The organism is Corallococcus sp. RDP092CA (assembly GCF_041903675.1).
In the GTDB taxonomy this organism is placed as follows: Bacteria; Myxococcota; Myxococcia; order Myxococcales; family Myxococcaceae; genus Corallococcus.
In genome coordinates, this window is the sequence record NZ_JAYESI010000046.1 from 1 (window position 1) to 55,215 (window position 55,215).

Here is a 55,215-nt window from a genome sequence, read left to right on the forward strand (position 1 = left end):
ACCCCGCCCCGCCCCCGCACACCACCCCGACCTGGACTGGCTCCGGGTGCTGGCCATCGTGGTGCTGCACCTGTTCCACACGGGGATGATGTTCAACACCTGGGAGTGGCATGTGAAGAGCCCCCAGCCGCTGCCGGTGCTGGAGCCGGTGATGTCCGCGCTGCACCTGGTGCGCATGCCGCTGTTGATGGTCATCTCCGGCGCGGGGACGGCGTTCGCGCTGCGGCGGCGCGGCCTGGGGGCGTTCACGAAGGACCGGACGAAGCGGCTGCTGTTGCCGCTGGTGTTCGGGATGTTCGTGGTGGTGCCGCCCCAGATCTACGTGGAGCGCCTCTTCCGCGGGCAGCTCCACGGCAGCTACGCCGAGTTCTACCCGACGGTGTTCGACTTCGTGCCCTACCCCGCGGGCAGCTTCAGCTGGCACCATCTGTGGTTCGTGGCCTACCTGTTCGTCTACTGCCTCATGGCCCTGCCCCTCTTCGCGGCGCTGCGGACGCAAGCCGGGGGCCGGTTCCTCGCGGGGGCGGACGCGTGGCTGTCGCGCGGGGTGAACGTGCTGTGGCTGGCGGTCCCGCTGGCGCTCACCCGGGTGCTGCTGCGCGACTTCCCGGAGACGCACGCGCTGCTGGATGATCCGCGCACCTTCCTCCTCTACGGCCTGCTGTTCCTCTACGGGCACCTGCTGGGCCGCTGCCCGGGCGCGTGGGAGCGGCTGGTGGCGCTGCGCCACGTGCTCCTGGCCGTGGCGGGGGCGGCGCTCTTCGTGGAGTGGGCGCTCCCGTGGCCGGTGATGCCGGTGGTGCCCGCCATCGTGGGGGGCACGGTGCTCCTCTGGAGCGGGCTGCTGACGGCGCTCGCCTACGCCCGGCGCCACGTGCGCACGGCCCCCGCGTGGCTTCCGCGCGCGCAGGCGCTGTCGTATCCGTTCTACATCCTCCACCAGACGGTCATCGTCGGCGTGGGCGCGCTGTGCCTGCGCCTGCCGGTGGGTCCCTGGGCCATGCTCCTCGCGGTGCTCCTCCTGTCCTTCACCCTCACGCTGGCGCTGTGCGAGGGCGTGTCGCGCGTGTCCTGGCTCCGGCCGCTGTTCGGCATGAAGCCGCGCGCGGCGCGTCCGGCCGCCCTGGCCCCGGAGGCGGTGGGGTGAGCGCCCCGGCCGACGCCCCGTCCATGCCGTGGCGGTGGCCCCGGCTGCGCCTGCGTCCCGCGCTGAAGGCGCTGGCGTTCGGCGTGGCCCTGGGCGTGTGGCAGGGCAGCGCGGTGCGGCTGACGCAGCTCATGTGGCCGGCCCCGGGCCCCTGGGCGCTGGCGTTCATCTGGGAGGTGACCAGCGCGCTGGCCGTCACGCTGCTGCTGCCCATCCTGATGACCGCGGTGCTCAACGCGCCGTCGCTCCGCGTGGGCTGGACGCGCTTCCTGGGCCTCCACGCGGCGGCGTTCCTCCTCTTCACGTCGCTGCACATCGCGCTGATGGCCGGCTTCCGGCACGCGGTCTACGCGCTCCTGCACCTGGGGGACTACGACCTGGGGCCCGCCGTGTACGCGCTCCCGATGGAGGCCCAGAAGGACCTGGTCACCTACGGCCTGGGCTGCGCGGTCATCGCGCTCCTGTACGAGTGGCGGGAGCGACAGGCCCGCGCGCTGCGGTCCGCGGAGCTGGAGGGCGAGCTGAGGGCCGCGCAGCTCCAGGCGCTCACGGGCCAGCTGCACCCGCACTTCCTCTTCAACGCGCTGCACACCATCGGGTCGGTGATGTACGAGGACCTGCCGCGCACGGACCGGCTCCTGAGCGACCTGGGCCAGTTGCTGCGCGCGAGCCTGGAGCGCACCGATCCCACCTGGACGCTGTCCGAGGAGCGCGGCCACACCGAGCGCTTCGTCGCGCTGCTCGCGGCGCGCTTCGGCGACCGGCTCGACGTGCGCTGGGACGTGGCGCCAGGGCTGGAGCCGCAGCGCGTGCCCTGCTTCGCGCTGCAGACGCTGGTGGAGAACGCGGTGAAGCACAACCAGGACCTGCGCGGCGCGCTGGAGGTCCGCATCCGCGCCCGCGCCGAGGCGGGCCGCTGGGCGCTGGAGGTGGAGGACACCGGACGCGGCTTCGGGGCCCCCTCCCCCGCGTCGGGCCCTGGGGTGGGGCTGACGCAGCTGGCGCGCGTGCTCACGCTGCTGCACGGCGAACGGGCCCGGCTGGAGCGAGGCGCGGGGCCGGAGGGCGGCGCGCGCGTGACGGTGTGGCTGCCCCGGGTGGAGGGCTCATGACGGTGTTCCGCGTGCTGGTGGTGGACGACGAGGCGCCCGCGCGCGCGAAGGTGAAGCGCCTGCTGGCCGCCGACGCCCGCTTCACCTGCGTGGGCGAGGCCCAGGACGGGACGGAGGCGCTCGCGCGCATCGAGGCGCTGCGGCCGGACCTGGTGGTGCTGGACGTGCAGATGCCCGGCCTCACCGGCTTCGAGGTCCTGGAGGCGCTCGGGCCGGACGCATGCCCCTCGGTCATCTTCTCCACCGCCTACGAGCGCTTCGCGCTCCAGGCCTTCGAGGCCCACGCGGCGGACTACCTCCTCAAGCCCTACGACGCCGGGCGCTTCACCCGGGCGCTCGACAAGGCCCATGCGCTCCTGAGCGCGGGGACGCACGGCGCCGCCGCGCTGGAGGCCCTGCTCGCCACGGTGACCCGGGCCCGCCCGGAGCGCCCCCTGGAGCGGCTGGTGGTGAAGGTGGGCGAGGGCTGGGTCCCCCTGCGCCTGGACACCGTGTGGCGCCTGTCGTCCGAGGACAAGTACGTGCGGCTCTACACCGCCCAGGGCGAGCACCTGGTGCGCCAGACGCTGCGCGCCCTGGAGGAGCGCCTGGACCCCGGCCGCTTCGTGCGCGTGCACCGGAGCGACCTGGTCAACCTGGAGGCCGTGGCCCGCCTGGAGCCGTGGACGCACGGGGACGGCATCCTCGTGCTCAAGGACGGCTCCACGGTGATCCTCAGTCGCACCTACCGCGAGGCCTTCCTCCAGCAGTGGGGCGCCGCAGAGTAGCCCGACGCGCCGGGTCTGTTCACCCGGAGGCCGGGCCCGGGGGCCACGGCGGGTCGCGGCATCCCAGCCGGACCCACCGGGTGCTACAGGTCTGTTGCCTGGAAACTGGACGTCCGCTGGAACGTGTCAGACGCTGCCTGTAGAGGTTCCAAGCAGCCATGCAGAACGTCCTGGACGGTAGGGAAGGACGGCGGGTCCACGAGGACCTTGCCGCGGAGCGCGCGGTGCTGGGCGCCGTGCTGGCGGACAACGGGCTCATCACTCCCGTGGCGGAGGTCGTCCACGCGGACGACTTCTCCAGCCCCTCGCACGCGCAGATCTTCGCCGCGATGATGCGGCTGGACGCGCAGAGCAAGCAGGTGGACCACCTGACGCTCGCGGAGGAGCTCAAGATCCTCGGCCAGCTCGTCGCGGTGGGCGGCCCCGCGTACCTGATGGGCCTGGACCAGGTCGTCCCGCTGGCGGCCAACGCCGTCCAGTACGCCCACATCGTCAAGGACCAGGCCATCCGCCGGCGCCTGGCCAACGTGGGCCGGGAGATCCAGGACCTCGCCAGCCAGGAGACGGGCGAGCTGGAGGTCCTGCTCGACGAGGCCGAGCGCAAGGTCTTCCTCCTCGCGGAGAAGAAGCGCGAGGGCGACCTGCGGCCGGTCAGCGAGCTGATGGAGCAGACGCTCGACCTGCTGGACAAGATGAAGAGCGCGGCGACGGGCGTGACGGGCCTGTCCACGGGCTACATCGACCTGGACAACCAGCTGACGGGCCTGCACGCCGGCGAGCTGATCATCCTCGCGGCGCGTCCCGGCATCGGCAAGACGTCCTTCGCCATGAACATCGCGGTGCACGCCGCGCTGAAGGAGAACAAGGCCGTCGGCATCTTCAGCCTGGAAATGCCCGCGGATCAGCTGCTCATGCGTCTGCTGGCGTCCACGGCGCGCGTGGACATGAAGAAGCTGCGCGGCGGCCGGCTGTCGCCCCACGACGAGGAGAAGTTCCAGGAGATGGCGGGCGCGCTCTACAACGCGCCCATCTACATCGACGACTCCGGCGGCCTGTCCCCGTTCGACCTGCGCGCGAAGGCGCGGCGCGTGAAGCAGAAGGACCCGCGCCTGTCGCTCATCGTCATCGACTACCTCCAGCTGATGCACCAGAAGGGCAAGGTGGAGAGCCGCCAGCTGGAGGTGGCGGAGATCTCCCGCGCGCTCAAGCAGCTGGCCAAGGAGCTGGAGGTGCCCATCATCGCGCTCAGCCAGCTCAGCCGTAAGGTGGAGGAGCGCAAGGGCGGCAAGCCCATGCTGTCGGACCTGCGTGAGTCCGGCTCCATCGAGCAGGACGCCGACGTGGTGATGTTCATCCACCGTGAGACGGAAGAGGACGGCGGCGAAGGGGGTGGCGGTGGAGGCGGCGGTGGTGGAGGGGGCGGCGGCAACACGGTCATCCCCGTGGAGCTCATCGTCGCCAAGCAGCGCAACGGCCCCATCGGGTCCGTCGATCTGGTGTTCCTCGCGGAGTACACGCGCTTCGAGAGCCGCGCCCGGAGCGAGTAGCCCCCGGGTCCGTCAGTCGCGGCCGGTGCGCAGGTAGCCCGTGACGTGCTCGCGGGCCGCCCTCACCGCGGCCTCCGGCCCCGTGCCCCGGCCCAGCTCCGCCGCCAGCGCGGACGCCAGCCGGCAGCCCGTGCCCCGCCGCTCCGGGGGCCGCTTCAGCCTCCGCCCCCGCATCACCACCGTGCGCCCGGCGAAGGCCAGCACGTCCGCCAGCCCCTGCCCCTCCGGCAGGTGCCCGCCCTTCACCAGCACCGCGCCGAAGCCGCGCTGGCACAGCGCCTCCGCCGCCGCGCGCGCGCCCTCCACCGTGCCCAGCGCGGGCCGGCCCAGCAGCCACGCGGCCTCCTCCAGGTTCGGCGTCACCAGCACGCGCGGGCCCGCGAGCGCCAGGTAGTGCCGGGGCGTCAGGCGCGACAGCACCTGCCCCCGCGACGAGCGCACCACCGGGTCCACCACCCACCACGCGTCCGCGTCCTTGAGCGCCGCCCTCGCCGCGGCCAGCTGCGACGACCCGGGCACCACGCCCCACTTCACCGCGTGGAGCGGACCCCACTCGCGCGCGGCCGTCACCTGCGCGGCCAGCATGCGCGGGGACGCCGGCACCACCGCGAAGGTGTGCGAGCCCTGCGCCGTCTGCGCCGTGGGCACCGCCACCGCGTCGCCGCCGCGCGCCCGCACCGCGGCCACGTCCGCGAGCAGCCCCGCCCGGCCCGTGGGCTCCAGTCCCGCCAGGAGCAGGACGCGCGGCCTCACCGGCGATGCTCTCGCGCCTTCTGCACCAGCGCCTTGTAGACGCCCAGGTGCACGGGGATGGTGCCCAGCATCAGCTCCGGGTGCCACTGCACGCCCAGCGCGAACGTGTGCGCGGTGGACTCGATGGCCTCCACCACGCCGTCCGGCGCCACCGCGCTCACCGTCACGTCCGTGCCCGGCTTGTTCACCGCCTGGTGGTGCGTGGAGTTGACCATCAGCTGCCCGTGCCCCACGGCCTCCGCCAGGAGCGTGCCGCTCTTCACCTCCACCGGGTGCTGCGGCTGCGTGCGGTCGTGCTTCTGCTCGTGGTCGCGCGCGCCCGGCACCTCGCGCAGGATGTCCTGGAACAGCGTGCCGCCCAGCACCACGGCGAGCAGCTGCATGCCGCCGCACACGCCCAGCACCGGCAGGTTGCGCCTGAGCGCGCCGCGGATGAGCTGCGCCTCGAAGGCCGTGCGGCCCTCCTTCAGCGGCCCCATGCCCTCGCGGGCCTCCTCGCCGTACGCGGACGGGGGGATGTCGAACGCGCCGCCCGTCACCACCAGCCCGGACACCCGCTCCAGGTAGGCGTCCACGCAGGACGCGTCATCAGTGTAGGGCAGCACGAAGGGCAGGCCCCCCGCGCGCAGGACCGCCTCCGCGTAGGGCACCTTCAGCTCGTAGCGGGGGAAGGCGGAGTCGGCCGGCTGGGCCCAGTCCGGGCTGAGGCCGATGTTGGGACGGCGCGGCGTCGCCCCGTGATGACGCGTGGACGGAGGGTTCATGTGGGAGTACCGCCTCCAGGTTAGAGGCCAGTCCCCCGCGCGCTGTCAAACGCCGCCGCCAGCTGCCGCACCCGCCCGGCGATGTCCTGGGCAAGCAGGGCGTCGGACACCACCGCCGCGCCGTGCGCGCCCGTCGCCGCCACGCTCGCGATGTTCGACAGGCCCACCCCGCCAATGCCCACCACCGGCAGCGGGCTCTCCGCCACCACCCGCCGGAAGGCCTCCAGCCCCAGCACCGGCGCGCTCACCACCTTCGTCGTCGTGCCGAACAGCGGCCCCACGCCCACGTAGTCCGCCCCCGCCGCCCGGGCCGCCTTCGCCCCCTCCGCTCCCCGCGCCGTCACGCCCACGTACCGGCCCGGCCCCAGCAGCTCCCGCGCCGCCTCCGGGGGCAGGTCCTCGTCCCCCACGTGCACCCCGTGCGCGTCCGCCAGGAGCGCCAGGTCCACCCGGTCGTTGAGCAGGCACACCGCGCCTGCCCGCCGGCACAGCGCCACCACCGCCCGGGCCGCCGCCAGCGCCTCCCGGGGCGGGGTGTGCTTCATGCGCAGTTGGAGGATGCGAGCCCCTCCCTCCAGCAGGCGCCCGGCCTTGTCCACCAGCGACAGCTCCGGACGGAGGCTGTCGTCGCACAGCAGGTAGGGACCTGGGGGAAGCGGCGGGCGGGACGAGACGTTCATCGGATTCCGGGCCTGGGGACACCAGCGTTGACAGGCGCCCCTCCTGCTATAAGGTGCCGCGCTGTTTTCCAAGCAATTCCGAGGATTTGAATCATGGCCGAAGGCATCAACCCGAAGCACCTCGACAAGCGCACCGCCGAGCGCTACCTGCGCAGCGGCCAGGTGGACGAGGAAGCCTACAAGAAGCACCTCGAGGAGCTGCCGGACGCGGCCGACAAGGCCGTCCCCATCGAGACGCTGATGGATGGCGACCTCGACGACGACTTCGATGACGAGGACGAGGACGCGGCGGACGACACCGACGACGACGCCTCCGACGACGAGGACGCGGCGGACGCGCCGGCCAACGAAGAGGACAAGGCGTCCGAATGAGCTCTTCGGAGAAGCGGGGTGAGACCTTCGTGATGACGGGGGATGCGAGCCCCGCCTCCGAGGAGTCCCTGTCGTTCAGCACCTTCGTCGTCGGGCTGGGTTCCGCCGTCCTCATCCACCTGGGGGTGGCGCCGAACCCGGAGACGGGCCGCATGGAGAAGGACCTGCCGTCGGCCCGGCAGAACCTGGACCTCCTGGCGATGCTGCGCGAGAAGACGCGCGGCAACCTCACCGCGGAGGAGGAGAAGCTGGTGGACAACCTCCTGTCCGACCTGCGCCTGCGCTACGTGGAGGCGAACCGGAAGTGAAGCCCCCTGAAGTCACCCGCCCGGGGGCCCTGCCCCGGGGCGTGCGGATCGCCGCCGCGCTGTGCCTGGTGCTCTCCACCCTGACGGGGTTCCTCGCCTGCAGCGAGGCCTCCGTGATGATGAACTTCGAGGCGCACCGGGAAGCGCAGCGCGAGCACGCCCCCACCCTGGCCCTCCTGGGCAAGGACCCCGCCGTCACCCAGGCCATCATGGAGGCGCAGCTGTCCGCGCTCTCCCCCATGCGCGAGTCCCGCGCCCTGGTGCTGATGGGCCTGACGGTGTCCTGCACCCTGCTCTTCTTCGCCTCCAGCCGCATGCTCCGCTCCCCGGACGGCATGCCCCGGGACGGCTTCCGGCAGCTGCTGGGCGGCGCGGGCATCTTCGCCGCGCTGCTGCGCACCATCGACGGGGCCCAGTGGGCCGTGGTGGCCCGCCACACCAGCCAGGCCATGGTGGAGGGGCTCAAGGGCCTGCCGGAGTTCCAGGACCCGAGCGCCGCGCAGCAGCTCTACGCGCTCGTGCCGTCCCTGATGACCCTCAGCGCGGTGCTGCCCACAGTGCTCGTCGCCGGTGGCTTCGCGGTGCTGGCCCAGTACTTCCGCAGCGAGGGCGTGCGCGCCGCCATCCTCACGCTCGACGGGCCCACGGAAGACCCCTGAGCCCCGCGACGCGGGGGCCAGCCGTCCTGGCCCTCAGCCCGCGTCCGTCTCCGCGCGAGGCAGCGTGGGCCCCAGCAGCAGCGCCTCCAGCGAGGCCATCGCGTCCGCCTCCGGGCCGTCGGCCGTGCCCTCCAGCGGCAGCACGCGGGCCAGCGGGGCGCGGGGCATGCGCAGGAGCTCATCCCGCGTCAACCCGAACACGTACGCCAGGTGGCCCATGGGCCAGCGCGACTGGAGCCGGGCGAACGCCGCGTCATCCAGCTCCTCCAGGGGACACGGCAGCTCCGCGTCCTCGTACACCACCTTCTCTCCCCCCACCCGGCGGCCGTTGCCGTAGGCAATGACCTCTTCGCCCTCGTCCGCGTCGTACACGTAGGCGTGCACGGTGGCGTTGGCGGCGGCGGACAGGAGGCGGGCCAGGGCATGGTGCGCCGCGTACCAGTGGGCGCCCTGCCGGCCCTGCGAGAAGGCCCCCAGGAAGGCCAGGCGCACCACCTTGCGGCGGCGGTTGATGGTGACGCGCAGCGCCGTGGCGGCCGGGGCGCTGTCCATCGACAGGGCCTCCCGGGCCAGACGCACGAGCGCCAACCCGGAGAAGGTGTCGAGTCGAACGAGATAGCCGCCGTGCGCGTCCAGAGTGAAGCCCCCGAGGATGGGCGCCGCCTATAACCGACCCCCCCACCCCCTGGCAACCTCGCCACCACGAATACCCGGCCGCTTCCAGCGGCTCAAAGTATTCCGGGGAAATCGCAGGGCATACGGGCAGTGTCGCCTTGCCAAGGGGACCCCGGCCCTTACGTTGAGGGCATGCGACTCGACAAATACACGGTGAAGGCGCAGGAGGCGATCCAGGAGGGTCAGTCCCTGGCCCGCCGGGCCGACAACCCCCACTACGAGCCGGAGCACCTCGCCGCGGCATTGCTGGGGCAGAAGGACGGCATCGTCGAACCCCTTTTGCGCAAGATTGGCGTGGACGTGAAGCTGTTCGCGGGCCGGCTGGGCGAAGCGCTCCAGAAGCTCCCGCGCATGCAGGGCGGCGAGAGCGCCATGCTCAGCCAGCGCCTGATGAAGACCTTCGACAAGGCCGAGGACGAGGCCAAGGCGCTGAAGGACGAGTTCACCTCGTCCGAGCACCTGCTGCTCGCGCTCACCCAGGACAAGGGCGCGGTCGGCGAGGCCATGAAGTCCTCCGGCGTGACGCGCGAGCGCGTGCAGGCGGGCCTCAAGGAGGTCCGGGGCTCCTCGCGCGTGACGAGCGCGGACGCGGAGTCCACCTACCAGGCGCTGGAGAAGTACGGCCGCGACCTCACGGAGGCCGCGAGGAGCGGCAAGCTGGACCCCGTCATCGGGCGCGACGAGGAGATCCGCCGCTGCATCCAGGTCTTGAGCCGCCGCACCAAGAACAACCCCGTGCTCATCGGTGAGCCGGGCGTGGGCAAGACGGCCATCGCGGAAGGGCTCGCGCGCCGCATCGTGGACGGCGACGTGCCGGAGGGCCTGAAGAACAAGCGCCTCATCACCCTGGACCTGGGCGCCATGGTGGCCGGCGCCAAGTACCGCGGCGAGTTCGAGGAGCGCCTCAAGGCGGTCCTCAAGGAGGTCGCGGACGCGGCGGGCGAGCTCATCCTCTTCATCGACGAGATGCATACGCTCGTGGGCGCCGGGAAGGCGGAGGGCGCCATGGACGCGGGCAACATGCTCAAGCCGGCGCTCGCGCGCGGCGAGCTGCACTGCATCGGCGCGACGACGCTGGATGAGTACCGCAAGCACATCGAGAAGGACGCCGCGCTGGAGCGCCGCTTCCAGCCGGTGTTCGTGGGCGAGCCCTCGGTGCACGACACCATCAGCATCCTGCGCGGCCTGAAGGAGCGCTACGAGGTGCACCACGGCGTGCGCATCCAGGACTCCGCGCTCGTCGCGGCGGCCACGCTCAGCCACCGGTACATCTCCGACCGCTTCCTGCCGGACAAGGCCATCGACCTGGTCGACGAGGCCTCCAGCCGCCTGCGCATCGAGATCGACTCGATGCCCACGGAGATCGACGACATCCGCCGCAAGGTGACGCAGCTGGAGATCGAGCGCGAGGGCCTGCGCAAGGAGACGGACCCGCACTCGCGCGACCGCCTGGCCACCATCGAGAAGGAGCTGGCGAACCTCAACGAGAAGTTCAACTCGCTCAAGGCCCACTGGGACGAGGAGAAGAAGGCCATCGCGGCGCTGCGCACCCTCAAGGAGAAGCAGGAGAAGGCGCGCAACGACCAGGCCGCGGCCGAGCGCCAGGGCGACCTGAACCGCGCCGCGGAGCTGAAGTTCGGCGTCATCCCCGGCCTGGAGAAGGAGGTCACCGCGCAGAACGAGAAGCTGGCGGAGCTTCAGAAGAACCAGAAGTTCCTCAAGGAGGAGGTGGACTCCGAGGACATCGCCGCGGTGGTGGCCAAGTGGACGGGCATCCCGGTCTCCAAGCTGATGGAGGGCGAGATGCAGAAGCTGGTCAAGATGGAGGACCGGCTCGCGGAGCGCGTGATTGGCCAGCGCAGCGCCATCGAGGCGGTGTCCAACGCCGTGCGCCGCGCGCGCAGCGGGTTGCAGGACCCGAACCGCCCCATCGGCTCGTTCATCTTCCTGGGCCCCACGGGCGTGGGCAAGACGGAGACGGCCAAGGCGCTGGCGGAGTTCCTCTTCGACGACGACACGGCCATGGTCCGCATCGACATGTCCGAGTACATGGAGAAGCACGCGGTGTCCCGGCTCGTGGGCGCGCCCCCGGGCTACGTGGGCTACGAGGAGGGCGGACAGCTGACGGAGGCCGTGCGCCGCAGGCCGTACACGGTGGTGCTCTTCGATGAAATCGAGAAGGCGCACCACGACGTGTTCAACATCCTGCTGCAGATCCTCGACGAGGGCCGGGTGACGGACAGCCAGGGCCGCACGGTGGACTTCCGCAACACGGTGCTCATCCTCACGTCCAACATCGGCTCGCAGGCCATCCAGGAGGGCATGGCGGGCACGGACACGCTCAACGAGAAGACGCGCGGCGAGGTGATGGAGGCGCTGCGCGCACACTTCCGGCCGGAGTTCCTCAACCGCGTGGACGAGATCGTCGTCTTCGAGCCGCTGCGCAAGAAGGACATCTACCGCATCGTGGACATCCAGCTGGGCCGGCTCCAGAAGCTGCTCCAGGCCAAGCGCCTCACGCTGGAGCTCACGGACAGCGCGCGGGAGCTCCTGGCGGAGCGCGGCTACGACCCCACGTACGGCGCCCGCCCGCTGAAGCGCGCCGTGCAGAAGTACCTGCTGGATCCGCTCGCCCTCAAGGTGCTGAACGGCGAGTTCGCGCCGGGCGAGCACATCCAGGCGGACGCGGGCCCGGACGGGCTCACCTTCGCCAAGGTGCTGGTGGACAACGCGAAGGGCGTGAAGAAGACGGCGTAGCGGCCGGCTTCGCGCTCGGGTGATGCACGGCGGGCCGCCTTCCCCATGGGGAGGCGGCCCGAGGTGTTTTCAGGTGCGGCGGTGCTTGTCGTAGAGCGCGTCGCGCCACGCGAGCAGGTCCGGGAAGCGGGCGGCGAGCCCCGGATGGGTCCACACCTCGCGCGTGCCCGGCCCCATGGGCTGGTGGCGGTCCGCCGGCGGCCCCAGCAGCACGAGCATCACCGCGGCGGTGATGTCCGCGTAGGTGAAGCCCGCGTCCAGCAGGTAGGGCCGGCCGCCCAGCGCCGCGCGCAGCTTCTCATAGGCGGGGGCGACGGCGGCCTCGACGGCCTCCGGGCCCCCGTCCGCCACCTGGTGCTTCCTCACCACGAAGCGCATGCCCAGGCGCGCGGTGGGGGCGAACACCGGGCGCAGCCAGCCGGGGACGAACCCGGGCAGCAGCTCCGCCTGCGCGCGGGAGCTCGTCAGCATGCGCGGCATGGCGTAGGCGCGGGCCGCGTCCAGCACCTCCTCGCTGGTGTCGTTCCAGGCGGTGATGGCGTCCAGGTGCGCGGCCGGGAAGAGCGGGTGGCCCTGCCCCACCGCCTCGGCGTGCTTCGCGATGGCGAACGAGCCGTGCGTGGCCGGCTGGGGCGGCTCCACGAGCAGCGGCACCGAGGGCCTCACGCCGGGAGCCACCTGCCTGCGCAGCCAGCGCTCCTGGATGAGGGGGACGTAGTCCTGGTAGCGGTAGGCCACGCGGTGGTGGTCCAACGCCCACCAGGCCTTCTCCGTCCAGCCCGACGAGGTCAGTCCGACGAGGGTTCGCATAGGGGCCGGGACCCTAGCAGCCCGGCGGACTCCGGGCCTGGGAGCCTGCGCTCCGAAGGGCGCGCGGAAATCCCGTTGGAGCCACGCATCGCGAAAAAGGGTCGGGCATCCGACCGGCGCTCGCAGTCGTGGGGCTCACTTCCCGGTGGAGGACGACATGAAGATCGGAATCATTGGCGCGGGGCTCATTGGCGGAACGCTGGCGCGGCGGTGGACGAAGCTGGGCCATGAGGTGTCCATCGCGAACTCGCGCGGGCCGGAGACGCTGCGCGACCTGGAGAAGGAGACGGGCGCGAAGGCCGTCACCGTCGAAGAGGCGGCGAAGGCTGGCGAGGTCGTCGTCGTGACCATCCCCGAGAAGGCGGTCCCCCACCTGCCCAAGGGCCTCTTCGCGAACGTGCCGAAGGACGTCGTGGTCATCGACACGGGCAACTACTACCCCGTGCGCGACGGCAGCATCCCGGAGCTCGAGGCAGGCACGCTGGAGAGCGAGTGGGTCTCGAAGCTCCTCGGCCGCCCCGTCATCAAGGCCTTCAACAACATCTACCACGCGAGCCTCGGGGAGAAGGGTGTGCCCAGGGGCACGCCCGGGCGCATCGCGCTGCCGGTCGCGGGGGATCCGCCCGAGCACCGCGCGAAGGTGCTCGAGCTGGTGGAGGAGCTGGGCTTCGACGGCATCGACGCGGGGGGCCTCGCGGAGTCGTGGCGCCAGCAGCCCGGCACGCCGGTCTACACCCGCGACTTCGACGCGCCGGGCGTGAAGAAGGCCCTCGCCGAGGCCGAGCGCTCGCGTCTGCCGGAGTACCGCAAGAAGGCGGACGACTCACTGCGGGCGTTCTTCGCGTCGCAGAAGTGAGCCTGCCGCTCGAACCAGCGGCTTGAGCGCGTCGTCGAACGGCGCGGGCCGGGGAGGCTTGTGCTGCGGCGTCGCCGCGCCAGGAGCGCTCCCTTCCCGCCCGCGCAGGAACGCATCCTGTTCGTTCACGGACCGCGCTGGATGAGCTGCTCCACCGCCTCGCGCACGTCCCGCAGGAGCGACGGCTCCCTCACCGCGATGAAGATGGTGTCGTCGCCCGCCACCGTGCCCGCCAGCCCCTCCACCTCCTCGCGGTCCAGCGCCAGCCCGAAGATCTGCGCGTAGCCGGGCGCCGTCTTCAGCACCAGCATGTTGGGCGGCGCCTCGATGATGGTCACCGAGGGCGCGAGCGGCACGGGCGCGACCGGCGGCTCGGCGCGCTGGTAGCGCCCGTTCACCTTCTGCACGTTCAGCTTCTTCAGCCGCCTCGACAGCGTGGACTGGCTGGGCGTGTGCCCCGCCTCCTCCAACAACGTCTGGAGCACGGCCTGATCCGGAACGTCCTGCCGGGAGATGAGCTGAAGGATGGCGTCGTCCAGGTTCATTCACCTTCACCTTGCATGCGACTGAATACGCACGCAAGGCGCATGAAAATCCCCCGAGAATTCTCTTGCGCGCTGCGCCGTTCTGCATAATATCCGCGCCTCCTCCACGAATATGCGCGAATTTGAGTGCATATTCAGCAGTCACCATCCATCCGGCGCGGCCGGGGGAGCACGAAGCCCATGAAGCATGTCACCCGCATCCAGGACCTGGGCCCGGAAGGCGTCGAGGCGGTCCTCTCGCAGGCGGCCGCGTGGAAGCAGCAGGATCCGGGGCACATCTTCCCGGGGAAGCTCCTGGGCATGGTGTTCTTCAACCCGTCCCTGCGCACGCGCACGTCCTTCGAGGCGGTGATGCTGCGCTCGGGCGGGCACGCCATCGTGCTCGACGTGGGCGCTGGCGTGTGGAAGCTGGAGGACCGGCCCGGCGCGGTGATGAACGCGGACCGCGCGGAGCACATCAAGGAGGCGTCGCCCGTCCTGTCGCGCTTCGTGGACATGCTCGGCATCCGCACCTTCTCCCAGGGTGGCGGTGACGAGGAGGACGAGGCCGACCCGGTCATCAACGCCTTCCGCAAGTGGGCCACCGTGCCGGTGGTGAGCATGGAGTCCGCGCGCGAGCACCCCTGCCAGGGCCTGGCGGACGCGCTCACGCTGCGCGAGACGTTCGGCACCACGAAGAAGCTGCCGGTGACGCTCACCTGGGCGCCGCACATCAAGCCGCTGCCCAAGGCCGTGCCCAACTCCTTCCTCCTGTCCGCGGCGGCCGCGGGCTGCGAGGTGCGCGTGGCGCATCCGCCGGGCTTCGACCTGCACCCGGCCGTGCGCGCGGAGGCCGAGGCCTACGCCAAGGCCACCGGCGGCAGCATCACGTACACGCATGATCAGGACGAGGCGCTGGTGGGCAGCCGCGCCGTGTACGCGAAGTCGTGGGGCCCCACGGCGCAGACGGCGCATTCGCCCGCGGACGTGGCGGCGCTGCTGGCGTCGTACTCGGGCTGGATGCCCACGCGCCGGCACATGGCGAAGGCCGCGAAGGACGCGGCGTTCCTGCACTGCCTGCCCGTGCGCCGCAACGTGGAGGTCGCCGACGAGGTGTTGGATCACGCCAGCAGCCGCGTGGTGGACGAGGCGGGCAACCGCTACCACGTGCAGCGCGCCCTCCTGGCCTGGATGCGCGGCGGCTGATCCACACGGCCCGCCGCTCCCCCCTTCCTCCGTCCCCTTTCGAACTTCCAGAGGTCCACCGTGCCTTTGTCTCCCGATCCGTACGCCGCGCTTCGCCACGCGGCGAAGTACGTGAAGCAGTTCCGCAGCAAGACCTTCGTGGTGAAGCTGGGCGGGGCCGTGCTGACGGACCCGCGCACCCGCAAGGCGGCGTGCGAGCAGATCGCCCTCCTGTGGGCCTTCTCCATCCGCCCCGTCGTGGTGCACGGCGGCGGTCCGGAGCTGGACTCGCTCTGTGACGCCCTGCACCTGCCCATCGAGAAGGTGGCCGGCCGCCGGGTCACCTCCGCGCCCGTGCTGGACGCGGCGAAGATGGTGCTGGCGGGCAAGCTGCACACGGACCTGCTCGCGGACCTCCAGGCCGCGGGCGTCCCGGCCGTGGGCCTGTCCGGCGTGGACGCGGGCCTCATCAAGGCGCGCAAGCGCCCGCCCGTGCTGGTGACGGAGCCCGGCGAGTCGCAGGGCCGCATGGTGGACTACGGCCTCGTGGGCGACATCGAGTCGGTGGACACGCGCGTCGTGGAGCACCTGCGCTCCGCGGACTACGTGCCGGTCATCGCCCCGCTGTCGGGCGGCCAGGACGGCTCCGTCTACAACACCAACGCGGACACGGTGGCGGCGGCCCTGGCGGCGGCGCTGCACGCGGAGAAGCTGTTCTTCCTGGTGGAGGTGCCGGGGCTCCTCAAGGACGTCTCCGACCCGTCGTCGCTCATCTCGCTGGCCACGCTGTCGGACCTGGCCTCCCTGGAGGCCGAGGGGCGGCTCACGGGCGGCATGCGTCCCAAGGCGCACGCCATGCGCCACGCGCTCGTGGGCGGCGTGGGCAGCGTGCACCTGGTGAGCGGCAAGCAGTCCGACGCGCTGCTGGAGGAGGTCTTCACCAACGAGGGCAGCGGCACCATGGTCGTGCGCGAGCACCCCGTGAAGCACGGCGAGGCCAGGGGTTGAACCCCGCCGAGCTGCTCACCGCGCTGGTCGCCACGCCCAGCGTCTCCGGCGACGAGGCCCGCATCGCGGACCTCGTGGCGGGCCACGCGGAAGCCTGGGGGGCCCGCGTGCACCGCCAGGGCCACAACGTGTGGTTCAGCGTGGGCAGCGGGCCGAAGCGCCTGCTCGTGAACTCGCACCTGGACACGGTGAAGCCGTGCGCCGGGTGGAGCACGGAGCCGCACGAGGCGGTGTGGAAGGACGACACGCTCTACGGCCTGGGCGCCAACGACGCCAAGGGCTGCGTCACCGCCATGCTCCTCACCGCGAAGGCGCTGCTGGAGGAAGGCGCGCCCTCCGGTGTCGAGTACGTCTTCGCGCTCACCGCCGAGGAGGAGACGGGCGGCCAGGGGCTGGGGCCGCTGCTGCCCGCGCTGGGGCCGCTGGACGCCGCCATCGTGGGAGAGCCCACGTCGCTCAGGCCCTGCACGGCGCAGCGGGGCATGTTGCTGTTGCGCTGCGTGGCGCACGGCAGGAGCGGCCACGTGGCGCACGCGCACGCGGGCGGGCTGGACAACGCCATCCTCAAGGCGGCCCGGGACATCCAGGCCGTGTCCGCGCTGCGCTTCCCCGCGCACCCGCTGCTCGGGGAGGCGCGGGCGCAGGTGACGCAGGTGTCCGGGGGCCTGGCGCGCAACCAGGTGCCGGACCGGTGCGAGTTCTTCGTGGACCTGCGCACCACGCCGGGCATGGACCACGCGAAGGTGGCGGAGGACATCGGCAAGGCGCTGGAGAGCGAGGTAGGGGTGCACTCCGCGCGCTACCTGCCCAAGGGCACGGACGCGTCGCACCCGCTGGTGCGCGCGGCGGTGGTGGCGTCGGGCCAGGACACGGTGGGCTCCAGCACCACGTCCGACTGGGCGTTCCTGGGCGACGTCCCGGCGGTGAAGGTGGGCCCGGGCGACACGCTCCGGAGCCACCAGGCGAACGAGTACCTCACGCGCGCGGAGCTGGAGGCGGGGCTCGCGTTCTATCGACGACTGCTGCACGGCTATGCCGGGGAGGTGTCGCGTGGCTGAGACGTTGTGGGGCAAGGGCCAGCCGCTGGACGCGGCCATCCACGCCTTCACCGTGGGCGACGACCCGGTGGTGGACCTGTCGCTGGTGCCGCACGACGCGCTGGGCAGCGCCGCGCACGCGCGCATGCTCGCGCACGTGGGGCTGCTGTCGCCGGAGGCCGCCGCGTCGCTCGTGGGCGCCCTGCACGCGCTCCACGACGAGGCGCGTGCGGGCCGCTTCACCATCCGCCCGGAGCAGGAGGACGGCCACACCGCGCTGGAGGCCGCGCTCGTGGAGCGCACCGGCGAGGCGGGCAAGCGCATCCACCTGGCGCGCTCGCGAAACGACCAGGTGCTGCTGGCCCTGCGCCTGTTCATGCGCGAGGAGCTGCTCGCGCTGGGCGCGCGCACGGCGGAGCTCGCGGGCACGTTCCTGGACTTCGCGGAAGCACACGCGGACCTGCCCCTGCCCGGCTACACGCACCTGCGCCGCGCGATGCCGTCCACCTTCGGCCTGTGGGGCATGGCGTTCGCGGAGGGGCTGCTGGAGGAGCTGGAGGCGCTGAAGGGCGTGTGGGGGCGGCTCGACCGCTGCCCGCTGGGCGCCGCCGCGGGCTTCGGCGTGCCGCTGCCCATCGACCGTGAATATGTCGCGCGGCTGCTCGGTTTCAGTCGGGTTCAACGCAGCCCCATCGACGCGCAGGACAGTCGGGGGCGGCATGAAGCGGCGCTGCTCACCTGGGCGTGCTCGGCGGCGGGCACTCTGGAGAAGTGGCTGTGGGACGTGCAGCTCTACAGCATGGACGAGTTCGGCTTCCTGGCCCTGCCGGACGCCTTCACCACGGGCTCGTCCATCATGCCGCAGAAGAAGAACCCGGACGTGGTGGAGCTGGCCCGGGGCCGCTGCCGCGAGCTGCGCGGCCTCGCGCACCAGGTGGAGGCGGTGGCCGGAGGGCTCCCCTCCAGCTACCACCGTGACTTCCAGCTGCTGAAGCGCCCCACGCTCCAGGCCCTCACCAGCGCGAAGGCGTTGCTGGAGGTCCTGGCCCGGCTGGTGCCCGCCTTGAAGGTGAACGCGGAGAAGGCGCGCGCGGCGTGCGACGACACGCTCTACGCCGCGCACCACGCCTACGCGCTCGTGGCCAGGGGCCAGCCCTTCCGCGACGCGTACCGGGAGGTGGGCCGCCAGCTGAACGACGGCACCTTCCAGCCGGACCGCGGCGCGCTGACGGCCACCCACCTGGGCGGCGCCGGCAACCTGGGCCTCGCCACCGCGCGCGAGGAGCTGGCGGACGCGCGCGACTGGCTCACGCGCGCCCACGCGCAGGCGACCCAGGCCGCCTCCCGCGTCTGGGCCCCCTGAAGGCTTTCCCCACCCCTTTCGCAGCAACAGGAGTTGGAAGATGAGCAAGAAGTCCGTGGTGCTGGCGTTCTCCGGCGGCCTCGATACCGCCTTCTGCGCGGTGTACCTGCGCGAGCAGGGCTGGGACGTCACCACCGTCACCGTGGACACGGGCGGCTTCCCGGCCGAGCAGCTGGAGCGCATCCAGGCCCTGTCGCAGAAGCTGGGCGCGGTGGCGCACCACACGGTGGACGCGCGCGACACCCTCTTCCAGGGCTACCTGCGCTTCCTCATCGCCGGCAACGTGCTGCGCGGCCAGCTCTACCCGCTGAGCGTCTCCGCCGAGCGCGCCTGCCAGGCCGTGGAGGCCGTGCGCATGGCGGAGGCGCTGGGCGTGCAGGCCGTGGCCCACGGCAGCACCGGCGCGGGGAATGATCAGGTCCGCTTCGACGTGGCCTTCCGCACGCTCGCGCCGCAGCTACAGCTCATCACGCCCATCCGCGACCTGGCGCTCTCCCGCCAGCAGGAGCTGAGCTTCCTCGCGGAGCGCGGCTTCCACCTGCCGGCGAAGACGGGGGCGTACTCCATCAACGAGGGCATGTGGGGCACGTCCGTGGGCGGCCGCGAGACGCTGGACTCGTGGAGCACCCTGCCGGAGGCGGCCTTCCCTGGCGGTGAGATCCCCACCGACCTGAAGCCCCTGCCGCTGGTCATCTCCTTCGACAAGGGCGTGCCGGTGGCACTCGACGGCCAGGCGCTGTCCGCGGTGGAGGTGGTGGAGAAGCTCAACGCGATGGGCCGGCCCTACGGCATCGGCCGGGGCGTGCACCTGGGCGACACCATCCTGGGCATCAAGGGCCGCGTGGGCTTCGAGGCGCCCGCGGCGCACCTGCTCATCGCGGCGCACCGCGAGCTGGAGAAGCTGGTGCTGTCGGGCAAGCAGCTCTTCTGGAAGGAGACGGTGGGCAACCTGTACGGGTCGCTCCTGCACGAGGGGCACTTCTTCGACCCGCTGGTGAAGGACCTGGAGGCGTTCCTCGCCTCCTCGCAGGACCGCGTGACGGGCGAGGTGAAGCTGACGCTCACCCCGCGCGCCCACGTCGTGGAAGGCGTGCGTTCGCCGCACTCGCTGATGGACGCGAAGGTGGCCACGTACGGAGAGGCCAACGTGTTGTGGACGGGGACGGAGGCGGCGGGGTTCGCCAAGCTCTACGGCGTCGCGCAGATGCTGTCGCGGAAAGCGAAGTGACGACATGAAGATCCACGTCGACAAGGTGGGCAGTGTCACGCGCAACCTCCAGGTGGGGCGCACGGTGCACCTCACGGACGAGGTGAAGTGCGAGGAGGGCGCCGTCATCGCGGTGCGCATCCACGGGGAGAAGAGCGTCTACAACCAGCTGGAGGACGTGAACGGCCGGCTCGTCACGCTCCACGCGGGCGACATCGTCGTGGGCGCGCTGGGCCACCGCAACGCGCTGCACGGCTACGAGGGCATCGTGCCCCCGTCCGTCGCGGTGGGTGACAGGCTCCACATCCTCAACATGGGCGGCGTCATCGGGAAGTGCACGTCGCACAACCCGGGCGTGGGCGCGCCCTTCGAGGCGGAGGTGCTGGGCCAGGTCCTCACCTTCCCGGAGTTCCAGTCGCGCGCGGGCCAGCACGCGCACATCTCCAACGGCGCGCTCAAGGGCACGTCGAGGGAGGTGACGTGCCCGGTGGTGTACGTGGTGGGCACCTGCATGAACGCGGGCAAGACGTACGCGGCCAGCGTGGTGGTGCGCAAGCTGGCCCAGGCGGGCTACCGCGTGGGCGGCGCGAAGCTCACGGGGGTGTCGCTGATGCGCGACACCCTGGCCATGCAGGACAGCGGCGCGGACGTGGTGATGGACTTCACCGACGCGGGCGTCGTGTGCACCGGCGCGCGCACGGCGTCCAAGGTGGCGCGGATCGTCTTCTCGGAGATGGCGGCCCAGGACGTGGACGTCATCGTCGCGGAGACGGGCGACGGCATCATGGGCGAGTACGGCGTGCAGGCCATCCTGGCGGACCCGGAGCTCAAGGCGCTGGGCGGCGCGTACATCCTGTGCGCGAACGACCCGGTGGGCGCGGCCGGCGGCGTGCGGCACCTGCGCGAGGTGTACGGCATCGAGATGGACATGGTGGCCGGGCCCGCCACGGACAACGCGGTGGGCGTGCGCTTCGTGGAGCAGGTGGTGGGGCTGCCCGCTCGCAACGCGCGCGCGGATCCGAACGCCCTGGGAAGTCTCATCGTGGAGAAGCTCGCGCCCAGGCTGGGAGCGGGGAGGAAGTCATGACGTCGCCTGCGCACATCTACATTCTCGGGGCCTCCGGTTTCGGCGGAGGCGAGCTGCTGCGGCTGCTCGCGAACCATCCTGGCAACGCCGGCATCCGCGTGGTGTCCCGGCACCACGCGGGGTCGCCCGTCCACAAGGTGCACCCGCACCTGCGCGGCCTCGTGGAGGGCCGCTTCGAGGCGGAGCCGGACTGGCGCTGGCTCGCGGACTCGCCGCGCCCGGTGGTGTTCAGCGCGCTGGGGCATGGCGAGCTGGCGTCGCAGTTCGCCGGGCTGGAGCAGCAGTGGGCGGACGCGGGGCTCGCGGACCGGCTGCTGCTGGTGGACCTGTCGTCCGACTTCCGCCTGGACCACCCGGGCCGGTACGCGGGCGCCTACGGCCGGCCGCACCCGGCGCCGGAGCTGCTGGGCACGTTCACCTACGGCCTCACGGAGTGGAAGCGCGAGCAGGTGAAGACGGCGAAGCGCATCGCCAACCCGGGCTGCTTCGCGACGGCGGTGCAGCTGGCGCTGCTGCCCATCGCGGCCACGCCGGGGCTGGGGCTGCTGGCGGTGTCGGGCGTGACGGGCTCGTCCGGCTCCGGCTCGCTGCCGGGCGAGGGCACGCACCACCCGACGCGCGCGCATGACTTCCGCGCGTACAAGCCGCTGGAGCACCAGCACGAGGCGGAGGTGGAGGTGATGCTGGTGGCGCACGGCGCGCAGCGGCACCGGCTGGCCTTCGTGCCGCACTCGGCGCCCATGGTGCGCGGCATCTTCGCCACGGTGCAGTTCGAGTGGCCGGAGCACGGCGGCGCGGTGGTGACGCAGTCGCTGACGGAGAAGTACCGCCGCTACTACGAGGGCTCGAAGTTCGTGCGCATCGTGGAGGGCACGCCGCGCGTGGCGGCCGTCGCGGGCAGCAACTTCTGCGACATCTCCGTGGCGACGAAGGGCCGCTCCGTGGCGGTGATGGCCGCGCTGGACAACCTGGTGAAGGGCATGGCCGGCCAGGCCGTGCAGAACTTCAACGTGGCCCTGGGCTTCCCCGAGGACACCGGCCTGCGCCAGGCGGCCTGCTACCCGTAGGGACGTGAAGCCCCGGGCGTCGCCGCGCCACGCCCGGGGCTGCCGCGCCCGGCTCCGGGTGTGCCCTTTCAGGCCAGGGAGCCGCGCCCCGGTTCGTCGCCAGGAGGCGCGGTGCCCCTGCCCATGCCGCGCGTCCTCAGGCCGCGGGCGTCTTCGGCATGTCGCCCGAGGGCGTGGTGCCCTCCCCCGCGGCGCTCGCTTCACCCGACGGCGCGGGCTCGGGGGCGGGGGCCGTTTCCTGTGTCGCGACGGCATCGCTGGCGGCGGGCGCGGCTTGGGAGGTGGCTGGCGCCTCGGCGGCGTTCCCCTCGCGCTGCTCCAGCCGCTCGCCTCCGGCCTCCGCGGCCTTGAGGAACTCGTCGTACTCCGACTTGCGGGCGGCGGCCTTCGCCTCCGCGTCGGCGGAGCCCCGCTCCGCGGCGGCGCGGCCCGCGCGGATGGCCCGGGCGCTCAGCAGGATGCCTCCCACGAAGGCCAGGAGGTGCAGCGCCGACATGAAGCTCCACCCCGTGATGAGGCCGTCCGCGCCGTCGCGCACGAAGTTGAGCGCGAGCACGAACACCCCGCCGGACAGCGCGGCCCCCACGGCCGTGGTCCACGTGCGCAACGCGACGATGCGCGCGGCGCCGTAGCAGAAGGCCGGCAGCACCGCGAGCACCCACAGGTCCTCCAGCGCCACCACCACCGGGATGCGCAGGAAGTCGGACGGCAGCGCGTTCACCCGCGAGTGCAGGCGCAGCACCAGCGACACGCTGAGCATGGCCCCCACCACCAGCGACAGGAAGCCCAGTCCGACGATGAACTGGAAGCGGCGGACGCGGACGCGCAGGGGATCGAGGACACCAGGTTTCGTGCTCACGGCCCGAAAGCCTAGCGCACTCTCACCCTTCGTCCTCTTCCCCGACAGCCGCTTCCCCCGCCGAGCGAGGGGGCGGGCCGTCGCCGTAGAAGACCTCCTCCATCACCAGCCCCTGGGGCGGCGCGGTGGCCCCGGCCTGCTTGCGGTCGCGCGAGGCCAGCACCTGGGCCACCCACGCCTCGGGGCGGCGCCCCTTGCCCACCTCCACCAGGGTGCCCACCAGGTTGCGCACCATGTGCTTGAGGAAGGCCGTGCCCTCCACCACGAAGGCAATGGTGTCTCCGGACGCGCCCTCCACGCGCACCTGCCGGAGCTCGCGCACCGCGTGCTTCGCCTGGCAGTCCGCGGCGCGGAACGCGGAGAAGTCATGCCGGCCCACCAGGGCCTGCGACGCGCGGCGCATGGCCTCCACGTCCAGCGGGGCGAACAGCTCCCAGTGCGTGGTGCGCAGGAGCGGTGAGCGCGTGCGCCGGTTGCTCACCCGGTAGCGGTAGCGCTTGCCCCGCGACCAGCGGCGCGGGTCGAACTCCGCGGCCACCTCCTCGGCGGCCACCACCGCGATGTCCGGCGGGAGGAGGCCGTTGAGGCCCATCGTGTAGGCCTTCATCGGCAGCACGCGAGGCGCGTCGAAGCAGGCCACCTGCCCCGTCGCGTGCACGCCCGCGTCGGTGCGGCCGGCGGAGGCGACGAGGACGCGCTCCCCCAGCAGCTTCTGGAGCGCCTCCTGGAGCGTGGACTGGATGGACGGCCCCTGGGGCTGCACCTGCCAGCCCACGTACCGGGTGCCTTCATATTCGAGCGTCAGCTTCAGCCGGGGCATGGGGTGAGCAGCGGCGCGCGGTTCAACGCGACTTCAGCCATCCCTCCAGCACGTCCGCCGCGAGCTTCGCCAGCGACACGTTCGCCTTGCGCGCCTGGGCCTCCAGCTTCTCGTACAGCGCGGGGTCCAGCGGCAGCGCGAGCAGGCGCGGCTCGGTGGCCGGGAGGTCGTCCAGGTGCATGGCCTCCGTGGGCGGGCCGTCCACGAACGCCGCCACCTCCGACAGCTCCAGCGCCATCTCCGACGTGGGCGCGGAGGACTGGCGCGTGGACAGGCGCTTCAGCTCCTGGGGGCGCTCGTCCTCGAAGAGCTGCTTGACGAAGTTGGCCAGGTGCAGCGGCGTGGGCGTGAAGTCGTAGGACTCCAGGAAGTCGTCCAGGTCGCGCTGCATGTCCAGCGCCGTCTGGTAGCGGCGCTCGCGGTCGCGGGCGAGCGCGCGCATCAGGATGGCCTCCACGCGCTCCGGCAGGTCCTCGCGGAAGTACGACGGCGCGTAGATCTTCGCCTCGGTGATGCTCCGCATGACGGCGATGTCGGAGTCGCCCGTGAAGAGCTTGAAGCCGGTGAGCCACTCGTAGAGGACGGTGCCCAGCGAGAAGATGTCGCTGCGGCTGTCCAGCGGCCGGCCCAGGCACTGCTCCGGGGACAGGTAGCTGAGCTTGCCCTTGATCTCCCCCGAGCGCGTCTGCTCCACCTGGTTGGCGGCCTTGGCGATGCCGAAGTCGAGCACCTTCACCGAGCCATCGAACGCGACGACGATGTTCTCCGGCGTCACGTCGCGGTGGACGATGTTGAGCGGGTTGCCGTAGCGGTCCTTCTTCGTGTGCGCGTAGTGGAGGCCCGCGCAGACGCAGGAGGCGATCTTCAGCGCGTACACCATGGGGAAGGGAATCCCCAGGGACTCGGCCTTGGGCACGACGCGGCGCATGTCCCGGCCGGACACGTACTCCATGGCGATGAAGTAGCTGTCGACGATCTTCCCCAGGTCGTGGATCTGCACGATGTTGGGGTGGTTGAGCTGGGCGGCGAGCCGCGCCTCGTTGAGGAACATCTTCACGAAGGCCGCGTGCTTGGACAGATGCGGACGGATGCGCTTGATGACGATGGGCGTCTCGTCGCCGCTGTCCTCCAGCTGGTGCGCGAGGAAGATCTCCGCCATGCCCCCGACAGCGATCCGGTCGATGAGCCGGTACTTGCCGAAGCGGAACACATCGCGCGGGGGCGAGGAGGTGGCGGGGGCCATGGAGAGCAATGTAGCCGCGCCCCGCCCATGGGCGCTAACGAAGTTGGACCACGAGCACCTTGAGCGCCGGTTCCTCACCCGCGGGCGCCGGAAAGTCGAGCCCCGAGGGACCGAACGACCCCACCGTCCTCCCGGTCCTGCCAGCCCGCGTCACGCCCTCCAGCACCATCGTCTCGAAGCGGCGCGAGGGCAGCCCCGCCAGGTTGCAGCAGGCGACCAGACGGCCCTGGGGGGCCACCACCCTCGCCGCGGCCTCGGCCAGCCGGGCGGAGTCGCGAGCGGCGGAGAAGCGCGTCGCCTTGGTGGTGGAGAACGACGGCGGGTCGGAGACCACGACATCGAAGGACTCCCCCTTCTTCGCGAGCCGCCCGAGCCAGTCGAACACGTCGCCAGCCACGTAGTCGTAGCGATCCACGGATTGGCCGTTGAGGCGCGCGTTCTCCTCGCCCCACTCGAGCACGCGGCGGCTGGCGTCCATGTTGAGCACGCGCTTCGCGCCCCCGGCGGTCGCCGCGACGCCGAAGGCGCAGGTGTACGCGAAGAGGTTGAGGACGGTGAGCCCGGAGACCTGGCCCTGGAGCCACGCGCGCGTGTCGCGCATGTCCAGGTAGAGGCCCACGGACAGACCCTGTCCGGGGCGGATGAGGAAGGACAGGCCGTTCTCCTTCGCGACGAGCTCCTCCACGGGCTCGCCGCGAGCGGCGGCCTCCGGGGCGAGCGCGTCCTTCGCCACGTTGGCGAGCACGCGCGCCTCCCGAGGACGGCGCTTGAGGTAGACGCTGCGAGGGGTCCACGCGGAGACGGCGGCGTCGAGCAGCGTGGTCTCTTCGGAGTCGGTCAGGTCGCGGTAGAGGCTGACCACGACGACGTCGCCGAAGACGTCCGCCGTCACGTCGGGCACGCCATCGGCGGCGCCGTTCAGGAGGCGGAGAGCGGAGGTGGCGGGGGCGGCGAGCAGCGGACCCCGGCGGGCGCGGGAGGCGCGCAGCAGGTCCACGAGGCGGGGAGGCAGGGCACTCACGCGCCCCTTCTACCCTACGAACCCAGCCGTGCGCGGGACCAGACGCGGGCGAGCGCGGCGGCGGCGTCGCGGGCCAGGTCCACGTAGTCGTTGCCCAGCAGCTGTCCTTCGCGGACGCAGACGCGGCCATCGACGATGGTCCACGCCACGCGGGCGGCGGTGAGCTGGCCCAGGAGGAAGGGCGAGTAGCCCGTCTCCGGGTCGGCGGCGGGGATGGCGTCGTAGACGACGAGGTCCGCGATGCTGCCCTCCTCCACGCCGCCCGACGGCTTGCCGTACAGGCGGGTGCACAGCTCCGCGGGGCCGCTGACGAACAGGTGCGCCAGCGAGTCATCCAGGTCCGGCATGCGACCGGAGCGCGCCAGCGACAGCATGCTGACGAGCGCCCCGGCCAGCTCCTCCTGGAGGGTGCCGTGGCCGCCGGTGCCCAGGCCCACGAGGTGGAGGCTGGACAGCGCGCCGTCGGCGGACTCGGCCGCGCGGTCCATGGAGCGCGTGGCGCGGGGGGTGAGGGCGATGAAGGTGCCGGAGGCGGCCAGCCGCTCGGACTCGGAGCGCTCGACGGCGCGGGGATAGCCGGCGATGGCGTGAGGGCCCAGGAGGCCGAGCGCGTCCAGGCGCGGCACGACGCGGCTGCCGTGCGTGGCGTAGGTGGTGGAGAGGTCGTCCTCGTTCTCGGCGAGGTGGAAGACGACGGGCGCGTTCAGCTCCGCGCGCAAGCGGGAGATGCGGGTCAGTAGGGCGTCCTCGCAGGTGTAGGACGCGTGGAAGCCCAGCGCGCCCCGGACGCGGGGGTGCTCGCGGTAGCGGCGGACGAAGTCGGCGTTGGCATCGGCCTGGGCCTCCGCGGCGGAGGCGCCATCCAGGCTGTGCGTGGAGTGGGACGCGACCAGGCGGAGGCCCACCGCGTTCGCGGCGCGGGCCTGGGCCTCCAGGGCGCCGGCGACGTCGGTGGGGCACGACAGGTGGTCCACGACGAGGGAGACGCCATCCAGCAGGGCGCGGGCGGCGGCGAACCGGGTCAGGACCTCCACGTCCTCGGAGGTGAGGAGGTTGGCCACGGAGCGCATGCGCTCCAGGCGCGAGCGGGGCTGGCGCAGGAGGAAGTCGCCATTGGGGGGCAGGAGCTGCCCGTTGACCATGTGCGAGTGACAGTCCACGAGGCCGGGGACGACGAGCCGGCCGCGACAAGCCACTTCCCAGTCACCGGGCAGCACGGGCACCTCGGCGTCCGGGGCGACGCGGCGGATGATGCCCTCTTCGACCACGACGGCCATGCCGTGACGGACGCGACCGTCCGCCCGGAACACGGCGCAGTTCTTCAGTAGCAGTCGGCCTTCCATGGACCTTCCCGTTTTAGCACGGGGTGGGTGAAGGATGAACCCCGTCCCTTTTTAGAGGCCCGAAGGCGATGAACCATGCAGCACCAAGCCTCGCCGGGGATCCGGTCGAAAGGCACCGCCCCTCCAAGCGGTGCCGCTCCATTCAAGTCGCATCAAGAGGGGGTTTCTTTCGGACCGACGTACTTCTTCCGATCCTCAGGCGACGCCAAGGGATCATACCCATGCATTGCCTTGGCCCGCTGGGGGAACCAGACCTGAAGGCTGCGCCACGCGAAACGGCGCTGGTCTTGGGACTCGGAGCGAAGCAATTGGACCAACACAGACTCATATGGGGCCAAATCCAGGCCCCGCCGATTGAGTTCTTCCAGTATCAGGTGAGCAATAAAATACTGTTCCACCAGACGCCGCTCCAAATCCTTGGTCTCCGCCTTCGACAACTCCTGCGAGACCTGAACCATGGCCATGGCGAGCGGGACTCGCCCCAGCCGCTCACCAATCAAGCCGCCCAGAACTGCTCCAAGGACAGGCCCCCACACCGCAGGAATGTATCCCCCCAAGCGAATCCCCAGCAGGATGCCAACGGCAGTCACAACAATCCGAAGCGCGCCAAAAATAGTCACCATTGCATCCCTGGGCAAACCCCACGACGGCAGACTCCCCTACCCTCATGGAGCATTTGCTGGCTCTTCTGACTTCACCAAAGAACCAATGCCGTAACCTGCCCCCAGCCCCACGAGCGCATGAAAGGCGAAACGCATCCCGGGAGTTGCCCCTGTCGACATTGTTTGCCCAAGATTGGCCATACCCGAGAATGAGGCCGGGCCTCCACCCTGGGACAAAATATACGCGCCTCTTTGAACAGTCTGTTGGCAGGCAGTACCCACGAACTGGGGAAGTTGATTATAGACCGCGTTCGGCAACGTCTGACTTCCGACCTCGTAGAGATATTTATTCCGCAGAGACAAGAGCATCCACTCATGATCGACCGCCACGCCCCGGTACATCCAAGAAATGAATGACGGTCCAACAAGTGCCGCCATTCCCACAGCAGTTCCAGCAAGCATCATCTTCACGCCGCTGCAAGCCTGCGCATTGCCTTGAGAGCAAGCCACAGCCATTGCTCGCTGGTTTGCGTTTTGCAATTCACGAGTCGGGCTTCCATCCGCGTCGGGCGCAAACCCGGCTGAGTCCGTCACGTTTTCAGGATTGTTACCGGCATATGCATAGATTGGCATTCGTGACGGCAGCATGGAAACCACCGGCTCCGGCTGCAGGTACAGCCCCGAACTCGGATCGTAGTACCGGTTCCAATTCTCGAAGAAGCCCGTCTCCGCGTCGTGATACTGACCAGGGAAGCCCAGCGGGATCCAGAAGGCTTGGGCTCCCGTCTGATACCGCTGATACTCGTACCCCTCGACGACAGTACCCTGGTAGCTGGTCAAACCACTCGCATTCGAGGTGAAGCTCACCGACAGGTTGCCGTTGGACGAGGTCACCCAGGTCGTGGTGACACGCCCCCGTCGCTCACCCGACTGGGTGTCGAGGACGCTGCTCGTGTCCGGATCCACCAAGCTCACGAAGTCCGCCCCTGGCTCCGTATCCACCATGTGGTAACGGGCGCGCATCCGCACCTGGACCGACGCAGTCTCCTTCGGCTGGGAAAAGGATGCCAACGTCGTGGACGTGCTGTGCGCATATGGGTGCGCCGTCTCCGCGTGGTAGGTCACCCGGTTCACGTGCCCAAAGGGGTCCGTGTCCGCGGTGCCAGTCACCTGCCGTGACGCGTCCAGCATCACCACTGGCTTCCCAATGTGATCCGTCACGGGGAAGTACACTCCGCACGCCACTGACTCGCCGTCCCGCGAGCAATCCCCAGCACCGTCGGGCTGCCGCGCCCAGGCCGCGCTGAACTTTCCGCGCACCAGAGCCACCGGACGCCCCTCCAGCCACACATAGTCGTCCAAGGTAAAGTGGCCAATCGGCGTACCCAGCCCGTTGTTGCCCCGGTCCGTCAGCAGCCGGCTCGACACTGAGTGGAAGTACTCGTCCGTCGTCCCATACGGATTCGATTTCAGCCGGCGACGCCCCAGCGCATCGTAGAAGTAGTTGTAGTACGTGCCGTTCACATTGACCGCGCGGAACACGGTTTCCGTGGCCACGCCCACCGTCTGTCCATACTCGAAGCCCAGCGTGTAGACAGGCCCACCCGGCATGGTCGCCGCCCACCGCTTCTGCGTCACCCGGCCATCTTCGTCATGCGACAGGGTGTACTTCAGCAGGCTGCCCACGGTGGAAGAGCCCCACGCCGTCATCTGATCCACCGCCAGCGCCGTCCCGGAGGTCAGATCGTAGATGAACCCGTCTTCCTCCAGCTGGGTCCGATTGCCACGGCCATCGTACTGGTAGGTACGCGAGGCAAAGGCACCACCGGTCGCCGCGAAGTTACCCGTCGGCCGCCCCGCTCCCACCAAGCGCAGCGTGCGGTCATACGCATACGTCTCTGTCCGAGGCGTCGTCGCCCCCAGCAGGCACGTATCCAGCCGGGCAACCTGGTCGCCCGTCCACGTATACCCACGCTGGTAGATATCCCCATTCCCCGAGCCCGGTGAGAACGAACCGGACGACACCCGCAGGGAACGCAGGCGCCCCGTCATGTCCCCGGAAGAGAGATTCGGCGCGGCCGTCGGGCACGCGGCAGGGGCCACCGCCGTGTTGTCCCCGAGCATGAACTCCATGGCGCTGCTGTTCGACGTCGCCGGGTGATTCATCTGGTAACCCCGCAGGCCGCCGTACGGCTCCCAGGCAATGCCCTCGATGACGCGCGTATCCGTGTAGCCCGAGGTCCCGAAGAGCCGGACGTCAATGGCCTGGGTCCGATTCAGCTTCGCTCCCGTGCCGTAGACGTACGTGATGACGCGCCCGTGCGGATACGTCACCGTCTCGATGTTGCCATTCGCCGTGTACGTATAGAACGTGTGCGGGTGCGCATTCACCGTGCCCGACAAGCAACTCGTCTCCCCCTCACGCAGGCGGACCTCTCCCGTCACCCGGCCAAAAGCGTCGTACTGGTACCAAGTGCGCCCGAAGGAATCGTGACGGTAGCGCAACCGGCCCGCTGTCTTCACGGGCTGAGGGCAGCTCGCGGGAGGCACGCTGGTCGCGTCTCCTGAATCGTTCACGTCATAGGACAGAGCGAAGAGATTCTCCGCCCCCGCAGTGGGCGTGTTGTAGTGCCGCACGGAGCGCAGGAGCCGGCCCAGCAGGTCGTATTCGTACGAGAGCCACTCCCACGACGCACGCATCTCCGGCGTCTCCTTCACCGTCACCGCTCCCCGGGCGTCATAGGCATAGCGAGTCACGCCCGCGCCCCCAGCGCCGTCACTGGTGTGCGGCAACGACACCGTCACCAGGTTGCCAAAGTCGTCATAGCCGTACGTCGATGCAGGCACGGAGGCACTGCACGTCGAGCAGTCATTCGAACCTGACGCCACCGCACAGCCGCTCCGCACCGAGGTGACGTTGTTCTGCACGTCGTGCGTGAAGCACGTGCGCTGGTTGCTGCTGGACGTGGGGAACTCGTCGACCTTGGTCAGCCGATCCAACCGGTCATAACCCATGGCCGTACACAGGGTCGAAACCGGCGAGCCATCCGGATTCACGCCTCCACAAACCGCCGGAGGCGCGTTGGAAGGGAAGCCCAGGCCCGTCAGGTTGCCATTGGAGTCAAACACCCGCGCCGTCTGGACGGGCGAGGGAGCGGTGCCCATTCCCTCGTAGGTCGGATGCTTCCGAGCGTCCGCCGCGTACGTCTTCACCCGGCGTGTCTGCGCGGTGCTCCCCGTCCACGTCTGGAACGTCTCCGACTTGAGCGTCTCGTCCGGCCAGTAGGTGTAGTCCACGCGCTCGGACCAGGACGAACCCGATGCATCTGCGGCGGTCGCCTTCCACTGGAGCAGCTTCGTGAGGGTCCCACCCGAGCAACCCGACGTCGTCCCACTTCGGTAGCAGAAGACGTCGTAGTTGCCCTGGGGATGCTTGATGGCATTGAGCCGCCCCTGTTCGTAGATCAGCTCCGTCGTGGTGGTTGTCGTGCCATCCCCCACGGTCTGCTTGGCAAGCAGGTCCTGGTTGAACTCCCGCGTGAGGATCACTCCGTTGGAGTCCTGGATGCGCGTGGCATTCCCGAAGACGTCGTACTCCAGGTATTGCGTATCCAAGGACGTACTCCCACCGCAGCCACCCGGGAATACCGACTCCTTCTTGAGCTTGTTCCGGCGGTTCTCCACATCCGTCCGCGGCCAGTATTCGTACTTCGTCACCGGGAAGGGCGCCGTGGACGGGCAGTCCGTGAGAGTGGTGACATCCGTGACGCTCGCGTCGACCAAGCAGGGACCGTGAACCTCTAACACGCGCCCCTGCGCATCCTCCGGCCCCACGCCTCCACACTGTTGCGCTCGGTAGTTGAAGACCGCCACCCGACGCTTCTCCACCTGCCAGTTGCCAGAGCTGTCCCTCACCTGCGTCCATCCCGTGCGGAACGTCGCGTTCATCCGGTTCGTCACCGAGTCGTAGACGTACTGCGTCCGCGCCTTCGGATCCGTGGCCCCAGTTGGCGCCAGCACACTATCCACCTCTTCACGCTCCAACATTTGCTCGAAGGCTCGGAGGGACCGACCAGAGCCTCCATACGTATATCCATACCGAAGCTCCGCCATGCCGCCCGTCCCAATCAACGCACTGGCACCCGTCGTGACCTGGGTGAGTTCCTTGACGTGACTCAGAGGGACCCCCTGCGCCTCGGCGATACCTGCGTCGGGCTTGACGTGATCGTAGAGTGTCCAGACATCACGCAAATCCTTATGCGCCATCGGCATTGCTGGCTTCAGTTGACTGTTGGATGGCGGGCACTCGTACTCCCAGCGCTCAGTGCCAAGAACAACCCCCGGACAGGAAGGGCCATCGCACCGCTCCTCTCGGGAGTAGAGCCGCCAAGTCTGGGTGGAGTCATACGCCGGCCCTGACATGAATCGGGACGTGAAGGTCGTCGTCCCCGCAGCGCCCGTACCAAGCCCTGCCAGCGAGTCCGCGAAGTCCCGAGCGGGCTTGCCGCCACCACCTCGGAACAACGAACAGGCCGCCGCCGTGACGGAACTCGTGACGTCCGTGATGGTGTAATCATGCCCACCCGCCTCATCACGCCGCGCGTTGAGATCGCTCCTGTTCCAGGTGTGCCTCGCGACCTGAACACCATTCTCATAAACGTCATAGGTGGAGTTCCCACCGCTAGGCCCAGGCACGTAGACGTACTGCCGGCTCTGGCCTGATTGGGGATAGACAACCCCCGAAAGCTCATTGCTGTTGGGCGCATAGGAATACTCGACCAATCGCCGCTCCGAGACACCACCGTCAGAGGAGTCTTCCAGGGAGATGTAGTCCAGGACGCATTCGAGCTTCCCGCTAAAGGTCCCCTTGACCTTGGTGTAGTAGAAATGAACCTTCGCGCCATCTCGCGTGGTGATCGTGCGCAGGTACGGCACGCCAGGATCCGTACCCGCCGCCCCCGAAGGGCAGCCCAGATCCACGGGCACACCACCGTCAAGGACCGTGGGCTGAGCGTACTCCAGCAAGGCCCGCGGAATCTCCATGCCCCCATCCGGAGCATATTGGCTGTCTTCAATCCGGCTCAGAAAGTAGTGGCGGTAGCCCGCATCCGCCTGCGAATCCACCCAGACTGAATTATAGACATAGCGCCCACTGCCCTCGCGGAAGAACACAAACTCCTGGGGCCACCCACCATCTGAGGTGTCCTGCCAGAGTTGATCTCGGTTGCCCGCGTTATTCTCGTTCTCGTACCACCCCCCAGAGGTCGCAGGCTTCGGACTCAGAGCCATCTTGTTGAGGTATCCGTCAACGTCACGGATGTTCACCTCTGTCGAGCCAGGCGATACTTTATAGATGGAACTGTAGAAGTTGTGCCACCAGTTAAGGCTTCCACCAGTACGGTGGTATCCGAACGGACGACCAATCCTATCTGTAGGAAGGAATCCTCCGTACCCGCCCACTCCGGAGAGATTGGCGTAGCTGTACGAACCCGCTTTCGTGACGTACATCCGAATAAATGGGAGGCTGCCTTGGCTGAGCGGCAGTTCGAAGTCCACTTCGCGCAAGTAGTTGTAGCCATCCGCGACGCTGACAGGATCACCGTAGAAACCAGCGCCACCCGGGGCGCGAGGGGCCTTCGGCCCGGATTCGCTGGGATCGCCTTGCGTCCCCTCACAGCGGGGGATGATATTCGCAGGGCAGAATTGGGCATGCGCCGTGGAGGCGCCTGAAATGGCGATGAACAGCGTGAGTCGAATCAGCATTCTCATGGGACGCCTTCCATGGAAAACAGGCGGGTGACCTTGCGGCCCACAATCCGCCAAACATTTTCATCGTCTTGAAAGTAGAGTTCTCGGGCCGTGGTGCCGAACTGGGCCCGAACACTGCCCCCTTCTCGCAGACGAAACTTGTGAAGAACTCGAGGAGGCCGCTCCGCTGACGTCCGCTCCTTGAGCAGGACATCCGCTCCATCACGCTCCACGAAGACCAGGCGCTTGCCGTCTGGAGAGAAGACAGGCTCGTTCACGTCTCCGGATGTCAGTGGTCCGGAGGCAGGCTGTCCTTCTCGCATCAAATGAAGGGTCTTGACGTTCGGATTGCACGGTGTGTGGACGTAGACAAGGTCTCCATCGGGACGGAATGAGGGTCGAAGATGGCACCCAGGCTCGTCCGTGAGCGCCTTGAGCGCGGTGCCATCCATTCGCACGCGATACAACTGCGCATTCGCCCGCTCCTCATGCTGTCCGGGAGGCCCGCCCTTCTTGGGATGGTGCGCGAAGTAGACCCATTGCCCATCGGGACTGACAGCCGGGTCGGCATGGAAACCCCGCTCGTTCCCGATCCGGACAGGAGGAGACTTCGTCCTCCACTCCCAGCGGTACATCAGGTCATTGTGCGCCCCCTCTTCATACGTCGTGTAGACGACGTGCTGTCCATCCGGGGACACCGTCAAGCTGTTGGCGCCCAAAGACGCAGGAAGCTGGATGCGCTCAGGCTTGCCAGTGGAGACGTCCAAGGCGATCCAGCCCCCTGCATAACCAAAGACAAGGTAGCGTGGAGAGGGCACACTGGAGGCAACTGGAGGCGTAGCCACCAGGAGGACCATCAAGAGACGTGCAAGCATTGAACGAGCCTATCGCTCCTGTACGGGGCGCGCGGACCACCCCTTCGGCGGTACGCAGAAAGAAGCACCTGCGTTCGGATGGACCGAAACGCATTGCCAGTCCACAGGGCAGTTCTCCTCCGCCTGGCATTGCCTGGAGCAGATCAGCCCCAGACCCGGGTCAGGCTGGGTATGCAGACACAGGCCCGAGCGACAGGCGGACGCACCTTGCGCGGCACAGTCCTCCCCCACTTCCCTTGTCGCCGCGGCGGCCAGGGTCTGCCGGTGCTCACCAAAGACCGTCCCAGAAGGTGCCGCTACCTCCGCCGCGTCGGTAACCGGAGGTCGCGACTCATTGCATGCCACCAGTAAGCCCCCTCCCGCCAGCACACCCCACACCCATGACCGGAAAGACAATCGCCCCTCGCTCTCGGAAGAGTCCACGCCCGGGTAACGGAGCCCGGGAATTTCCATATTCTATCTTTTGTCGAGAACCTGCCACAAGCCATAACCTTGCATTTCAACAACAAACAACTTCTGCACCCACACTGCCATTGATTGGTAGTTGCATACATCTCCCCCTGGGTTGTCCAGGACTGATTCCTCTCAAGGCACGGCGCCACGCAGCCGCCAGCGCGCAATCACCGATGGAAGAAGGCGCCGCCGATCCACCTCAGGGGCACAACAGCCAGCCCCAACGCCTGGAAGCAGCTCCACGGCCGCCGGTCGATGGCGTTGTAGGTCGAAGCCCGCGCGGCACGAATCAACCAGGCACGCCGTCCCAGATGGACCACCGTGCAGGCCAGCCACGCGGCCCAGAGAACCCAGAACGGAGGTCCTCCGAGGAGCGATCGCCCCCAAGCCACCACGGCAGGCCCGGCCACTCCCGATATGGACCTGGAGCCGCGGAAGCGACCCGCCGCCCCGTGGCATCCGCCCCCACCTCCGGCAGCTTGCCCCCTGCGGCCTCTCGCATGGCAGGCAGGGTGGCTCGGGTTCTTGGACCCAATGACCCGGTATACTCCCGGTCCCATGACACCGCTGAGCCCCGGAGTCGCCACCGCCACGGAGCAGACCGCGCCGGCCGCGCCCGGCTCCCTGCGCTTTCACCGCCTGTGGCTGTTCTCCCCCCGAGCTGACCTGGCCATCCTGGGCCTCCCCCTGACCCTGACCCTGGTGGCGGCCTTCGCCAGCGCGTTCCTCGCCCCCACGGCGGCGGACAACACCCACCGGCTCCTGGGATGGACGGCCCAGAACCTCCTGGGCAACGCCACCCACGTCATCCTCACGTTCCTGCTCTTCGGCGTGCACCGCGACGTGCTCACCGCCGCGCCCAAGCAGCCCCGCACCATCCTCGCCGGGACGCTGGCCATGCTCGGCGTGGGCGCGGCGCTGTTCTTCACCTTCTACGCCGACCGGTCCATCCACACCTTCGCCGTCGCCGTCATCTTCAACGTCTTCGGCATGCACCACACCCTGTCACAGCACCGGGGCCTGTGGTCCCTGCACGGCCTGCGCGGCGGCCAGGCCGGGCTCGCGCCGCCCTCGGCCCTGGAACGCAAGCTCCAGCAGCTCTACGTCCCGCTGCTGCTCACCGTCCTCCTCGTCCGCATCTTCTTCGTCGCCGAGTCCGCCGCCCCCGGCGCCCCCGCCTACCTCGACGTGGGCCAGGGCACCGTGTTGCCGTGGCAGGCGCTGCCCGTGCTCATCGCCGTCTGGCTGGGCTACTTCCTCCTGCTCTTCCGCGCCGTGCTCCGCGCCGGCACCGCCAGCGGCCCCAAGGTGCTCTACCTCCTGGGCATGGCCACCGCGACCGGCCTGGCGCTCGTGGCCCCGTCCTGGGGCTACGTGATGCTCCCGGGCATGCACGGCCTGGAGTACTACGTCCTCAGCGCCCGCATGCTGGAGCCGCGTGAAGGTGATGCCCCCCGCCTGAGCCGGAAGCTCGTCTGGCCCGCCATGGTCGTCTCCATGCTCCCGCTGTTCGCCCTCGGCGTGGTGCATGGCTTCCTGCTGGAGGGCCCCATGCGCGGCTCGCTGGGCATCGGCGGCGGCGCGCAGGCGAATCCCCTGCTGCGCGCGTTCACCTCGATGGGCTTCGCGTGCGTGCTCGCCCACTACTTCGCGGACGCCTTCATCTTCCGCTTCCGCATCCCCTCCATCCGGCAGGTGATGCTGCGCCGCCTGGGCTTCGCCCCCGCCCCCCGCCCGGCCCCCTGAGCGAGGCAGTCCCCTCCCCCGCAAAAGAAAATGGCAGGCCCTTCCAAGTGGAGGGACCTGCCATTTCCGAACAACCGAGCGAGGCTCAGTTGTAGGTGTTGTTCTGGCCGAAGTTCTTCATCGTCTTCTTCTTCAGCGCGTCGGACGCCGTCTGGCCGTCGTTCTCCACGTTGTCGTTACCGGCCAGCGCCGCCGCGGAGGCGCCGAACAGCTTGCGGATGTTGTCGCCGAACAGGGTGATGACGCCGATGGCGGCGATCGCGATGAGGGCAACGATGATGATGTACTCGGTCATGCCCTGACCACGGTTCTTGCGGAACTGCTTCTTCGGGGCGGCCTTCGCGATCGCGTTCATGGGAAACTCCGGGGGTCGTTGCAGCGGTGGAGAAACTCACCCTGCGGGAAGTCAGGGTCGGTACAGACAGTACAACGGGCGAGCAAGCACCTCCATCCGTCATCGGGAGGATGGGGGGGCAGCTCCAGGAATATCGCGGGCCTGGAGCCACTCAAGGGTTCTTCCCCCCTGTTTCAGGGCCCGCCGGGCGTCGCCGTGGGCGTACGGGGGGGGCTCCCGCAGGCGTCCGGCGGCAGGGCCTCGCAGTACGCCTTGAAGGCCTTCTGGAGCTTCGCGTCCTGCGGATGGCGCGCCGCCACCTCCCGGCCCACCGCCAGCGCCCCGTCCGCGTTCATCGGCGTCCACACCGTGCGCGACGACCAGGTCCTCGCCGTCACCAGCTTGAGGTACTCCGTCACCAGCTCCGGGGAACGTCCCCCCTTCGCCACCTCCGGCTCCAGCAGCGACGCCGCGAGCGTCAGGTCGCCCTGCGCCAGCACCGCCCGGCCCAGCGCGAGCGCCGAGGCCGGATCTTCCGGCGCCAGCGAGCGCCACAGCGACGCCACGCCCCGGACCACCGGATCCTTCTCCGAGTGGTAGCGCTCCACGTTGCGGTACAGGCCCGCGACCTGTTCGGCGGCGGGCGGATGGTCGCGCAGGTACTGGTGCAACAGCAGCCCCGGGCCGGAGTCCGGCGCCCGGCGCTCGTCCTTCACGCGCACGTCCAGGTTCGCCAGGAAGAAGGCCACCGGCGAGGCGTACTCCAGCAGGTTGTGGTCGTCCGTGTTGATGGGCCCGTCGCCCGCGAAGTCCTTCTGCCCGGCCTCGGTGTGCACCTGCTTGGACAACAGGCCGAACATGTCGTGGATCTCCACCCGCGCCAGGTCCGCCTTCACGTCCGGCCGGGCCATGCGCGCCGCCACCGCTTCCGCGTCGAACGACAGCGGCTTGCGGCTGGCCACCATCACCAGGTCCTCCGGCCCCAGCCACGTCGTGGCGTGCGGGAAGGTGTCGTGCAGCGTGCGCATCACCAGCCGCACCAGCTCGCGGTTGCTCTCGTAGGTGTGGATCCACTGCACCAGCACGCCGTCGTCCGTCAGGTGCTTGTCCACCAGTTGGAAGAAGTCTCGCGTGAAGAGGCCGGACACGCCCGTCACCCAGGGGTTGGACGGCACGCTGACGATGAGGTCGTACTGGATGGGCGCCAGCGCCATGAACGTCTTCGCGTCGTCGATGTGCACGTGCGTGCGCGGATCATCCACCGCGTTGCGGTTGTCCGCCTTGAACAGGCGCGCCGCTTCAATCACCGCCGGGGAGATCTCCACCATGTCCAGGCGCTCCACCGGGTGCGCCAGCACGCTGCCCGCGGTGATGGCCGCGCCGGAGCCGACGAGCAGCACGTTCTTCGGGTCGCGCGGGTGCAGCAGCACGCCCAGGTGCCCCGCCATCACCTGCGTCTCGATGTCGCCTCCGTTCGTGGCGTCCGTCTTGCCGTTGATCTTCATGAAGCGGAGGTTCTCGCTCGCCAGGTCCCCCACCATCACCGTGGCGAAGGTGTCGTCCGCGTAGAAGCGCGGCACGATGGTCTTCTCCGTGTCCTCCACCAGCTGCGTGTAGCTCGCCGGCGGCTTCTGGTAGGCGCGCACCGCCGCGATGTTGGACAGGCGCTGCGGCCAGCCCTGCATGCTGCCCAGCACCACCACCGCCAGCACCGCCGTCACCCCCACCGGCGCGAACGTCCGCCAGGCCGGAGCCGACGGCGCCGCGCCCTGGCCCTCCCCTTCCTTCGCCGGGGACAGCGCGTGGAACGCCAGGGCCGCGGCAATCAGGTTCGCCACCGCCCCCGCGATGAAGTTGCCCTGCATGCCCCAGAAGGGCATCAGCACCAGCCCGCCCAGCACGGAGCCAGACAGCGTGCCCGCCGTGTTCCACAGGTAGACGCCGCCTAGCTCGCGCCCCACCTCGGACACCTTCGCCGTGGCCACGCGCGCCGCCGCCGGGAACGCCGCGCCCATGATGAAGGTGGGCACCAGCAGCACCGCGCAGCAGAACGCGAAGGTGACACCCTGGAAGATGGGCCACGTCTCCACCGCGCGCGTGAGCATCCACTCCGACCAGCGGAACAGGTGCGGCAGCCGCACGTACAACGGCAGCGCCACGCAGAGGCTCAGCACGAGCCCCACCTGCGTCCAGCCATACAGCTTCAGCGAGTCCCCGCCCTCCTTGCGCGTCATCAGCCAGAAGCTGCCCAGGCCGATGCCCAGGATGAACGCCGTCAGGATGAGCGTGAAGGCATACGTGGACGCCCCCAGCACGATGGCCAGCAGGCGGATCCACGTCACCTGATACAGCATGGACGTGAAGCCGGACAGCATCACGCCGATGAGCGCCGCCCGCACCGCCCGCCGGGGATAGGCCACGTCCTCCGCGGCCGGCGCCGCCCCCGCCACCACCGCCGGTGGGTGCTGCCGGGCCAACGCCAGCGCCGCCAGCGCGAGGAACACGTTCAGCCCGGCCGCGATCCGCGCGGACGCGGACAGGCCCACCAGCGGCACCAGCCGCGTGCCCGCCACGTACACGCCCACCGCCGCGCCCAGGCTGTTGATGGCATACAGCCGCGCCAGCTCCTTGCGCACCCCCGCGAGGCTGGCCGCGAAGTGGCGCACCAGCGCCGGCAGCGTGCCGCCCATGAGCAGCGTGGGCACCACCAGCGACAGCGAGGACACGAGCAGGCGCGGCGCCACCCGCAGGCCCTCCGGCACGTGCGGCGCCAGGGCCAGCCACAGGTGCTCCAGCGCCCCCAGGACATAGGGGAACGCCAGCGCGTACAGGCCCACCCCCAGCTCCAGCACGCCATAGAGCGCCAGGGGACTCTTCACCCGGTCCGCTGTCCGCCCGAAGACAAACGCCCCCAGCGCCAGGCCCCCCATGAACGTAGCCAGCACGACGGCGTGCGCCTGGCCGCTGTTGCCCAGCACGTTCCCCAGGTATTTGGACCAGACCAGCTCGTAGACGAGCGCGGTCGCCCCCGACAGGAACAGAAGGGCGGCCACAAGGTTCTTCGGAGGACGTGGAGTGAGGGTCATAGGGACAGCGCTCGACGTTACCCGGTATGTTTCAGGTCCACCAATGAACGCCCAACTCCTGCAAGCCGCGCAGCTCGCCTGGTCCCCCCACCTCCGGGTGACACGCGCGGAAGGTGATTGCGCCCAGGTGCTGCGCCGCGACGCCAACGCGCTCGTGGGCATGCCCCTGCACACCGCGCTTGGGATTCCACAGGAGCGCGCGCGGGAGCTGGACGCCCGCGCGCGCGAGGACCGCCGCGCGGTGGAGTTCGTCACCATCCCGCCCCACGGCGCCACCGGCAACCCGCCCCCCACCCACCTGCGCCTCGTGCTGGGCCTGGACTGCGACGAGGCCGCCGCGAGCGTGCTCGACCTGGGCGCCGTGCTGGAGGGCGCCCCGCCGGTGCAGATCTCCAAGCTGTCGTCGTCCCTCAGCCATGAGATCCGCAACCCGCTCTCCTCCGTGAAGATGGCGGTGCAGACCCTGGCCCGGAACACCAGCCTGTCGGACCGGGACAAGCGGCGGCTCACCATCGCCAACCGGGAGATCCGGACCATGGAGCGCATGCTGTGGCTGCTGTCCGAGTACGGCCGCGAGAGCGCCGCGAGCCTGGACGCCCACGCGCTGCGCTCGGTCGTCCAGGAGGCGACCGCCATGGTCGCCCCGGAGCTGGCCGAGCGCCGCATCGAGGTGGACGTGAAGGAAGAGGCGGACCTGCCCCGCGTGCGGGTGGATCCCAACCGGTTGAGGCCCGTGCTCGCTCAAGTCCTGCTCAACGTGGCCATGGGCCTGCCAGAGGAGGGCCGCGTCCAGGTGACCCTGCGCCAGGCCGACCCCGGCCACGTCAGCCTCATCCTGGATGATCCGGCCGCGGCCCTGCCTCCGGAGGAGCGGGGCACGCTGTTCGACCCCTTCGGCTCGCGGCTGGCGCGGGGCGCGGGGCTGTCCCTGGCCGCCCTGCGACGGGTGATGACGGGCGTGGGGGGCGACGTGGCGGCCCAGGGGAGCTCCGAGCCAGGGATGGTGTTCACGCTGACGTTCGCCGCCTGAGGACCCCATGGAGACCCTCCTCATCGTCGACGATGACGTGTCGCTGCTCGAGACCCTCACGATGCACTTCGAGGAGATCGAGCAGGACGACGGGCAGCCGCGCTACCAGGTCGTCACGGCCACCAGCGCGGCCGCGGGCCTCAAGGCCGCCCAGGAGAGCATGCCCAGCGTGGTCATCCTGGACATGATGCTCCCGGACCGCACCGGGCTGGAGATCATCGAGGAGATGAAGGGCCTGTGCGGCGACGCGCGCATCATCCTCGTCACCGCCTACCACGACATGGAGACGACCATCCGGGCCATGAAGGCCGGTGCGTTCGACTACATCCACAAGCCCTTCCCGGACCCCGCCGCCCTGGACCTGGTGGTGGAGCGCGCGCTGGAGTACCGCCAGCTGTCGCGCCGGGCGGACGAGGTCCACCGCGAGAACGCCGTCGTCCGCCTGGGCGACATCGTGGGCACCAGCCCCTCCATGCAGCAGCTGGTGAAGGAGATCGGCAAGGTCACGGGCAGCAGCGCGACGGTGCTGATCAACGGCGAGAGCGGCACCGGCAAGGAGCTCATCGCCCGCGTCATCCACAACTACTCCTACGACGAGCCGCGGCCCTTCATCGGCATCAACTGCTCCGCCATCGTGGACACGCTGCTGGAGAGCGAGCTGTTCGGCCACGAGAAGGGCGCCTTCACCGGCGCCGTGTCCGGCAAGCCCGGCAAGTTCGAGCTGGCCGAGGACGGCACCGTGTTCCTGGATGAGATTGGCGACATGTCGCTGATGCTCCAGGCGAAGCTGCTGCGCGTGCTGCAGGAGCGCGAGTTCGAGCGCGTGGGCGGCGTCAAGCGCGTGAAGCTGCGCGCCCGCGTCATCGCCGCCACCCACCGCAACCTCGCGGACGAGGTGGCGCAGGGCCGCTTCCGCGAGGACCTCTACCAGCGCCTCAAGGTCATCACCCTCTTCATCCCGCCCCTGCGCGAGCGGCGCGAGGACATCTCCCTCCTGGTGAAGCACCTGCTGGAGCGCATCAACGAGAAGGTCCACAAGCGCGTCACCCGCGTGCCCCACGAGGTGATGGAGCGCCTCACCCTCCTGCCCTGGCGCGGCAACGTGCGCGAGCTGGAGAACGTCCTCACCCGCGCCGTCGTGCTCGCCCCCGGCGACGTGCTGCGCGGCGACGACCTGCCCTCCCTGGAGGCGAGCCCCTCAGCGCCCCTGGACGCCCAGCGCGCCCCCAGCGCCGCGAGCGCCATGTTCGCCGCCCCCGCCGTGGACGACGCGAGCCTCATCCCCACCCTGGAAGAGGCCGAGCGGCAGCTCATTGCCCGCGCCATGGCCGTCACCAAGGGCCACAAGGGCCGCACCTGTCAGATCCTGGGCATCAGCCGTCCGACGCTTGAACGAAAGCTTCAAAAGTTCGGTCTCGCACAGGCGCATGGTCCACAGGTTCACCCTTATCCGGTGAAGGATGCTTCCTGACACCGTCCCAGTCCGGACAAAGCCGGATGCCGGTTGAACGTTTCGTTCAAACTGATCAGACTGTTTGAACGTTTTGTTTCAGGTTTTGGACACAGCAGGGGGGGATGATTGTGGGTGTAGCGCTAAGTACCCGGCATTCCTGGAACTGTTCCCCCGGGAATACTTCAAGTGACCATGGCACGCCTCTTGGAATGGGCAAGGTCCGTCCGCAGCAGCAGCAGCGACCGACCTTCCCCATCCCTTTCTGTCTTTCCAGGAGACTCCCATGCACGGCTTCAACCGCCCCCTCGGCCCTATCGGTTCCAACGTCGTGGCGCCCCTGCAGGCGACGTCCTCCGGGATGATGGTGACGGCGAACAAGCTGGTCCCCGGCCAGGAGGCCATCGACTTCAAGGGGTACTTCAAGGTCGAGTCCTTCCCGCACAACTCGACCATCTACCGCCCCGGTGACACGTCGGACCGCGTGTACCTGCTGAAGTCCGGCCGCGTGCGCCTGATGCGCATTGGCAAGAACAGCACCCGCTCGGTGGTGTCCATCCTCCGCCCGGGCGACCTGTTCGGCGAGCTGTTCCGCCCCGAGGGCACGCCCATCGAGGAGATGGCCGTGGCGGCGGGCGAGGCCGAGGTGTGGAGCATCGAGGGCCGCGACTTCCGCGCGCAGTTGGAGGCCCGCCCGGCCCTGGCGGTGGACGTGGTGCGCGCCTACGCGGACCGCGTGCGCTCGCTGCGCAAGCGCGTGCTGGGCCTGACCTTCAAGGAGGTGCCGGCCCGGCTGGCGGACACCCTGCTCACGCTGGTGGAGGCGCACGGCGAGCGCTGCCCGCACGGCGGTGAGACGGACCTGCGCGGGATTACGCAGCAGGACCTGGCGGACCTGGTGGGGGCCTCGCGCTCCTTCGTGTCCACGCTCATCAACGAGATGAAGCGCGAGGGCGTGCTCGGCAACGTGGGCCGCATCCTCTGCGTGCGCGACCAGAAGGCCCTGCGCAAGCTGGCCTCCAAGGAGAAGTAGTCGCCGCGTCCCTGCTCCACGTCCCACGGGCCTGTCCGCGAGCGCACCCGCGGCCGGGCCCGAGGTGTTTTCAGGCGGGTGCGTCAGAACACGAAGCCCAAGCCGAGCTCGGGCCCGAAGCCGCGGTCCGGGCCAACGGGGCGCACGTCCCGGCTCAAGAAGAGGCTGCGCATGCCGCCGCGCAGCATGAGCCCGCCCAGGTGCAGCGCGAGCCCCGCGCGCGCATCCACCTGCTGGTAGGGGAAGGGCGTCACCTGCACGCGCGCCTCCGCGTCCAGGGGGCCCAGGACGCAGGCCTCCACGGACATGCCCACGCTGGGGCCCACGAGGACGGAGCCCGTCTTCGCCAGGGTGGAGACGCCGCCCTCCACGCGCACGCGCAGGGTCTCCTGGATGATGAGCGAATACGTCAGGTGCATCTCCGAGAGCGTCCGCGCGCTGTAGACGCCGGCCTCGCCCGTCCAGCCCTCCAGCCGGGCCAGGTGCAGGTCCACGCCCACATGCTCGACATCCCACCCCAGGGAGAAGTCCGCGCCGGTGCCGTCCGGGACGGGGGCCATCAGCGCGCCCATGCGGAAGGAGAACGGCACGGCGTGCCGCATCGAGTCCCGGGGCGTGGGGCCCGTCGTGGCCTCCGGGACGGCCTGATGGGTGCCGGAGTTGGCGATGACATGCCCCACGCTGCTGAAGAGCACCTCGAAGAGCGCGCCCAGGAGGACCGCGGCGACGTCGTCGGACGCGCTCGAGTTGAACTCGAAGTCGTCGTCCGTGGAGGACACCGTCGTCGTCCTGGCCGAGCGGTTCTTGTTCTCGTCGTCCTTCTTGTCGCCGTCCTTCTTCGACGCGTCCCCCCGCTCCGAGCCGATGGCGGTCGCCTCGTGGACGGGTTTCGACGCTTCGTGGGAGTCCGCGTGCTTGCCGAAGCGCGCCTCGGCGGGAGGCGCGGCGAGCAGGCTCGCCACGAGCCCCCCGCTCAGCACGACCTTGGGTAACGACATGGGGTGAAGCCCCCTCGGTGAGGCACGGCCGGCCCGACCGCCCCTCACATGCCGCATTCAAATCCCGGGGGCCCACGGGAAGTCAATCGCGAGCCCGCTCGAAGCCGGGAGCCGCGTCCAGGTCCTCCGCATCGTGCCCCCATCCTGGCGGCTGTTCCCGACGGGCATCGAAGCATGACAGGACGCGTTGGGCGCTTGCCCTCGGGCGGGGGGCCGCACAGCATGCGCGGCCATCGTGCCCGTCCCGACCGAGTCCCAGAGCCCCCATCGCACGTACACCGACCGCCGCGCCGCCGCCCAGGCGGAGCTGACGGAGCTGGACCGCGTCAGCGCGAGGTACGCCAACCTGCGCACCGTGGCCTTCGTGGCGGCGCTCGTCGTGGCGGCGCTGACGTTGATGGGCCGGCTGCCCAAGCCCTGGTGGTGGGCCGCGGCGGGGGCGCTGGCCGTCTATGGCCTGCTCGCGGTGCTGCACCACCAGGTGTTCCTCAAGGAGCAGCGCGCGCGCCTCTTCGTCCTGCTCAACGAGCGCGGCCTGGCGCGGCTGGAGGGCGGCTGGCACTCCTTCACGGACACCGGGGAGCGGTTCCTCTCCCCCAACCACCTCTACGCCACGGACCTGGATGTCTTTGGCCAGGGCAGCCTCTTCCAGCTCATCAACGAGACGGCGACGCGCGCGGGCGAGGAGCGGCTGGCGGCGTGGCTGTCCGCGCCCGCGACCGCGGAGACGGTGGAGACGCGGCAGGGCGCCGCGCGCGAGCTGGCCCCGCGCGTGGACTTCCGCCAGGACCTCTGCGTGGACGCCCGCGTGGTGGCGAAGGACAAGGCCGACCCCGCCCTCTTCATCCACTGGGCGGAGGCCGGCCCCTCGCTGGACGCCATCCGCTGGTCGCGCCCGCTGGCCATCCTGCTGCCCCCGGTGACGCTCACCCTCTTCATCCTGGGCACGCTGGGCGTGATTCCGGAGAGCACCGTCTGGGTGGGCCTGCTCGCGCAGCTGGGCGTCGCCGTGGCCACGCGCCGCACGCTGCGCCAGATGGACGAAGGCGTGGAGCGCGGGGAGCGCGGCTTCGTGCGCTACGCGTCCCTCTTCGAGCGCGTGGAGCAGCAGACCTTCGAGCACCCGCGCCTCAAGCAGCTCCAGTCCGGCTTGCAGGCGCAGGGCGGGCCCCCGGTGTCCGCGCTGTTCCAGCGCTTCAGCCGGCTGTACTCGCTCATCGAGTTCAAGCGGCACCAGTTCCACCCCCTGGTGCACTGGCTCACGCTCTGGGACATCCACGCTCTCTTCGCGTTGGAGCACTGGCGCGCCGCGCACGGCCGCGACGTGCGCCAGTGGTTCGAGGGCCTGGCGGAGCTGGAGGCCCTCTGCTGCCTGGGCGGCCTGGCCCATGACCGCCCTGCCTTCACCTGGCCCCAGTTGGAAGCCCAGGGCCCGAGCGTGGTGGCGACAGCGCTGGGACACCCGCTGCTGGACGCGCCCGTGCCCAACGACGTGTCCCTGCCCGGCCCGCGCCACGCGCTGCTGATCACCGGCTCCAACATGAGCGGCAAGACGACGCTGATGCGCGCGCTGGGCGCGAACGTGGTGCTGGCGCTGGCGGGCGCGCCGGTGGCCGCGGCGTCGTTCCGGCTGTCCCCGGTGCAGGTGCTCACCAGCATGCGCGTGAAGGACTCGCTGGAGCGCGGCGTGTCGTACTTCCACGCGGAGGTGCTGCGGCTGAAGATCGTGCTGGACGCGGCGGCGGCCGCGAAGGGCCAGGCCCTCTTCCTGCTGGATGAGATCCTCCTGGGCACCAACACCCGCGAGCGGCAGATCGCCTCGCGCGAGGTGCTGCGGCTGCTGCTCGCCTCCGGCGCGTGTGGCGCGGTGACGACGCACGACCTGTCGCTGGCGGCGCTCGCGGACGAGCCGGGCTCGCACGTGGTGAACGTCCACTTCCGCGACCACCTGGAGGACGGGAAGATGGTGTTCGACTACCGGCTCCGGCAGGGGGTGGTGGACACCACCAACGCGCTGCGGGTGCTGCGCCTGGCGGGCGTCCCGGTGAACGACCCGGACGCCCCGGCCTCCTGACTGTCCCCTCCGCGCCCCCCTCATCCAACAGGGGGCGCGAACGGGAAGCGGCTTACTTCGCCAGCTCCACCAGCGCCGCGGCACCCATGCCGCCGCCGATGCACATGCTCACCACGCCGTAGCGGCCGTCCCGGCGCTTCAGCTCGCGCAGGATGGTGGCCACCATGCGCGCGCCGGACACGCCCAGCGGGTGCCCCAGGGCGATGGCGCCGCCGTTCGGGTTCACCTTGTCCTGGGGGATGCCCAGCTCACGGATGCAGTGCAGCGCCTGCGCCGCGAAGGCCTCGTTGATCTCGAAGACGCTGATGTCCTCGACCTTCAACTTGTTGCGCTCCAGCAGCTTGCGGATGGCGGGCACCGGGCCCACGCCCATGATCTCGGGCGGCACGCCGGCGACCACGTAGTCCACGAAGTAGCCCAGCGGCTTGACGTTGAGCTCCTTCGCCTTCTCCTCGCTCATCACCACCGCGGCCGCCGCGCCGTCCGTCAGCGGCGACGCGTTGCCCGCCGTCACCACGCCCTTGGCGTTGAAGGCCGGGCGCAGCTTGGCCAGGCCGTCCAGCGTCGTGTCCGGGCGCAGGATGGTGTCCACGGTCACGGTCACCTGCTTCTGGGTGCCGTCTTCGTCGTACACCGTGGTGGTGACCGGGAAGATCTCCTCCTTGAACTTCCCCTGCTCGCGGGCGGTGGCCGCGCGGCGCTGGGACTCGTAGGCGAACTTGTCCGCGTCCTCCCGGCTGACGCTGTAGCGCGAGGCGATGTTCTCCGCCGTGGCGCCCATGGAGGTGTAGACCTCCGGCAGCTTCTGCATGATCTCCGGGTTGGCGGAGACCTTGTTGCCGCCCATGGGCACCATGGTCATGGACTCGGTGCCACCGGCCACGGCCACCTGGAGCATGCCGGACTTGATGCCCTGCGCCGCCTGCGCCACGGACTGCACGCCGGACGAGCAGAAGCGGTTGATGGTCAGCCCCGGAACGGTGTCCGGCAGGCCGGCGAGCAGGCTCGCGTTGCGGGCCACGTTCATGCCCTGCTCCGCCTCCGGCATGGCGCAGCCCATGATGACGTCCTCCACGTCCGCCGGCTTGAGGCCAGGGACCCGGGCGACCGCCTCCTTGATGGCGAGGGCCGCGAGCGTATCCGGCCGCGTGTCCTTGAACTCTCCCTTGTGGGCGCGGGTGAAGGGGGTGCGCACCGCGCTGGCAATCACGACTCGACCGGACATGTCAGGTGTCTCCCTGCCCGGACAGCGCCCGGGCGTGCTTCGGAATTCGCGTCTGGAAAACCATTGGGTAAACGCCTCGCGCTAGTTGCGCAGCGGCTTGCCCTTCTCGAGCATGAACATCATGCGGTCCTGGGTCTTCTCCTCGCCGATGAGGCTCAGGAACGCTTCCATCTCCAGCTCCAGCAGCTTCTCCTCGGTCACCAGCACGGACGGGCTGGTGTCCCCTCCGGACAGCACGCGCGCCAGCTTCTGCGCGATCTTCCGGTCGTGGGCGCTGATCTGATTGTTGAGCTGCATGTCGTACAGCATCATGTCGATGGTGGCCGCGCCGTTGGGGCCGGGCAGCCGGAAGCGCGTGGGACGCGGCGGGCGGAAGCCGCCGTTCGCCAGGCCCAGCACGCGCGACTTCGCGTCCGACAGCAGGAAGTCGCGGTTGCCCGTGATGCCGTCCTGCTGGGACAGGAAGCCCAGCTCGCGCGCCTCCTCCGCGCTCGTCGCGACCTTGGCCGTGCCGATGGCGAGGAACACCTTCTTGAGGAAGGGCAGCGCGTCGAAGTCCTTGTCCGCCGCGTAGGCGCCGAACACGTTGCGCAGCAGCATCATGGTGCCGCCGCCGCCCGGGATGAGGCCCACGCCCACCTCCACGAGGCCCATGTAGAGCTCCGCGCTGGCCTGCACCGCGTTGCCACCCATGGTGACCTCCGCGCCGCCGCCCAGCGTGAGGTTGAAGGGCGCCGTCACGACGGGCACGGGGCTGTAGCGCATGCGCTGGTTGGCCGCCTGGAACGCGGACGCCATCTTGCGGATGGAGTCGAAGTCCTCGCTCTTGGCCGCCATCAGCATGGCCATGATGTTCGCGCCAGCGGAGAAGTTGGAGCCGTCGTTGCCGATGACGAGGCCCTTGAAGTTCGCCTCCGTCTCGTCCAGCGCGGTGTTCATCATCGCGATGATGTCATCGTCGATGGAGTTCATCTTGGAGTGGAACTCCAGGAGCGTGACGCCGTCGCCCATGTCCCACAGCGACGCGCTGTCGTTGCCGGTGATCTTCTTGTTGCCGCGCTTCAGGTACTCCACGCGGAAGGTGCGCGCGTTCTCCGGCACCGGCTTCACGGACCTGGACGGGATGTCCCAGTAGGTGTCGCGGCCGTCCTGCACGCCGTAGAAGGACGTGCGGCCCTTGGCCAGCATCTCCTCCACCCAGGCGGCGGGCTTGAGGCCCAGCGCCTTCATGCGCTCCACGCCCTTCTGGACACCGTAGGCGTCCCAGGCCTCGAAGGGCCCCAGGTCCCAGCCGAAGCCCCAGCGCACGCCGCGGTCCACGTTGACCAGGTCGTCGGCGATCTCCGGGATGCGGCGGCTGGAGTACGCCAGCACGTCCAGGGTGACGCGCTCGGCGAACCTGCCGGCCTTGTCGTCCGCGTTCATCACGGACGCCACGCGCTCCTTGACGTTCTCGATCTCCTTCGCGGCGCCCAGCGAGTCGAAGCGCACCTTCGCCTGCGGCCGGTACTCCAGCGTCTTCAGGTCCAGCGCGAGGATGTCCTTGCCGCCGGAGGAGCGGTCCTTCTTGTAGAAGCCGCCGCCGCTCTTGTCGCCCAGCATCTTCTTCTCCACCATCTTCTGGAGGAAGTCCGGGGCGGCGAAGACGTCGCGCTCTTCGTCGTGCGTCAGCGTGTCGTAACAGTTCTTCGCCACGTGGGTGAACGTGTCCAGGCCCACGATGTCCGCGGTGCGGAACACGGCGGACTTGGGACGGCCCATGGCCGGGCCAAAGATCTTGTCCACCTCTTCGATGGTCAGCTCCGACTTCTGCATCTCGGAGATGGTCCGCATCATCCCGTACACGCCGATGCGGTTCGCGATGAAGTTGGTGGTGTCCTTGCCGTAGACGATGCCCTTGCCCAGGACCTCCTCACCGAACTTGTGGACGGCCTTCACGACCGCCGGGTTCGTCTCCTGGCCGGCCACCAGCTCCAGCAGCTTCATGTAGCGCACGGGGTTGAAGAAGTGCGTGACCAGGAAGTTCTCCTTGAACTCCGCGCCGCGCCCCTCCGTCATGCCCACGATGGAGAGGCCGGAGGTGTTGGAGGAGATGATGGCGTCCTTGCGGGCGTGCTTCTCCACCTTGGCGAACAGGGCCTGCTTGACGGCCAGGTCCTCCTTCACGACCTCGATGATCCAGTCGCACTCGGCCAGCCGCGGGAGGTCATCCTCCAGGTTGCCCACCTCGATGAAGCCGAGCACCTGCTCGGACACGATGGGGCTGGGCTTCGCCTTGCGCAGGTTGGCGATGGCGCCCTGCGCGAACTTGTTGCGGAACGCCTTGGAGGCGGTGTCCTCGCCCGGCGCGGCCTGGGGCGGAACGATGTCCAGCAGCAGGGCGCGCACGCCGGAGTTGGCCAGATGCGCGGCGATGCCGCTGCCCATCACGCCAGCGCCAAGCACCGCCACTTTTCGGATCCGGGTCGTCATCGGAAATCGGCTCCCTTGAATGGAAGTAGGGGACTGCACAAATGTAGGCGATTGACCCGGAAGTCAACCGGCATTGCCGTCGGGTGTGCTCGCCAGGAGGTCGGCTCCCCGACTACAAGTCGGCCCCCATGGCTCGCCTCGACCCGCACTCGTACAACGACAGCACGCAGCCTGAGACCGAAACGCTGGACTGGAAGGCCCGCGTCGATTTCCGGACGCGCCGCCTGCACGCGGAGGCCACGCTGACCCTCAAGGAGGCGTCAGCAGGCCCCCTCGACCTGGACACCCGCGACCTGGACATCCGCGGCGTGGTGGATGCCCAGGGTCGCCCCTTGCCCTACATCCTCTCTCCTCCCGAGCCCATCCTGGGCAGCCGGCTGCGCATCGAGCTTCCGGCGGGGGTGAAGCAGCTGACGGTGCGCTACCGGACCTCGCCGGAGGCGAGCGCGCTGCAGTGGCTGACGCCGTCGCAGACGGCGGGGGGGCAGCAGCCGTTCCTGTTCAGCCAGTGCCAGGCCATCCACGCGCGCAGCGTGGTGCCGCTGCAGGACACGCCGCGCATCCGCATCCGCTACCGCGCGGCCCTGCGGGTGCCCAAGCAGCTGAAGTCGGTGATGGCGGCGTCCTTCGTGGGGCGGGAGGAGCACGGCGTGGAGGCGGAGGAGCACTACGAGATGCCGCAGCCGGTGCCCCCGTACCTGCTGGCGTTCGCGGTGGGCAGCCTCACGTCCAAGGAGCTGGGGCCGCGCTCGCGCGTGTGGGCGGAGCCGGAGGCGCTGGAGGACGCGGCGGACGAGTTCATGGGCGTGGACGACATGCTCAAGGCCGCGGAGTCGCTCTTCGGGCCGTATGACTGGGAGCGCTTCGACCTCCTGCTGATGCCTCCGTCGTTCCCCTACGGGGGCATGGAGAACCCGCGGCTGACGTTCCTCACGCCCACGCTCATCGCGGGGGACAAGAGCCTGGTGAACGTGGTGGCGCACGAGCTGGCGCACTCGTGGACGGGCAACCTGGTGACGAACGCGTCCGCGGAGCACTTCTGGCTGAACGAGGGCTTCACCGTCTTCGCGGAGCGCCGCATCCTGGAGGCGCTGGCGGGGCCGGAGGTCGCGGCGCTGCACGCGGCCCTGGGGCGCCGCTCGCTGGACGAGGCGCTGCACCACTTCCGCGCGCACCCGCAGCTCACCGCGCTGCGCACGCACCTGACGGGCGTGGACCCGGACGAGGCCTTCTCCCAGATTCCCTACGAGAAGGGCTACCTGCTCTTGCGCGCGCTGGAGGACGCAGTGGGCCGGCCCACCTTCGACGGCTTCCTGCGCCGCTACCTGGCGAAGTACCGCTTCCAGGCGCTGACCACGGAGGAGTTCGTCCGCTTCACGGAGGAAGAGCTGCCGGGCGCGCTGGCGAAGGTGGACGCGGACGGGTACCTGAACCGGCCCGGCGTGCCGATGAACGCGCCGCGGCCCACCTCCGCGCGGCTGGAGGCGCTGGAGGGCCTGCGCGGGAAGGTGCCTTCGCGGGCGGACACGAAGGACTGGACGCCCACCGAGTGGCAGCTCTTCCTGGAGTCCATGCCGGCGGACACGTCCCAGGACGTCTTCCGCGAGTTGGACGCGAGGTACTCGCTCACCGCGAGCCGCAACTCGGAGGTGCTGGTGGCGTGGCTGGTGGCGGCGCTGCGCGCGGGCTACGACGCGCCCCTGCACCGGGCCGAGGAGTTCCTCGGCGAGGTGGGGCGCATGAAGTACCTCAAGCCGCTCTACAGCGTGCTCGCCTCGTCGCGTGAGCACCGCAAGGTGGCGCGCGCGGCGTTCGAGCGGAACGGGGCGCGCTACCACCCCATCGCGCGGCAGGGAGTGGAGCTCATCCTCAGCCGCGCATGAGACGGCAGGCTACTTGAGGGCCGCGTCCAGGCGCTTCTTGGACAGGGCCAGGTACTCCGGGTTCATGTCGATGCCCACGTAGCGGTGGCCGTGCTTCAGGGCGGCCACGCCGGTGGTGCCGCTGCCATTGAAGGGGTCCAGGATGAGCGAGTTCTCCGAGCAGCTCGCCTCCAGGATGCGCTCCAGCAGGGCCACGGGCTTCTGGGTGGGGTGGCTGCCGAAGGCCTTCTCCTCGCCGCGCGGGGCCGTCTGCGTCCACATGCGGCCGGCGCCGTCGGCGGTGAGCTCCTCGTCACCGGTGCGCGGCAGGGCCCACACGTCGCGCATCTGCTTGCCGCCGTTCTCCGCCTTCATGCGCTGGTAGTTGAAGACGTGCTGGAGCTTGCCGCCGGACTTCGGCGAGGCCCAGATGAGCAGCTCCGTGGAGTGCGTGAAGTAGCGGCACGCCAGGTTGGGGCTCGCGTTGGGCTTGTACCAGGTGACGGTGTTGAGCAGCTTGTAGCCCAGCTTCTGCATGGCGAAGCCGACGTTGAAGATGACGTGCTGGGTGCCGCTCACCCACAGCGTGCCGGACGGACGCAGGAGGCGCTGGCAGGCGGCGAGCCACTTCGTGGTGAAGGCGTGGTCCTCCTCCACCCCGCGCGAGACGTCCCACTGGCCCTTCTGCACGGAGACGCGCTTGCCGCCCTTGCAGGTGGTGCCGCCGTTGGACAGGAAGTACGGCGGGTCCGCGAAGATGAGGTCGAAGGACTGCTCGGGCAGCTGGGCCATCAGCTCCAGGCTGTCGCCCTGCAGCAGCGTGTAGGCCTCCCCGCGCTTCGCGAAGACGCTGTCGTTCTGGGAGCGTCGGACAACCTTCAGGGCAGGGGCAGCAGCTTCCGCGAACATCACGCCTCCGTCTTTGGGACAGACGTCTCTGGGACGCGGCGGACTGTGCGGTCGGTTGGGTGCTACGTAAAGAAATCAGCCTGTATTTGGCTGTAGCAGCCAAAGCGCGCGCGGAAACTTGACGCGCGCGCGGGGGGCTGGAAACACCGCGAGCAGGGCGGGAGCGCCTCTGTCTTTCGAGGCCCTCCACGACCCTGCTCGTGAGCTACCGCGGACGCTGTAGCGCCGAAGGACTACGCCTTCTCGGGCTCGGCGGCCTTCGCGCCCTTCTTGGCGGCCGGCGGGGTGTTCGCGTACTTCTTCTTGAAGCGGTCGATGCGGCCCGCCGTGTCCAGCAGCTTGTACTTGCCGGTGAAGAACGGGTGGCAGTTCGAGCACACTTCCACGCTGAACGAGCCGCGGGTGGACTTGGTCTCGACGACGTTGCCGCACGCGCAGGTGATGCGGGAGGGCGGGTAGACCGGGTGCAGGTCGGGCTTCATGGCTTCTCTCCAGTGCGCCTTGCCCCCGCCCAGGATGGGAGGGAGGTCCAGCGTTGTAGTGGGTCGGGGCTTATAGCGACGCCTCCGGCCTTTCTCAAGGATGCGCGTCCACCCCGGGGGTTTCTCCTCGGGGGCGCCTGCCCCGGGGCCGGCTGGCGGCCAGCCAGGGGGGTGGGAGCTAGGTCGTGCTCGGGGTGGTGGCGGGTGGGAGGGCCTTCGCCGGGGGGGCGGCCCGCCACAGGCGCTTCGCCGTCAGGGCCATGAACACGCCCATGGTGCCGTTGAGGTACAGCCACGCGACGTAGACCTCCTGCCTGGCGATCCAGAACCACACCATCATCGCCAGGTTGAGGGCGTAGACGAGCGCCACCACGCCCAGCGCGGAGAGGATGCCCGCGCGCCGCTTGAAGATGAGCAGCACGATGGTGAGCGGGTTGAGCACCGTGAAGAGCTCGTTCACGACGACGAACGGCATGGGCTGCGGGTTGTCCGGATCATTCGCGAAGAGGCCGTACTTCGCCACGATGAGGATGTGGACCAGGGCCCCCACGGAGAAGCACACGAACCAGATGGCCAGGATGATGCGGTTGGGCCAGGGCGAGCCCCCGCTGGATGTCTCGGATGTTTCAACGGTCATGACTTGTCCTCCAGGGCCTCGCGCAACAGCGTGGCCACGTGCCGCACGTACGGCTCCTGCATGAGTTGATGGTGTCCCCCAGGGACGTCCCTCACGTCCAGTCCCCCCCGGACGAGCGCCTCCCAGCCGCGGTGGCGTGGCACCCCGGGTGAAGGGGTCGCCTCCGTGGCGGCGAGGAGCAGGGCCGGGCCGTCGTAGGGGCTGGGGACGTAGCGGTCCATGGCGCGCAGGTTGGCCTGGTAGACGCGGAACAGGGCGCGCAATTGCTCGCGGCCCGTCGCTTCCTCCAGGAGGCCGGCCTGGATGCCCACGGCGAGGAGCGTCCCCAGCATGGCTTCGTCGTCCATGCGCTCCAGGGCCTCGTCCGGCACCGGCAGGGGCAGGGAGAAGGTCTGGGCCACCGTCTGGGCGAAGGCGACGCGCACGCTGGCGTCGGGGTCCTTCTTCGGGGCATCGCCGGGAGGCGCGCCCACGCCGGGGACGTAGGCATCCACGAGCCCGAGCAGCCCCACGGCCTGGCCTTGCGCGCGCAGTTGGAGGGCCATCTCGAAGGCGATGACGCCGCCGAGCGACCAGCCCGCGAGGAGGTAGGGCCCTTCGGGCTGCTCCTTGCGGATGGCGGCCAGGTACAGGGTGGCCATCTCCTCCACGGTCTCAGCCACGGCATGGCCGGCCTGGAGGCCGCGCGCCTGGAGACCGAAGACGGGCTGATGGGGCCCGAGCAGCCGCGCCAGCTCCGGGTACGCGAGCACGTTGCCGCCACCCGGGTGGACGAGGAACAGGGGCCGGCGGCCGGCGTCGCCCTTCTCCAGCGGGACGAGCGGCGACCACGTGTCCGCTTCCGCGCGCAGCAGCTTCGCCAGGTCCTCCACGGTGGGGTGCTGGAAGAGCGCGGCCAGGGGGACGTCGCGGCCCAGTTGTTCGCGCAGCGCGGCCACCAGGCGGACCGCGAGCAGCGAGTGTCCTCCGAGCGCGAAGAAGCTGGTGCGCACGCCGACGGGCTGCACGCCCAGGACCTCTTCCCACACCTTCGCGAGCTGGGACTCCAGCGCGTCACGGGGCGCGATGAAGTCGTCGGTCTGGGATGTGGAGGCGACCAGGTCCGGCAGGGCCTTGCGGTCCACCTTGCCGTTGGCCGTGAGCGGCAGCGCGTCCAGCACCCCCATCGCCGACGGCACCATGTACTCCGGCAGGTGCCTGCGCAGCTCCTCCTCCACCGCCTTCGGGT

The 55,215-nt window shown here is 69.8% G+C and carries 45 protein-coding genes; 22 read left to right on the forward strand and 23 right to left on the reverse strand.

Annotation, left to right across the window (positions count from 1 at the left end; all coding sequences use genetic code 11):
- The 4 genes from U8525_RS31910 to dnaB form a co-directional block, all read left to right on the forward strand.
- The coding region (locus U8525_RS31910; RefSeq protein ID WP_374270499.1) for an acyltransferase at positions 1-1,147 on the forward strand (1,147 nt) is incomplete at its 5' end.
- Complete coding sequence (locus tag U8525_RS31915) at positions 1,144-2,259, forward strand: sensor histidine kinase (RefSeq protein ID WP_374270500.1); 1,116 nt, start codon at positions 1,144-1,146, stop codon at positions 2,257-2,259. The genes U8525_RS31910 and U8525_RS31915, both read left to right, overlap by 4 nt.
- Complete coding sequence (locus tag U8525_RS31920) at positions 2,256-3,026, forward strand: LytR/AlgR family response regulator transcription factor (RefSeq protein ID WP_374270501.1); 771 nt, start codon at positions 2,256-2,258, stop codon at positions 3,024-3,026. The genes U8525_RS31915 and U8525_RS31920 overlap by 4 nt, the downstream gene beginning before the upstream one ends.
- Before the next feature lie 158 nt (positions 3,027-3,184).
- Positions 3,185-4,573 carry a replicative DNA helicase gene (gene dnaB / locus U8525_RS31925; RefSeq protein ID WP_374270502.1) on the forward strand — a complete coding sequence of 463 codons (1,389 nt, stop codon included), beginning with the start codon at positions 3,185-3,187 and terminating at the stop codon, positions 4,571-4,573.
- A gap of 12 nt (positions 4,574-4,585) precedes the next feature.
- Here the strand turns inward: dnaB and U8525_RS31930 are convergent, their stop codons facing one another.
- From U8525_RS31930 to thiE, 3 genes are read right to left on the reverse strand one after another with little or no spacing between them, the layout of a single operon-like run.
- Positions 4,586-5,326, reverse strand: coding sequence for a hydroxymethylpyrimidine/phosphomethylpyrimidine kinase (locus U8525_RS31930; protein ID WP_374270503.1), 741 nt, complete (start codon positions 5,324-5,326; stop codon positions 4,586-4,588).
- On the reverse strand, positions 5,323-6,090 hold the full coding sequence (locus tag U8525_RS31935) for a gamma-glutamyl-gamma-aminobutyrate hydrolase family protein (protein ID WP_374270504.1): 768 nt from the start codon (positions 6,088-6,090) through the stop codon (positions 5,323-5,325). The genes U8525_RS31930 and U8525_RS31935 overlap by 4 nt, the downstream gene beginning before the upstream one ends.
- 20 nt (positions 6,091-6,110) lie before the next feature.
- The gene (gene thiE, locus U8525_RS31940; protein ID WP_374270505.1) at positions 6,111-6,770 is read right to left on the reverse strand and encodes a thiamine phosphate synthase; all 660 of its coding nucleotides are present in this window, start codon (positions 6,768-6,770) and stop codon (positions 6,111-6,113) included.
- A gap of 93 nt (positions 6,771-6,863) precedes the next feature.
- Between thiE and U8525_RS31945 the strand changes: the two genes are divergently transcribed.
- From U8525_RS31945 to U8525_RS31955, 3 genes are read left to right on the forward strand one after another with little or no spacing between them, the layout of a single operon-like run.
- A complete protein-coding gene (locus U8525_RS31945; protein WP_374270506.1) occupies positions 6,864-7,142 on the forward strand; it encodes a hypothetical protein in 279 nt (92 codons plus the stop codon).
- The gene (locus U8525_RS31950) at positions 7,139-7,450 is read left to right on the forward strand and encodes a DUF1844 domain-containing protein (protein WP_374270507.1); all 312 of its coding nucleotides are present in this window, start codon (positions 7,139-7,141) and stop codon (positions 7,448-7,450) included. Before U8525_RS31945 ends, U8525_RS31950 begins: the two co-directional genes overlap by 4 nt.
- On the forward strand, positions 7,447-8,109 hold the full coding sequence (locus U8525_RS31955) for a hypothetical protein (protein WP_374270508.1): 663 nt from the start codon (positions 7,447-7,449) through the stop codon (positions 8,107-8,109). Before U8525_RS31950 ends, U8525_RS31955 begins: the two co-directional genes overlap by 4 nt.
- 33 nt (positions 8,110-8,142) lie before the next feature.
- Here the strand turns inward: U8525_RS31955 and U8525_RS31960 are convergent, their stop codons facing one another.
- Complete coding sequence (locus tag U8525_RS31960; RefSeq protein ID WP_374270509.1) at positions 8,143-8,661, reverse strand: hypothetical protein; 519 nt, start codon at positions 8,659-8,661, stop codon at positions 8,143-8,145.
- A 255-nt stretch (positions 8,662-8,916) separates the two neighbouring features.
- Between U8525_RS31960 and clpB the strand changes: the two genes are divergently transcribed.
- Positions 8,917-11,541: an ATP-dependent chaperone ClpB gene (gene clpB, locus U8525_RS31965; RefSeq protein WP_374270510.1), complete on the forward strand. Its 2,625-nt coding sequence runs from the start codon at positions 8,917-8,919 to the stop codon at positions 11,539-11,541.
- Positions 11,542-11,610: 69 nt separating this feature from the next.
- Here the strand turns inward: clpB and U8525_RS31970 are convergent, their stop codons facing one another.
- The gene (locus U8525_RS31970; RefSeq protein ID WP_374270511.1) at positions 11,611-12,351 is read right to left on the reverse strand and encodes a glutathione S-transferase C-terminal domain-containing protein; all 741 of its coding nucleotides are present in this window, start codon (positions 12,349-12,351) and stop codon (positions 11,611-11,613) included.
- Positions 12,352-12,508: 157 nt separating this feature from the next.
- Here U8525_RS31970 and U8525_RS31975 point away from each other — a divergent pair, with 157 nt between their 5' ends.
- Positions 12,509-13,207 carry an NADPH-dependent F420 reductase gene (locus U8525_RS31975; protein WP_374270512.1) on the forward strand — a complete coding sequence of 233 codons (699 nt, stop codon included), beginning with the start codon at positions 12,509-12,511 and terminating at the stop codon, positions 13,205-13,207.
- Positions 13,208-13,332: 125 nt separating this feature from the next.
- On the opposite strand, the gene U8525_RS31980 is transcribed toward U8525_RS31975, so the two are convergent.
- Entirely contained in the window at positions 13,333-13,752 is a 420-nt protein-coding gene (locus U8525_RS31980) for an arginine repressor (RefSeq protein ID WP_374270513.1), read from the reverse strand.
- A 180-nt stretch (positions 13,753-13,932) separates the two neighbouring features.
- Between U8525_RS31980 and U8525_RS31985 the strand changes: the two genes are divergently transcribed.
- From U8525_RS31985 to argC, 7 genes are read left to right on the forward strand one after another with little or no spacing between them, the layout of a single operon-like run.
- Positions 13,933-14,937 (forward strand): N-acetylornithine carbamoyltransferase, encoded by a 1,005-nt coding sequence (locus tag U8525_RS31985; protein WP_374270514.1) that lies wholly within the window; start codon positions 13,933-13,935, stop codon positions 14,935-14,937.
- A gap of 60 nt (positions 14,938-14,997) precedes the next feature.
- Positions 14,998-15,924 carry an acetylglutamate kinase gene (argB, locus tag U8525_RS31990; RefSeq protein ID WP_374270515.1) on the forward strand — a complete coding sequence of 309 codons (927 nt, stop codon included), beginning with the start codon at positions 14,998-15,000 and terminating at the stop codon, positions 15,922-15,924.
- On the forward strand, positions 15,921-16,982 hold the full coding sequence (locus U8525_RS31995) for a M20/M25/M40 family metallo-hydrolase (RefSeq protein WP_374270516.1): 1,062 nt from the start codon (positions 15,921-15,923) through the stop codon (positions 16,980-16,982). Before argB ends, U8525_RS31995 begins: the two co-directional genes overlap by 4 nt.
- Positions 16,975-18,324 carry an argininosuccinate lyase gene (gene argH, locus U8525_RS32000; RefSeq protein WP_374270517.1) on the forward strand — a complete coding sequence of 450 codons (1,350 nt, stop codon included), beginning with the start codon at positions 16,975-16,977 and terminating at the stop codon, positions 18,322-18,324. The genes U8525_RS31995 and argH overlap by 8 nt, the downstream gene beginning before the upstream one ends.
- A 40-nt stretch (positions 18,325-18,364) precedes the next feature.
- Positions 18,365-19,552 carry an argininosuccinate synthase gene (gene argG / locus U8525_RS32005; protein WP_374270518.1) on the forward strand — a complete coding sequence of 396 codons (1,188 nt, stop codon included), beginning with the start codon at positions 18,365-18,367 and terminating at the stop codon, positions 19,550-19,552.
- 4 nt (positions 19,553-19,556) lie between these two features.
- On the forward strand, positions 19,557-20,618 hold the full coding sequence (locus tag U8525_RS32010; RefSeq protein ID WP_374270519.1) for a hypothetical protein: 1,062 nt from the start codon (positions 19,557-19,559) through the stop codon (positions 20,616-20,618).
- Entirely contained in the window at positions 20,615-21,685 is a 1,071-nt protein-coding gene (argC, locus tag U8525_RS32015) for an N-acetyl-gamma-glutamyl-phosphate reductase (protein WP_374270520.1), read from the forward strand. Before U8525_RS32010 ends, argC begins: the two co-directional genes overlap by 4 nt.
- A 136-nt stretch (positions 21,686-21,821) precedes the next feature.
- Here argC and U8525_RS32020 read toward each other — a convergent pair whose 3' ends face one another.
- The 8 genes from U8525_RS32020 to U8525_RS32055 all read right to left on the reverse strand — a co-directional run bounded on the left by U8525_RS32020 (position 21,822) and on the right by U8525_RS32055 (position 34,088).
- Positions 21,822-22,544, reverse strand: coding sequence for a hypothetical protein (locus tag U8525_RS32020; RefSeq protein WP_374270521.1), 723 nt, complete (start codon positions 22,542-22,544; stop codon positions 21,822-21,824).
- 22 nt (positions 22,545-22,566) lie between these two features.
- Positions 22,567-23,364, reverse strand: coding sequence for a tRNA pseudouridine(38-40) synthase TruA (gene truA, locus U8525_RS32025; RefSeq protein WP_374270522.1), 798 nt, complete (start codon positions 23,362-23,364; stop codon positions 22,567-22,569).
- Positions 23,365-23,386: 22 nt separating this feature from the next.
- A complete protein-coding gene (locus tag U8525_RS32030; protein ID WP_374270523.1) occupies positions 23,387-24,607 on the reverse strand; it encodes a serine/threonine protein kinase in 1,221 nt (406 codons plus the stop codon).
- A 34-nt stretch (positions 24,608-24,641) separates the two neighbouring features.
- Positions 24,642-25,628, reverse strand: coding sequence for a class I SAM-dependent rRNA methyltransferase (locus U8525_RS32035; RefSeq protein ID WP_374270524.1), 987 nt, complete (start codon positions 25,626-25,628; stop codon positions 24,642-24,644).
- Between the two features lie 14 nt (positions 25,629-25,642).
- Complete coding sequence (locus tag U8525_RS32040; RefSeq protein ID WP_374270525.1) at positions 25,643-26,971, reverse strand: amidohydrolase family protein; 1,329 nt, start codon at positions 26,969-26,971, stop codon at positions 25,643-25,645.
- Between the two features lie 152 nt (positions 26,972-27,123).
- Positions 27,124-27,594: a hypothetical protein gene (locus tag U8525_RS32045; protein WP_374270526.1), complete on the reverse strand. Its 471-nt coding sequence runs from the start codon at positions 27,592-27,594 to the stop codon at positions 27,124-27,126.
- A gap of 42 nt (positions 27,595-27,636) precedes the next feature.
- On the reverse strand, positions 27,637-33,342 hold the full coding sequence (locus tag U8525_RS32050; RefSeq protein WP_374270527.1) for an RHS repeat-associated core domain-containing protein: 5,706 nt from the start codon (positions 33,340-33,342) through the stop codon (positions 27,637-27,639).
- Positions 33,339-34,088, reverse strand: a complete 750-nt coding sequence (locus tag U8525_RS32055; protein ID WP_374270528.1) for a TolB family protein — start codon at positions 34,086-34,088, stop codon at positions 33,339-33,341. Before U8525_RS32055 ends, U8525_RS32050 begins: the two co-directional genes overlap by 4 nt.
- 1,119 nt (positions 34,089-35,207) lie before the next feature.
- Between U8525_RS32055 and U8525_RS32060 the strand changes: the two genes are divergently transcribed.
- Complete coding sequence (locus tag U8525_RS32060; RefSeq protein ID WP_374270529.1) at positions 35,208-36,395, forward strand: hypothetical protein; 1,188 nt, start codon at positions 35,208-35,210, stop codon at positions 36,393-36,395.
- A gap of 85 nt (positions 36,396-36,480) precedes the next feature.
- Here U8525_RS32060 and U8525_RS32065 read toward each other — a convergent pair whose 3' ends face one another.
- Both U8525_RS32065 and U8525_RS32070 read right to left on the reverse strand, forming a co-directional pair.
- Entirely contained in the window at positions 36,481-36,750 is a 270-nt protein-coding gene (locus tag U8525_RS32065) for a hypothetical protein (RefSeq protein ID WP_374270530.1), read from the reverse strand.
- Positions 36,751-36,923: 173 nt separating this feature from the next.
- On the reverse strand, positions 36,924-39,782 hold the full coding sequence (locus tag U8525_RS32070) for a fused MFS/spermidine synthase (RefSeq protein ID WP_374270531.1): 2,859 nt from the start codon (positions 39,780-39,782) through the stop codon (positions 36,924-36,926).
- A 76-nt stretch (positions 39,783-39,858) separates the two neighbouring features.
- On the opposite strand from U8525_RS32070, the gene U8525_RS32075 reads away from it, so the two are divergent.
- The 3 genes from U8525_RS32075 to mrpC all read left to right on the forward strand — a co-directional run bounded on the left by U8525_RS32075 (position 39,859) and on the right by mrpC (position 43,328).
- Positions 39,859-40,845, forward strand: coding sequence for a sensor histidine kinase (locus U8525_RS32075; protein WP_374270532.1), 987 nt, complete (start codon positions 39,859-39,861; stop codon positions 40,843-40,845).
- Between the two features lie 7 nt (positions 40,846-40,852).
- Complete coding sequence (locus U8525_RS32080) at positions 40,853-42,316, forward strand: sigma-54-dependent transcriptional regulator (protein WP_374270533.1); 1,464 nt, start codon at positions 40,853-40,855, stop codon at positions 42,314-42,316.
- Positions 42,317-42,581: 265 nt separating this feature from the next.
- Positions 42,582-43,328: a Crp/Fnr family transcriptional regulator MrpC gene (gene mrpC / locus U8525_RS32085; protein ID WP_014395195.1), complete on the forward strand. Its 747-nt coding sequence runs from the start codon at positions 42,582-42,584 to the stop codon at positions 43,326-43,328.
- A gap of 83 nt (positions 43,329-43,411) precedes the next feature.
- Here the strand turns inward: mrpC and U8525_RS32090 are convergent, their stop codons facing one another.
- Positions 43,412-44,326 carry a hypothetical protein gene (locus tag U8525_RS32090; RefSeq protein WP_374270534.1) on the reverse strand — a complete coding sequence of 305 codons (915 nt, stop codon included), beginning with the start codon at positions 44,324-44,326 and terminating at the stop codon, positions 43,412-43,414.
- Between the two features lie 235 nt (positions 44,327-44,561).
- Between U8525_RS32090 and U8525_RS32095 the strand changes: the two genes are divergently transcribed.
- Positions 44,562-46,400: a DNA mismatch repair protein MutS gene (locus tag U8525_RS32095; protein ID WP_374270535.1), complete on the forward strand. Its 1,839-nt coding sequence runs from the start codon at positions 44,562-44,564 to the stop codon at positions 46,398-46,400.
- 52 nt (positions 46,401-46,452) lie between these two features.
- Here the strand turns inward: U8525_RS32095 and U8525_RS32100 are convergent, their stop codons facing one another.
- Together U8525_RS32100 and U8525_RS32105 are read right to left on the reverse strand one after the other, a co-directional pair.
- Positions 46,453-47,625, reverse strand: coding sequence for an acetyl-CoA C-acyltransferase (locus U8525_RS32100; RefSeq protein ID WP_374270536.1), 1,173 nt, complete (start codon positions 47,623-47,625; stop codon positions 46,453-46,455).
- Between the two features lie 81 nt (positions 47,626-47,706).
- The gene (locus U8525_RS32105; protein WP_374270537.1) at positions 47,707-50,097 is read right to left on the reverse strand and encodes a 3-hydroxyacyl-CoA dehydrogenase/enoyl-CoA hydratase family protein; all 2,391 of its coding nucleotides are present in this window, start codon (positions 50,095-50,097) and stop codon (positions 47,707-47,709) included.
- A gap of 128 nt (positions 50,098-50,225) precedes the next feature.
- On the opposite strand from U8525_RS32105, the gene U8525_RS32110 reads away from it, so the two are divergent.
- A complete protein-coding gene (locus U8525_RS32110; RefSeq protein ID WP_374270538.1) occupies positions 50,226-51,980 on the forward strand; it encodes a M1 family metallopeptidase in 1,755 nt (584 codons plus the stop codon).
- A gap of 9 nt (positions 51,981-51,989) precedes the next feature.
- Here the strand turns inward: U8525_RS32110 and U8525_RS32115 are convergent, their stop codons facing one another.
- The 4 genes from U8525_RS32115 to U8525_RS32130 all read right to left on the reverse strand — a co-directional run.
- The gene (locus U8525_RS32115) at positions 51,990-52,868 is read right to left on the reverse strand and encodes a site-specific DNA-methyltransferase (protein WP_374270539.1); all 879 of its coding nucleotides are present in this window, start codon (positions 52,866-52,868) and stop codon (positions 51,990-51,992) included.
- 233 nt (positions 52,869-53,101) lie between these two features.
- Positions 53,102-53,350: a 50S ribosomal protein L31 gene (rpmE, locus tag U8525_RS32120; RefSeq protein ID WP_374270540.1), complete on the reverse strand. Its 249-nt coding sequence runs from the start codon at positions 53,348-53,350 to the stop codon at positions 53,102-53,104.
- Between the two features lie 178 nt (positions 53,351-53,528).
- A complete protein-coding gene (locus U8525_RS32125) occupies positions 53,529-53,987 on the reverse strand; it encodes a hypothetical protein (protein ID WP_374270541.1) in 459 nt (152 codons plus the stop codon).
- Positions 53,984-55,215 (reverse strand): alpha/beta fold hydrolase (locus tag U8525_RS32130; protein WP_374270542.1); only part of this gene is annotated, 1,232 nt, incomplete at its 5' end. The genes U8525_RS32130 and U8525_RS32125, both read right to left, overlap by 4 nt.

Bases quoted from the DNA above. Each gene is read 5' to 3' on its own strand.
- U8525_RS32030 (WP_374270523.1), bottom strand. From the start codon at position 24,607: ATGGCCCCCGCCACCTCCTCGCCCCCGCGCGATGTGTTCCGCTTCGGC.
- U8525_RS31960 (WP_374270509.1), bottom strand. From the start codon at position 8,661: ATGGACAGCGCCCCGGCCGCCACGGCGCTGCGCGTCACCATCAACCGC.
- U8525_RS31980 (WP_374270513.1), bottom strand. From the start codon at position 13,752: ATGAACCTGGACGACGCCATCCTTCAGCTCATCTCCCGGCAGGACGTT.
- U8525_RS32010 (WP_374270519.1), top strand. From the start codon at position 19,557: ATGAAGATCCACGTCGACAAGGTGGGCAGTGTCACGCGCAACCTCCAG.
- clpB (WP_374270510.1), top strand. From the start codon at position 8,917: ATGCGACTCGACAAATACACGGTGAAGGCGCAGGAGGCGATCCAGGAG.
- U8525_RS31970 (WP_374270511.1), bottom strand. From the start codon at position 12,351: ATGCGAACCCTCGTCGGACTGACCTCGTCGGGCTGGACGGAGAAGGCC.
- U8525_RS32100 (WP_374270536.1), bottom strand. From the start codon at position 47,625: ATGTCCGGTCGAGTCGTGATTGCCAGCGCGGTGCGCACCCCCTTCACC.
- argC (WP_374270520.1), top strand. From the start codon at position 20,615: ATGACGTCGCCTGCGCACATCTACATTCTCGGGGCCTCCGGTTTCGGC.
- U8525_RS31985 (WP_374270514.1), top strand. From the start codon at position 13,933: ATGAAGCATGTCACCCGCATCCAGGACCTGGGCCCGGAAGGCGTCGAG.
- U8525_RS31920 (WP_374270501.1), top strand. From the start codon at position 2,256: ATGACGGTGTTCCGCGTGCTGGTGGTGGACGACGAGGCGCCCGCGCGC.
- U8525_RS32105 (WP_374270537.1), bottom strand. From the start codon at position 50,097: ATGACGACCCGGATCCGAAAAGTGGCGGTGCTTGGCGCTGGCGTGATG.
- U8525_RS32075 (WP_374270532.1), top strand. From the start codon at position 39,859: ATGAACGCCCAACTCCTGCAAGCCGCGCAGCTCGCCTGGTCCCCCCAC.
- U8525_RS31945 (WP_374270506.1), top strand. From the start codon at position 6,864: ATGGCCGAAGGCATCAACCCGAAGCACCTCGACAAGCGCACCGCCGAG.
- U8525_RS32115 (WP_374270539.1), bottom strand. From the start codon at position 52,868: ATGTTCGCGGAAGCTGCTGCCCCTGCCCTGAAGGTTGTCCGACGCTCC.
- thiE (WP_374270505.1), bottom strand. From the start codon at position 6,770: ATGAACGTCTCGTCCCGCCCGCCGCTTCCCCCAGGTCCCTACCTGCTG.
- rpmE (WP_374270540.1), bottom strand. From the start codon at position 53,350: ATGAAGCCCGACCTGCACCCGGTCTACCCGCCCTCCCGCATCACCTGC.
- U8525_RS32090 (WP_374270534.1), bottom strand. From the start codon at position 44,326: ATGTCGTTACCCAAGGTCGTGCTGAGCGGGGGGCTCGTGGCGAGCCTG.
- U8525_RS31950 (WP_374270507.1), top strand. From the start codon at position 7,139: ATGAGCTCTTCGGAGAAGCGGGGTGAGACCTTCGTGATGACGGGGGAT.
- dnaB (WP_374270502.1), top strand. From the start codon at position 3,185: ATGCAGAACGTCCTGGACGGTAGGGAAGGACGGCGGGTCCACGAGGAC.
- argG (WP_374270518.1), top strand. From the start codon at position 18,365: ATGAGCAAGAAGTCCGTGGTGCTGGCGTTCTCCGGCGGCCTCGATACC.
- U8525_RS32050 (WP_374270527.1), bottom strand. From the start codon at position 33,342: ATGAGAATGCTGATTCGACTCACGCTGTTCATCGCCATTTCAGGCGCC.
- mrpC (WP_014395195.1), top strand. From the start codon at position 42,582: ATGCACGGCTTCAACCGCCCCCTCGGCCCTATCGGTTCCAACGTCGTG.
- truA (WP_374270522.1), bottom strand. From the start codon at position 23,364: ATGCCCCGGCTGAAGCTGACGCTCGAATATGAAGGCACCCGGTACGTG.
- U8525_RS32080 (WP_374270533.1), top strand. From the start codon at position 40,853: ATGGAGACCCTCCTCATCGTCGACGATGACGTGTCGCTGCTCGAGACC.
- U8525_RS32040 (WP_374270525.1), bottom strand. From the start codon at position 26,971: ATGGAAGGCCGACTGCTACTGAAGAACTGCGCCGTGTTCCGGGCGGAC.
- U8525_RS32045 (WP_374270526.1), bottom strand. From the start codon at position 27,594: ATGGTGACTATTTTTGGCGCGCTTCGGATTGTTGTGACTGCCGTTGGC.
- U8525_RS31935 (WP_374270504.1), bottom strand. From the start codon at position 6,090: ATGAACCCTCCGTCCACGCGTCATCACGGGGCGACGCCGCGCCGTCCC.
- U8525_RS32125 (WP_374270541.1), bottom strand. From the start codon at position 53,987: ATGACCGTTGAAACATCCGAGACATCCAGCGGGGGCTCGCCCTGGCCC.
- U8525_RS32060 (WP_374270529.1), top strand. From the start codon at position 35,208: ATGACACCGCTGAGCCCCGGAGTCGCCACCGCCACGGAGCAGACCGCG.
- U8525_RS31975 (WP_374270512.1), top strand. From the start codon at position 12,509: ATGAAGATCGGAATCATTGGCGCGGGGCTCATTGGCGGAACGCTGGCG.
- U8525_RS32110 (WP_374270538.1), top strand. From the start codon at position 50,226: ATGGCTCGCCTCGACCCGCACTCGTACAACGACAGCACGCAGCCTGAG.
- U8525_RS32065 (WP_374270530.1), bottom strand. From the start codon at position 36,750: ATGAACGCGATCGCGAAGGCCGCCCCGAAGAAGCAGTTCCGCAAGAAC.